Genomic DNA, 52,085 nt, shown 5'->3' with positions numbered 1-52,085 from the left:
CCCCTCAATCAGCACCAAGCCAATCAGGAAACTCTAGAGCGAAGGTCGTCGTCGCCAGCAGCGCCGCCGCCCTCGTCAGTGATCGGGCTTATAGACCCCCATCCTCACAGACGTCAACAGGGATTTTCGGAAAAAATGACAGATTTCTGACAAAGCCCACAAACGCAGGGCTTTGCGCCCCCAAAAAAGTTTTGCCCCCTCCCCCGGGCCTGTGGAGACACAATTTGGCCCTACCTTTTTCACAATCGGCCTATCTAAGCGAAAACGAAGATGCGTCGCGGATGCGGGCGCGCGGACAGGCTTGGGATATATAGGATATCGCCCTTGCAGCTCCGCGCGTGATTTGACTCCGCCGCGTGAAAGATGCACACCTTCGCGCAACGTATCGCAGGCAAGAATACGGTTTAGAGAAATCGGGGACCCTCAGTTCGGCATGATCACCGACAAGAACATGGTCAGGTCGCTTGGCGACCAGCCACCGATCCTGGCGCATGGCCGGCGCGCGCCCGACAGGCGCGAGATTTCGCTGCGCTGGCTATCGGGCACCTTCCTGACGGGGATCACCTCGAGCCTCCTGATGGGTGTCGCGCTCTTTGCAGCGCTTGACGGACGCCAGCAGCTGGCAATCCCGGCCGAAGCCTATGCCGCACTTGATGCCGGTTCGAATGGCGACGAGCAAGCGATCGCCGTTCGCGGCGGCCGCATCCTGTCGCCGAAGCTCGTTGCCAAGCCGGCCGACAAGACGATCATGGAAGTCTCGACGATGACCCATGACGGCGAGAAGGAAGTGGTGCGCAAACAGCCCTTCGTTCACGTAAAGATGGCACTCGCCGCCAATCATCAGGCCTCGGAAAGCTATCCGGATTTCGATCCTCTGGCGATCTTCTCGACGGAAGAGGCAGACGAGGAATCCCCCGTTTCGCGAACCGGGACGCTTTACGGCTCTAACGTCGATTCCGAAGTGGCGCTGAAAACCGTCGACTTCCCGCTGCGCGGCGGCCCCACCTTCGACAGTTCGATGTCGCTGGAAGAGGTCGAGGAAAATGTCCGCACCAACGGCTCTGTCCTGACCGAGGGCAGCACCCAGGTCGCCTCGCTCTATTATGTCGATCCGCAGCGCTTCGCCTCGGAGAGTGACGGCCTCGATCTTCTCCAGGGCCTGACCGCGCGCATCGTCGAGCAGAACAAGAGTGACGCCGCCTACGAGACGATCGACGAAGAAACCACCGAATACGCCGACGACATCATTCCGGTGCGGCGCCAGACCGACATCGCGACAGTCATGAGCAGTGCCGGCTACACCAAGGCGCAGGCCGAGGACGCCGCCAGCTATCTCGGCCAGGCGCTCGGCGCCAGCGAGCTTTCCGAAGGCGATGTTCTGCGCATCGGCATCATCCAGAACGGCGAGACGCAGAAGGGCCAGGACGCACGCATCGTGCGGGCCACGATCTATTCGCGCAACCGGCATGTGCTGACGATGGCGGTCGATGACAAGGGCCGCTTCGTCCCCGGCGCCGAGCCACCGAGGCTCGACGCGGTCGCCACCGCCTTCGACGACAACGGCGCGCCGGTCATGACCAGCAGCCACGACCTGCCGCGGGTCTATGACGGCATCTACCGGGCGGCACTTTCCTACGGCATGAACGCCGACATGGTCGGCCTCGTCGTCAAGCTGCTCGCCAGCAATGTCGATTTCCAGGCGCAGCTGAAGCCGACGGATTCGCTTGAAGCCTTCTTCTCCGTGACCGACGAACGCGGCATGGCGACGGAGGAATCCGAGCTCCTCTATGTTCGCGCCAAATTCGGCGATGCCGTTACCGCCTTCTACCGGTTCCAGGATCCGAGCGACAACACGATCGACTATTTCGACCAGGACGGCAAAAGCATCCGCCAGTTCCTGCTGCGCAATCCCGTGCCGAATGGCCATTTCCGTTCGGGCTTCGGCATGCGCCGGCACCCGATCCTCGGTTTCTCGCGCATGCACACCGGCGTCGACTGGGCAGCCCCGCGCGGCACACCGATCATCGCCGCCGGCGGCGGTGTCGTCGAAAAGGCCGGCTGGGATTCCGGCGGCTATGGCAATCAGACGCTGATCCGCCATGCCAACGGCTACGTGTCCTCCTACAACCACCAGAGCGCGATCGCCAAAAACGTCAAGGTGGGCAACAAGGTCGTCCAGGGCCAGGTGATCGGCTGGGTCGGAACGACCGGCCTTTCGACCGGACCGCACCTGCACTACGAGCTGATCGTCAACGGCAACAAGGTCGACCCCTTGCGCATCCGACTGCCCGGCGGCAAGTCGCTTTCGGGCGACGCGCTGGCGAAGTTCGAGAAGGAACGCGACCGCATCGACGAATTGCTGAACAAGGACGGCACGGGCGCAGAGGTCGCGAGCAACTAACCGCTCCCCTCCCCTGCTCGAAAATCGGCACAAACAGAAAGGCCGCCCCGAAGGGCGGCCTCTTGATTTGTGCGCTGCCGGACTTAGGCGGCTTCCTTGTCCGGCCCCGCCCCGCGCTTGAAGTTGAGGCGGTCCGAGCCCGAAAGCACCTTGACGGTCGAACCATCAGGGAACTCGCCCTGCAGGATCTTCTCGGCGAGCGGATCCTGCACGAACTTCTGGATCGCCCGCTTCAGCGGACGGGCACCATAGGCCGGGTCGTAGCCCTTGTCGGCCAGGAACGCGCGGGCATCGTCGTCGAGTTCCAGCGTGATCTTGCGCTCGGCAAGCAGCTTGCGCAGCCTTTCGAGCTGGATATCGACGATCGCCCCCATCTCCGACCGACGCAGCCGGTGGAACAGGATGATCTCGTCGACGCGGTTCAGGAACTCCGGCCGGAAGGCGGACTTCACCACCTCCATCACCTGGTCGCGAACCGCATCACTGTCCTCATTTTCGCCAAGCCCAACCAGATACTCCGCGCCGAGGTTGGAGGTCATGATGATCATCGTGTTGCGGAAGTCGACAGTGCGACCCTGACCATCGGTCAGGCGGCCGTCGTCGAGCACCTGCAGCAGCACGTTGAAGACATCCGGATGCGCCTTCTCGATCTCATCGAACAGCACGACCTGATAGGGCCGGCGCCGAACGGCTTCGGTCAACGCACCGCCTTCCTCATAGCCGACATAGCCCGGAGGCGCACCGATCAGCCTGGCGACGGAGTGCTTCTCCATATATTCCGACATGTCGACACGCAGCAACGCGGTCTCGTCGTCGAAGAGGAACCGGGCAAGCGCCTTGGTCAGCTCCGTCTTGCCGACGCCGGTCGGGCCCAGGAAGATGAACGAGCCGATCGGCCGGTTCGGATCCTGGAGACCCGCACGGGCACGCCGGACGGCACGGGAAACTGCCTGCACGGCGTCACCCTGGCCGACAACCCACTTCGCCAATTCGTCTTCCATGCGAAGCAGCTTGTCGCGTTCGCCTTCCAGCATCTTGTCGACCGGAATGCCCGTCCAGCGCGAAACGACATGCGCGATGTTGTCGGGGGTCACGACCTCCTGCACCATCGGGTTGGCATTGGCGTTCTCCTGGCTTTCGGCGTCCGAGAGCTCCTTTTCGAGCTTCGGAATGACACCGTAGGTCAGTTCGCCGGCACGCTGGAACTCGCCCTTGCGCTGGACGATCGCCAGTTCGTTGCGGGCTTCGTCGAGCTGCTTCTTGAGATCGGCGGCACGCCCGAGCTTCTGCTTTTCCGCCTGCCAGCGGGCCGTCAGCGCGGATGCCTGCTCTTCGAGCGAAGCAAGATCAAGTTCGAGCTTCTCGAGCCGATCCTTCGACGAGACATCGGTTTCCTTCTTCAGGGCCTCGCGCTCGATCTTCAGCTGGATGATGCGACGATCGAGCTCGTCGAGCTCCTCGGGCTTGGAATCCACCTGCATGCGCAGCCGCGAGGCGGCTTCGTCCATCAGGTCGATCGCCTTGTCCGGCAGGAACCGGTCGGTGATGTAGCGGTTCGAAAGGGTCGCGGCGGCAACCAGCGCCGAATCCGAAATCCGGACCTTGTGGTGCTGCTCGTACTTTTCCTTCAGACCGCGCAGGATCGAGATCGTGTCTTCGACCGTCGGCTCCTCGACCATGACCGGCTGGAAGCGACGGGCAAGGGCCGCGTCCTTTTCGACATGCTTGCGGTACTCGTCGAGCGTGGTCGCGCCAACGCAATGCAGTTCGCCGCGCGCAAGCGCCGGCTTCAACAGGTTGGAGGCGTCCATGGCGCCATCGGCCTTGCCGGCCCCGACCAGCGTGTGCATCTCGTCGATGAACAGGATGATCTCGCCGTTTTCGGCCTGCACCTCGTTGAGCACGGCCTTCAGCCGCTCCTCGAACTCGCCGCGGAACTTCGCACCGGCAATCAGCGCGCCCAGGTCGAGCGCCATCAGCCGCTTGTCCTTGAGGCTTTCCGGCACGTCACCATTGACGATGCGCAGTGCCAGGCCCTCGGCGATCGCGGTCTTGCCGACGCCGGGCTCACCGATCAGAACCGGATTGTTCTTGGTGCGGCGCGACAGCACCTGGATGGTGCGGCGGATCTCGTCGTCGCGGCCGATGACCGGGTCGAGCTTGCCTTCTCGCGCGTCGGCCGTCAGGTCGCGCGCGTATTTCTTCAGGCTGTCGAAGCCCTGTTCGGCAGTGGCGCTGTCGGCGGTGCGGCCCTTGCGGATGTCGTTGATCACCTGATTGAGCTTGGTCGGCGTGACGCCGGCCTTCTTCAGGATGTCAGCAGTGGCCGCAGAGCTTTCGATCGCCAGCGCCAGCAACAGGCGCTCGACGGTGACGAAGCTGTCGCCAGCCTTCTTGGCTGCGTCTTCGGCGCTCGAAAACACCCGCGCAAGCGGCTGCGACAGATAGACGGAACCGTTGCCGCCGGAAACCTTGGGAAGCTTTGCAAGCGCTACGTCATTGCCGGCGCGCGCTTCGCGGGCATCACCACCGGCCCGCTCGATCAGCGAGGCGGCCATGCCCTGGTCGTCATCGAGCAGTACCTTCAGCACATGCTCCGGCGTGAACTGCTGGTGTCCTTGCGCCAGCGCGTAGGTCTGCGCCGACTGCAGAAAACCGCGCACGCGCTCGGAATATTTTTCGATGTTCATACTCTACCTCCATAGCCCGGCAGGCCCATCATGGCACCCGTCGGTGTTTCAGGATCAGGCTCCCGCATTCGGCAAGCCTGTCAGTGGCGCGATCCCCGCTTTGCGTCGGATCAACGCGTCCGAAGCGAATATGGGGCAGCGATTTTGGAAATTAAAGAGCCTCCCGGCGCTCGTGAGACGGAAATCTGCAACCACGAGGCGGCCGCGCACCGAAAGGGTAACGCGGCCGCGGGATCGTCTATGCCGCGGGGGTCCGCTCGGCGAAGGACGCGCCGAATTCCTTCATCCGCCGCACATAGTAGGCCGGCTCGATCAGGACCTCCGGCAGATAGAGGCCCGGCGTCGGGGCGGCCCCTCCTTCAAGGCCGAGCATGCGCTCGACCGCAAGGGCGACGCCAAGCGCCGTCAGTGGGGCCTGGCCCTGAGGGTGCACGATCTCATAGCGACGGTCGACCAGTTCGCCGTGTTTGTCGCGGCCCTTGATATCGATGGCGATCTCCGTCGAGAACGGTTCGCCGCGCCGCCTGCTCGCGGACACGCTATAGGCAAGATCCAGGCGGATATCGCTGGCGTTGGTACGGGCCGAAAGCGCCATGACGTCGAAGGGCGAATAGGCGGTCGCTTCGAGTTCGACGCCGTCAACGCTTCTGAAGCGCGCCTTGGAATCCTCGCCGCCGGCCCAGTGGAACTTGCCATCCGCGACGGTCAAAGCGGCGGGCGCAAGGCCGGTGATGCGGTTGTAATCCGCAAGTGCTGCCGGCCCACCCATGTCCTCTTCGTCGAGCAAGACGCCGATGCGGATCGTGTCGATCGCCTCATAGGCTTTGGCAAAGTCGAGGATCGGGAAGATCGCGGCGCCGGCGAGCCAGTGGCTGGCGAGCAGGATCGGCGCACTGTCCGGCGCGTGGATATACTGCGCCATCTCCGGACCGACCTCGAAGGTGCCGCTCGATAGGCTGATATAGGGAATGCCGTGGCGCTGGGCGTAACGCATCGAACTCAGCTTTTCGTCTTTCAGGAAGATGACGACGGCGCTGAAGCGGGGCGCATCGCCAAGGCCGAGATCCGGGCGACTGAGGTCGACGCTGACCCCGACCGCGCCGCCAACCTCACGTGCGACCGCCTCGGCCCTGCCAAGATCGCGGCCACCGATCGCGATCGGCAGCGTCGGGTGCAGACGACGAATGATCCTTGCGGCCTGCGACCCGACGACACCGGAACCACCGACAATCAAAACGGGCAGAAACTTGCTCGACATCTTCCTATCTCCTAAACGAGAGGTAAGCGGCACCTACCGAACTTACCATTAGTAACTTACTATTGGTAAGTAAGATGCCGAATACCACTTTCAAGAGGCATGGGCCGACGCGAATAGAGGATTGTGATCGATGAGCCGGACGAAAGGCCGAAAGCTTGCGAAGCCCGAGCGGCGCGCCCAGCTGCTCGAGACCGCCAGGGAGATCCTGCGCGAACGGGGCGCCGACGCCCTGACGCTTGGCCATCTCGCCGAAAGCGCTGGCGTCAGCAAGCCGATCGCCTATGAACATTTCGGCACGCGCGAGGGGCTCTTGATCGCGCTCTCCCAGGAAATCGAAGACCGGCACACGGAAAAACTGAAGGTCGCGCTGAAGGGTGCATTAAATCGGCTCGAAGCGGTCGCCGATATCATCAGTTCCGTCTACATCAACTGTGCTGTCGAAAGCGGCGAGGAATGGCAGGCGATCTCCGGCGCGCTGCGCGGCAATGCGGACATGATCGCCACGCAGCAACAGCAGGCTGACGATTACGTCGCCATGATCAAGGCAGCCCTCTCTCCTTTCTCGGAAGTCCCCGAGGACGATCTGAGGCTTCGATGCACGGGTATCGCCGGCGCGGCCGAGGCGATCGGCCGCGAACTGATCCGCGGGCGCACAAACGAGACCGCTGCGAGCAGCAACCTAACTGCACTCATCATCGACAGTGCCAAAAGCTGACCAGTGCAACTGGCTGATCAGCGTTTGCCGTGCAAAGAAAAACCCGGCCGCGATGGGCCGGGTTTTTGATGCCTGCACCGGGCAGGCTGACTAAAGCGACTTCGCTTACTCGGAAGCAGCCAGAGCCGGCGCTTCCGGAGCGTCATCGCCTGACGGCTGAGCCTCGTCGGCAGCACCTTCCTGGGCGCTGCGGCGGGGACGGCGCGGACGCGGCGCGTTGCGGCGGCGCGTTGCGGCACGGCCGGAAGCGGCAGGAGCTTCTTCTTCCATCGCAACTTCGGCCGGCGTGCCTTCGATCACCGGCTGCGGGCCGGTACCGTCGATGACAACGGGCTGCGGCTCGGCAACAGGCGTTACGGCTGCGGCACCCGAAGCCGGCATGTCGTCGGCGTAGCCCTGATCCAGATCGTCCTGGTCCTGGTCGGCTGCGTCGTGGCCGCGGAAGTCCTGACGGTCGTCACGCTGGAAACGATCCTGCATCTGCGCCTGCGCGGCAGCAATGATGCGGTTGTAGTGTTCGGCGTGCTGCAGGTAATTTTCCGCCATGACCCGGTCGCCGGAGCTCTGGGCGTCGCGCGCAAGTGCAGAGTACTTCTCGGCGATGTGCTGGGCCGTACCGCGAATCTTCACATCCGGACCGGAGCTGTCGTAGGTCCGCGTCAGCGGATTCGAGCCCTTGCGGTTGTGATTGTTGTTGCTTCCATTGTTGTTGTTATTGTTGTTGTTATTTCGCCCGCGGCCGCGCTTGTTTTGCTGTCCTGGCCTCATAGTACATTCACCCGAATTCTCTTGATAATGATGATCATGTGGTTTCGTCTTCCGGCCGGATCCGCCCGACAGAGCACGCACCGTTGCGCTCGCACAATGGCGGCTTCGGCGCCGACTGACGTCAAATTAACAGGTACCCGCACAAGGCACGTGTTGAACCCTAGCAACTCTTTCTTGAGAGCAATCCCCGTGGCCAGGTCATACCGGAACGAATCTTAGGTCCATGACCTTCTGCCCAGTGCGCGGGCAAACTAGCCCGCTTCCTCTGGGATTCCAAGCCCTTTCTTTGCCTCTGCAAGAAAGAAGATGCGCCAGTGCAGCATTTTTTCAACGGTTTGTGTCGCGTTCGAAGATCAGGACGCGGTCATTGCCGCCGAGATCCTTCGCCTCTTCACGCAGACGGAATTTTTCGGCGTAAAACAACGCCGTTACCGCCTCTTTCTGGTCGAAACCGATTTCCAAGCCTATCACGCCGTTTGTCTCAAGATGATGACCAGCTTGAGAAGCGATGGCGCGATAGGCATCTAGCCCATCTTCTCCGCCATCAAGCGCTGCGGCCGGGTCGTGAAGTCTCACCTCCGGCTCAAGCTCTTCAACCACACTGGACCGGATATACGGCGGATTTGAGACGATAACGTCGTAACGACCGTCCACCTTTTCGTACCAGTTGCTGAGCAACGGCCGAAAGCGATCCGCAAGTCCGAGAGCGACGGCATTTGCCGTCGCCGTTGCCAGCGCGTCTCCGGATATATCGGTAGCCGTGCCCCTGGCTTCAAGAACCTCAGACAGAAGCGCGAGACAAATCGCGCCCGTGCCGGTCCCGAGATCCATGATCTCGCAACCTCCCTTTCGCGCGACCACCGCGCGCAGATAGGGGATCATGCGGTCGACCAAGGTCTCGGTGTCCGGGCGCGGCTCCAGGGTTTCCTTCGACAGCCTCAGCGGCAGACCGAAAAACTCGCGTTCACCGAGGATGCGATAGACCGGCTCGCGCGCCAGCCGGCGCGCAACCGCCGCCCGGATCCGCTGGGCATCCTCATCCGAAACCGGGTCCCTGCCCCGCGACACGACCGCGCTCAGCGACAGGTCGAGCAGGCCCGAGATCAGGTGCCGGACGTCGAGCGCCGCATGCTCGATGCCACCCGCCTGCAGGCGATCGCGACTTTCGGCAACCAGACTCGCGAGCGTCTCGGCCATCTCTTAGCCCCGCTGCTCGCCGAGCTGCGCCAGCTGGCTCGCCTGGTAGTCGGCAAGCAGCGCATCGACGACTTCGTCGATCTCGCCCATCATCATCCGGTCGAGCTTGTAGAGCGTCAGGTTGATGCGGTGGTCGGTAAGGCGTCCCTGCGGGAAATTGTAGGTGCGGATGCGTTCGGAGCGATCGCCCGATCCCACCTGGCTCTTGCGGTCGGCCGAGCGTTCGCTGTCGGCGCGCTGGCGCTCCATGTCGTAGAGGCGCGAGCGCAGCACCTGCATCGCTTTCGCACGGTTCTGGTGCTGCGACTTTTCCGAGCTGGTGACGACGAGCCCGGTCGGCAGGTGGGTGATGCGCACGGCCGAGTCCGTCGTGTTGACGTGCTGTCCGCCGGCGCCCGACGAGCGCATCGTGTCGATGCGGATATCCTCGGGCCGGATCTCGATATCGATGTCTTCGGCCTCGGGCAGCACTGCGACGGTTGCCGCCGAGGTGTGAATGCGACCGCTCGCCTCCGTCTCCGGCACGCGCTGTACGCGGTGCACACCAGACTCGAACTTCAGCCGCGCGAACACGCCGCGCCCGGAAACTGTAGCGATGATTTCCTTGAAACCGCCGGCTTCGCCTTCGCTCGACGACAGCACTTCGACCTTCCACCCCTTGCCCGCCGCATAACGCTCGTACATCCGGAACAGGTCGCCGGCAAACAGCGCCGCCTCGGAACCACCGGTTCCGGCGCGGATTTCAAGGATCGCGCTCTTTTCGTCGGCCGCATCCTTCGGCAGGAGCAGGATCTGGATCTCCTGTTCCAGCTGTTCGATCGCCTCGACGACCTCGGGCTTTTCCATTTCGGCGAGATCACGCATCTCGCGGTCGGTCGATTTGTCGGCGAGCATGGCGATGATGTCGGCAAGCTCCGCCGTCGCCTTTTCGTAGGCGCGGATCTTCGTCACCACCGGCTGCAGTTCGGAATACTCCGAGGCGAGCTTGACGTAGACGTCCGCGGCCGGGCCGGCGGACATGCGCGCCTCGATTTCACCGAACCGCCGTTCCAGTTCGCGCATCTTTTCAACGGGAAGCTTTGCCAAGTCTCACTCCAATGCGTCTCGCCCCGGCCGGATCAGCTCCGGACGAGGGTTGCGACGCGTCACTTCAATCTAAACCGGAATGCCGTTTTCCGCGGCGAAATCCACCAGCATCTGGCGAACGGGCGTCTGATCTCGCGTGTCGTCCAGTGCAGCGTTGAGCAGTGCGCCGAGCTTGGACGCGTCAAGCGCCAGAAGCATCGCCTTGATCGGTCCGACGGCCGTCGGCGACATCGACACCGAACGGAAGCCAAGACCCAGCAGCGCCATGGCCGAGAGCGGCTTGCTCGCCATCTCGCCGCAGAGCGTCACCGGCGTATCGTGCCGGTCGCCGGCGCGCACGATATCACGCAGGATCCTGAGGAACGGGCGCCCGAGCACGTCGAAACGATCGGACACGCGGGCATTGCCGCGGTCGACGGCCATCGCGAACTGGAAGAGGTCGTTGGAGCCGACCGAGACGAAGTCCACCTCGGTCATCAGCTCGTCGAGCTGCCAGAGCAGCGCCGGCACTTCCAGCATGGCGCCGAATTGCAGCTTGCGCGGCAACTGTTCGCCGAGCTTCGACTGCCGCTCGATTTCCTTCTGCAGGAGGTCGCGCGCGATCCTGAGTTCGGAGACCTCGGTGACCATCGGCAGCATCAGCTTGAGCTCGGCACCGGCCGCCGCCCGCAGCATCGCGCGGAGCTGGGTGCGCAGCAGACCCGGCCGGTCGAGCGAAAGCCGGATGGCGCGCCAGCCGAGCGCCGGGTTTTCCTCTTCCGCAGCGCGGAAATAGGGAACCACCTTGTCGCCGCCAATATCGAGTGTGCGGAAGGTTACGGGCTTGCCGCCCGTCTGCTTCAGCACGCTGCGGTAGAAGGCTTCCTGTTCCTCCGCCTTCGGCATGGTCGAGGCGATCATGAACTGGAGTTCGGTGCGGAAGAGGCCGATGCCTTCGGCACCCGCCTCGTTCAGATGCGGAAGGTCGACCAATAGGCCGGCATTCATCTGCAACGTGATACGCGTGCCGTCCCGGGTCAGCGGTTCGACGTCCTTCAGCGCGCGGAACTGTGCCTGACGCCGCGCCCGGAAGCGAACCTTTTCCTCATAGGCGCGCTGCAGGTCGGCGAGCGGCCGCAGATGCACCTTGGCGTCATCGCCATCGATGATGATCGCGTCGCGGTTTTCCGCAAGCGCCACGGCACCGGTCGCCTGGCCGATCACAGGAATGCCCATGGCGCGGGCAACGATCACCACGTGGCTGGTGACGGCACCCTCTTCGAGCACCAGGCCGCGCACATTTTCGCGCGGATAGTCGAGCAGCTCGGCAGCGCCCATGGCGCGCGCGACGATCACCGCATCGTTCGGGAAGTCGCTCGCCGAAAGCTTGGCGCCGTAGCCCGAGAGCTGGCGCAGCAAGCGGTTGGCGAGATCGTCAAAATCATGCATGCGCTCGCGCAGATAAGGGTCCGTCAGGCGGATCATGCGCGCTTTGGTTTCGCTCTGCACACGCTCGACGGCGGCTTCCGCCGTCAGGCCGTTGCGGATCGCTTCTTCGAGCTTGCGCACCCAGCCGCGGTCATGCGCGAACATGCGGTAGGTCTCGAGCACTGCCCGATGCTCGCCCTCCATCGACACCTCGCGGCGCGACAGCATGTCGTCGATCGAGATCCGCAGCGACCCGAGCGCCTCTGCAAGCCGCTGCAACTCCTGGTCGGTATCCTCGTTGAGAAGATTGGTGACGACGATCCTTGGTTCGTGCAGGACGACATAGCCAAGGCCGATGCCTTCGCCGTAGCTGTTGCCGTCGATCGAGACGGGACGCGAGAGATCGAGTTCGAGCCCTGGCTTGGTGATCTTCTTGAGCTCGCCGGTTGCCACCATCTCGGCGAGAACCATGGCGGTCGTTTCGAGCGCCTCGACCTCGTCCTCGCGATAGTTGCGCATCGCCTTGTTCTGGACGACGAGAACGCCGAGCGCGCGCCCTGTGCGCAGGATCGGCACGCCGAGGAAGGAATGATAGATCTCTTCGCCGGTCTCCGGCAGGTAGGTAAAGGCCGGGTGAGACTGGGCGTCGGACAGATTGAGCGGCCGGGCCGAAGCGGCGATGGTACCGACGAGGCCCTGCCCCATCTTCAACTGCGCCAGGTGAACGGCGGCCTTGTTCAGACCTTCGGTCGCATAGAGTTCGAGCACGCCGTCGGAGCGCAGCACGTAGACCGAACACACTTCCGCGACCATATTCTGCGCGATCTGGCGCACGATACGGTCAAGGCGCTCCTGCGGCTCCAGCGGTTCCGCCATCAACTCGCGCAACCGCTTGAGGAGAACGCGCGGACCTGCGGAAAGGTCTCTCATCGCGTGGGGTCTCCCGAAATAGAGGGGACGGCAGCAAAGGGGATGCGCGGCCAAGTCGCCGCGAATCCCAAATCGGTCGTCTGTCGATTAACTCTTATCGAGACCGTAAGCGGAATGCAAAGTGCGAACCGCCAATTCCGCATAGGGTCCATCGATCAGGATCGAAATCTTGATCTCGGAAGTGGTGATCGCCTTGATGTTGATGCCCTTGTCGGCAAGCGCACGGAAGGCCGACGCTGCAACACCGGCGTGGCTGCGCATGCCGATACCGATGACCGACACCTTGACGAGGCCGGCTTCGGACTGGACAACGTCGTAACCGATCTTGTCCTTGTTGTCGCCGAGCACCTTCAGTGCCTTGTCGACATCGCCGGAGGGAACCGTGAAGGTCATGTCGGTTTTCGAACCGTCCTCGGAGATGTTCTGGACAATCATATCGACGTTGATATGGGCTTCAGCCAGCGGGCCGAAAATCGCGGCGGAGACGCCCGGCCGGTCGGCGAGACGGCGCAGCGAAATCTGGGCTTCATCCTTGGCATAGGCAATGCCGGTTACGACTTCCTGTTCCACGATCTCATCCTCATCACAAATCAGCGTACCGGGCGGATTGAGAAGGTCACCCATGCCCGGCGCATCGGGATCTTCGAAAGACGAACGCACGAAGGTGCGGACCTTGTGCACCATGGCAAGCTCCACCGAGCGCACCTGCAGCACCTTGGCGCCGAGCGATGCCATTTCCAGCATTTCCTCGAACGCGATCTTCTTCAGACGCCGCGCCTTCGGCTCGATGCGCGGGTCGGTGGTGTAGACGCCATCGACGTCGGTGTAGATGTCGCAACGGTCGGCCTTGACGCCGGCGGCGATCGCAACCGCCGAGGTGTCGGAGCCGCCGCGGCCGAGCGTGGCGACGCGGTTGTCGGGCCCAAGCCCCTGGAAGCCGGCGATGACGGCGACCTGGCCCTCGCCCATGCGGCGGATGAGCTCGGCACCGTCGATGTCAAGAATGCGGGCAGCGCCGTGGGCGTTGTCGGTGCGGATCGGGACCTGCCAGCCCTGCCACGAGCGGGCGTTGATGCCCATCGACTGCAGCGCGATGGCGAGAAGACCGGAGGTCACCTGTTCGCCGGACGCGACGATCGCGTCGTATTCGCGCGCATCGTAGAAGGGCGAGTTGGCGCCGGTTGCCTTCGGCATGTTCTGCACCCAGCCGACCAGCTCATTGGTCTTGCCGGACATCGCGGAAACGACGACGGCAACTTCGTGGCCGGCATCGACCTCGCGTTTCACATGGCGGGCAACATTGTGGATGCGTTCCAAATCAGCGACGGACGTCCCGCCGAATTTCATCACGATGCGTGCCATGTGCCTCTACCGGTACCCAAATTGCGCGCGCTTGCGCGCGTGACAGGAAAGCCCCCGCCGGCGCCCGACGGTCAAAAAGCTTGGGAGACTTCTCGCACATCGGCAGTCACCGCTTCGGGGAGCGGAAAGTCGCGGCGTCTCTTAGCGGATCAGGGGCCTGCGCGCAATGGCAGGGCGGCAGGAATAAGGCTCCATACGCACGGTGGGGAAACGTGCGCGGTCGCGGTTTGCGCCACTTGAAATTGCGGCAGCGCCGGCTAGGCTGCCAACGGACGCTTGAGGGGGCAGACATGCAAGCACATCGCATACCCGCAACCGCACGAATGATGGCCCGCTGTGCCGTCGCGCTTTCCGTGACGCTCTTGTGTTCGACACCGTCGAACGCCGCCGATTTCGACCAGGCACGCATGGCGCCGCAAGGCGACTGGACGGTGATCGTCAGCCCCTATGTCTGGGCGGCGAGCCTCAAGGGGGACGCATCGCTTGCGGGCTTCGACACCGATGTCGACGTGCCCTTCAAAGACACGCTCGACCATCTCGACCTGGCGCTGATGGGCAACATCGAGCTGACCAACGGCCAATGGGGTGTCTATTTCGACGGCCAATACGTCCGTACCAGCCAGGATGAGGAGCTGCTCAGCCATGAGATCGGCCTCGACATCAAGATGACGACGCTGGCCTTCGGCGCGTTCTATCAGGTCTATGAGCAGGAACTCGGCGGCAACACCGTCTTCGGCAAGCCCCGGACGCTGTCGATCGAGCCGACGATCGGTCTGCGCTGGACGAAGCTCGAGGCGGACGTGTCCGTGGCCGGCTTCAACACGAGCAAGAGCGCCGACTGGACCGACCCCTTCGTCGGCCTGCGGCTCAACGCCGATCTCAGCGAGCGCTGGAACCTCGTCGCCGAGGCCGATGTCGGCGGCTTCGATGTCGGCTCAAAGCTCAGCGTCAACGCCCAGGCCTATCTCGGATACCGAACCGAAATGCTTGGCCAGCCGACAATTTTGCGCGCCGGGTACCGGTTGCTCTATCAGGATTACGAAAGCGACGACTTCACGGGCGCGAACAAGTTCCGCTGGGACGTGAGCCAGCACGGCCCGGTGATCGGGTTTTCCATGTTGTTTTAGAACCTGGGCCTGCTTCAACGCTCAAGGACCGACTGGCGGATACCCAGCATACGCTTTGCCCGCGAAGGAGAATGGTATGACGTTCATCGTAAAGCCGGCCGTCCGATCGGTCACATCCGCGCTTGCCGCCCTTCTCATGCTCGGTCAGACGACGGCGGAAGCCTGCACCCGCCTCGTCTATCTCGGCCCCGATGACAATATCATCACTGCCCGATCGATGGACTGGAAGAGCGACGTCGCGACCAACCTCTGGGTCCTGCCGCGCGGCATCGAGCGCAACGGTCAGGCAGGGCCGAACTCGTTCAAATGGACGGCGAAGTATGGAAGCGTCGTGGCCACCGGCTATGATGTCTCGACCACCGACGGCGTCAACGAGGCCGGCCTCAATGCCAATCTCCTGTGGCTGGTCGAATCCGAGTACCCTGACTTCAACGATAAATCGAAGCCGGGCCTGACGATCGCCGCCTGGGCGCAATATGTGCTCGACAGCTTCGCCACTGTCGAGGACGCGGTGAAGGCGCTTGAGAAAGAACCGTTCACGATCGTCACCGACAACGTACCGGGTGAGAACCGGCTGACGACGCTGCACCTTTCGATCTCGGACAAGACCGGCGACAGCGCAATCGTCGAGTATATCGGCGGCAAGCAGGTGATCCATCACGGTCGCCCGTATCAGGTGATGACCAATTCGCCTGTCTTCGACCAGCAACTGGCCCTGAACGCCTACTGGAAGCAGATCGGCGGCACCGTGATGCTGCCGGGCACGAACCGCGCGGCCGATCGTTTCGCGCGCGCCTCGTTCTACGTCAACGCCATTCCGAAGGACGAGAACCCCGACCGTGCGCTGGCCAGCGTCTTCAGCGTCATTCGCAATGTCTCGGTTCCCTATGGGCTCAACACGCCGGAGGAACCGAACATTTCCTCGACCCGCTGGCGCACCGTGGTCGATCACAAGCGCAAGCTCTATTTCTTCGAGTCGGCGCTGACCCCGAACACCTTCTGGGTCGACCTGAAGAAGATCGATTTTACCAAGGAGACCGGCAAGGTGATGAAGCTCGATCTCGGCGAAAACCAGGATCACACCTATTCGGGCGACGCGACCGGCGACTTCAAGCAGGCCGAACCGTTCAAGTTCCTCGGGTTGCAGATGTGAGCACACCGGCTCGGGGCCGGCGCGAAGCCATTGAAAATTGCGCGCGACGGTGTTATTGACGCTGCCGTAAGTTCAAATTCGAGAAAGGGGGGCTGCACGTGATGACATTTTTCCGGCACCACCGCCAGCGTGGCCCCGTCCAAGCCCTGCAGATGCGTTTGCAGGGCTGACCAGACATCCTTTCGCGAAGATCGCGAGCCTATCCCTGGTCTGCCCAGAGTGATGCAGTGCGGAACCGTTTCGGTTTGAACGCCTGCATCGTCTTCCAATACCGAGTAGATGCGGCCCGAGCACAGCATGTCTGTGCTGCGGGCTCGACCATCCGAAACCCCGGCCTGAAGTGCCGCCCCGGATGATCCGCCGTCGCTCGTGCAGTCCAGAGAACGACCATGGCCTTGATCAATATCCGCAACCTCGGCGTCAGCCTGAGCGCACCGCTTTTCTCCAGTCTTAGCCTGTCCGTCGCATCCGGTGATCGTATCGGCATCGTCGCTGCCAACGGCCGCGGCAAGTCGACCCTGCTGAGATCAATCGCCGGCAGCTTTGATCCGACCGCCGGCGAAATCACCCGCTCGCGCGGGCTGACGGTCGGTCACGTCGAGCAGAACGTGCCTGCGTCGCTTTTACCTCTCTCCTTCCACGACGCCGTTCTTTCGGCCCTCCCGGCCGACCAGGCGGAAAACGAAAGCTGGCGCGTCGATATCGTGCTCGATTCCCTCGATGTGCCGGAGGTTCTGCGGACTCGCGCCGTCTCGGAGTTGAGCGGCGGCTGGCAGCGGCTGATGCTGCTTGCCCGCGTCTGGGTCAGCGAGCCAGACGCGCTGCTGCTGGACGAGCCGACCAACCATCTCGATCTCGCCAAGATCGCCCGGCTGGAGGCCTGGCTGAATGCGCTGCCACGCGACGTGCCGGTGCTGGTTGCCAGCCACGACCGCGCCTTCCTGGACGCAACCACCAACCGCACGCTGTTCCTGAGGCCAGAGCAATCGCCGATCTTCGCGCTCCCCTATTCGCGGGCGCGCGCCGCTCTCGATGAGGTGGACGCATCGGAGGAGCGGCGTTACCAGCGCGACATGAAGGTGGCGCAGCAACTGCGTCGCCAGGCCGCCAAGCTCAACAATATCGGCATCAACTCCGGCAGCGACCTGCTCACGATAAAGACGAAGCAACTGAAGCAGCGCGCAGAACGGCTGGAGGATGCGGCAAAGCCCGCGCATCAGGAACGTTCCGCCGGCGCGATCCGGCTCGCCAATCGAGGCACCCATGCCAAGATCCTGGTGACGCTCGACGACGTCCAGGTCGAAACGCCCGACGGCACCCCGCTTTTCCGCACCGGCAAGCGCTGGATCTGCCAGGGCGACCGCATCGTGCTGCTCGGCGAAAACGGCGCCGGCAAGACCCGGCTCGTCAACCTGATCCGCACGGCGATCGAGGAGCCCTCCCGCGCGCCGGAGACGCTGAAGGCAACACCCTCGCTGGTGCTCGGCTACAGCGACCAGGCGCTTGCCGGCCTGTCGGACGAGGAGACGCCGCTTGCCGCGCTGTCCCGCCGCTTCTCGCTCGGCGACCAGCGCGCCCGTAGCCTGCTCGTCGGTGTCGGCGTCGGCATCGACATGCAGGAAAAGGCGATCGGCCGGCTGTCGGGCGGCCAGAAGGCGCGTCTTGCCATGCTGGTGCTGCGCTTGAAAGAGCCCAATTTCTACCTGCTCGACGAACCGACCAACCACCTGGACATCGAGGGCCAGGAAGCGCTCGAAACGGAGCTGTTGAGAAACGAGACGAGCTGCCTGCTCGTCTCCCACGACCGCAGCTTCGTGCGCAATGTCGGCGACCGCTTCTGGCTGATCGAGAAGCGCCGCCTCGTCGAGGTCGAGGACCCGGAGGACTTCTTCGCCTCGGCGGCGGCAGGCGACGTCGGCTGACATAAAGCGCAATCATCGCAAGTGTGACGCCCGCAACAAGCGGGCGTCACAAATGCCAACATCATCAGGCGGGCGGCCGCGCAATCAGGCATGCGACCTCGCTGCTGTCAAAAATCTGCGCCGACAGTGCCTCGACCTGCCAGCTCTGGCGAAGGGCCGCCGCCGCGAGCCGCGCCAACGTCGTCCGCCCCCGTGGACGGCTCGTCATGGAAAAGAAAAAGACGTCCCTCAGGCTTCAACAGCTGCGCCAGCGCCGCAAACTCTCGAGCGGGATCGCCCCGCGTGAACACGCCGACGCGCATGGCGAACGCCTTGTCGAAGCGACGGCCACCGAGATCGAACGAGCGAAGCTCCGCAACCCGCAAGGTCGCCCGGCCTGCAGCAACATGTTCAGCATTTCTGCGTGCTGCCGCCGCGATCATCACAGCCGAGCGGTCGATGGCGACAATCTCCCCTTCGCCGAGCCGATCGCAAACCTTCGTCACGGCAATGCCATGGCCGCAACCGACTTCGAGCAGATGATCGGACGGCTGCGGCGCGATGACGCCGACCGCCCAGTCGATCCTGTTCAAGCCCATGTGGATTCCTCCCCTCGCCAGCGCAGAAACTAGCACGCGGAAGAGCCGCAGCACCAACCAATCCGATGCAAAAATAAAACCACTTGCAAAACCATATCAGATTTGCCACCCTTTCCGTGACAGGCATGCCGCAACGGGAGAGATACAATGCGCAAGGTCATCATGTGGGACATGGTTAGCGTCGACGGCTTCTTCGAAGCACCGGGGCACGACATCGAGTGGTTCGTCTTCGAGGACGAGCTCGCCGCCTATATCGGCGAAACGCAGCTCGAGGCCGACACCCTGCTTTTCGGCCGCGTGACCTATGAAATGATGGCGGGCTACTGGCCATCCGCTGAAGGCGACATCGCGACCTTCATGAACGGCGTCGAGAAATTCGTCTTCTCGCGCACGCTGACCTCCGCCGATTGGGCGGGGACGACGCTCGTGACCGGCGACGCCGCAAGCGAAGTCGAACGACTGAAGGCGCTGGATGGCGGCACGATCTTCGTTTTCGGCAGCGCCGACTTCGCGAGCGAACTGATCGAGAAGGGCCTCGTCGACGAATACCGCCTCGGCATCAATCCGGTGCTGCTCGGCGAGGGTATGCCGCTGTTCAAACCAGGGCTGAAGCGGACGAAACTCAAACTGACCCACACACGCCCTCTGACGTCCGGCGTGGTTATCCTGCACTACCAGCCAGAAGCGGACGCCTAGCAGGGCGGGCGCCACGCACGCGTGTGCGCCGATCTGGCCCAGCGCCGCCTCTTGACTTCCTTGTCCGATCGTCCGACTTCACTGCTGCACAAGTCCCTAAATCGGGATCGATTTAAGGATAGAATTTTGCAGCACTTTAAAGTGCTACAGCGTCCTTAGCGCGCCTTGAAAGACGCGCGGCGCTGTCGGGACGATGCAAGGAGACGGCGACATGAGCGAGACCGCACGCACGACGATCGACCAGAGCGAGGTTGACCGCTTTTCCGCCATGGCCGCGGAGTGGTGGGATCCGACCGGCAAGTTCCGGCCGCTGCACAAGTTCAATCCCGTTCGCCTCGCCTATATCCGGGACAAGGTGGCCGGGCATTTCGGCCGTGATCCCAGGAGCCCGCAACCGCTCAAAGGTCTGCGCCTGCTCGATATCGGTTGCGGTGGCGGCCTCCTGTCGGAGCCGATGGCACGCATGGGCGCCGATGTTCTCGGCGCCGACGCCTCCGAAAAGAACATCGGCATCGCCAAGACGCACGCGGCCGGAAGCGGTGTGGCGGTCGACTATCGCGCCGTGACCGCCGAAGCCCTTGCCGAAGCCGGCGAGAGCTTCGACATCGTGCTCAACATGGAAGTGGTCGAGCATGTCGCCGATGTCGATTTCTTCATGACCACCTGCGCCCATATGGTTCGCCCCGGCGGTCTGATGTTCGTCGCCACGATCAACCGCACCATGAAGGCAGCGGCGCTTGCCATCTTCGCAGCCGAGAACGTGTTGCGCTGGCTGCCGCGCGGTACGCACCAGTATGAAAAACTGGTGCGCCCGGAGGAACTGGAAAAGCCGCTCGTGGCCAACGGCCTCGAAGTGACCGAGCGGACCGGCGTCTTCTTCAATCCGCTTTCCAATCAGTGGAACCTGTCCAAGGACATGGACGTCAACTACATGATCGTCGCCAAGCGGCCGCTATGAGCAACTGTCGGCGGTCTCAGCCAGCCTGCCGACGCTCCTGCCACTCGCGCTTCAACAGCGCATAGACGTATTCGTCGCCCCAGACATCGTTGAACCGGTCGTTCTCGATCAGATGCGCTTCGCGGCGCATGCCGAGACGCTCGACGACGCCGACGGATCCCTTGTTGAGGGCATCGAGCCGGGCAAAGATCCGGTGAAACTTCAGCGTCGAAAAGCCGAGATCAAGCAACGCCCGCATCGCTTCCGTAGCGTAGCCCTTGCCGGCAAAGTCGGGATTGAAGATGTAGCCGGTCTCCGCCTGTTCCGCCGCACTGCTTGCGAGCTTCAGCAGGACCTCGCCGATCAGTACACCATCCTCGCGGCGCTCGACGGCAAACACCGCGACGTCCCCATCGTCAACGAGCTTTGGCGCCGAAGCCTTGGCGAATTTTGTCCGCGCTGCCGTTTCGTCGAGCGGGTCCTGATAGAGATAATGGTAGACCTCCGGCAGGCGGTGATAGGCAAAGAATGCCGGAAAATCGCCAGGCGCGAAGGGCCGGATAACGAGGCGATCAGTGGAAATGTGAACATCGGACAATGCCATTGGCTGGAAAACTCCCATTGCAAAGCTGCGAGATGGGAGCCAAGGCATTGTATTTAAAGGGTGAGAACCAAAGTTTAGACGCGCAGATGCGAAAGTGCCCCGCGTCAGTTGACCTCGTCGGGCAAGATCGGCAGCGGCGCGACCGCGATCCCTTCTTCGAGCAACGCCACGGCCTCTTCCGCCGTCGCCTTGCCGATCAGCCCGCGCTCTTCCGCCTCGCCGTAGTGGATCTTGCGGGCTTCCTCGGGAAAGCGCTCGCCGACATCCTCGGCGTTCTCGCGTACGGACTTCACCAGCTCGCGGATCTTGGCGACCGTTTCCTTCTGCGCCTGGTCCATGATCACCGCCCGCGTCGCCTCCTTCTTGCGCGCGGTCGCGACCGAGGGCGCCATCAGTTGCTTGGCAACGGATGTCGAGTTGCAGCTCGGACAGGAGACCAGTTTGCGCTCGACCTGGCGGTCGAAATCGTCACTCGACGAGAACCAACCCTCGAAATCGTGGCCGTTGTCGCAGGAAAGGGTGTAGCGGATCAAGCGGCAACGCCTCCCTTCCCGGTCGGCGCCACTTCATCGAGCACGAAGCTACGGGCATTCTTCAAGTTCGGTATCTTGGCACGCGCCGCATGCACGGCGGCGACATCGATGTCGGCAAGCACAACCGCCTCGCCCGTAGGGCCAGCCGAAGCGAGCACGCGCCCCCAGGGATCAACGATCATAGAATGGCCGAACGTCTCACGCCCATCCTCATGCGTGCCCCCTTGCGCGGCGGCAATGACGAAGAGGCCGTTCTCGATCGCGCGGGCGCGAAGCAGGATTTCCCAGTGCGCCTCGCCCGTCTGCCGTGTGAAGGCGGCGGGCACCGACATGATCTCGGCGCCGGCAACGGCCTGCTGCCGGAAAAGCTCCGGGAAGCGCACGTCGTAGCAAATGGAAAAGCCAAGTTTGCCGAAATCGAGTTCGGCCAGGCGTGCAATGCTGCCCGGCTGATAGGCGGCACTTTCCCGCCAGCTCTCGCCGTTGTCGAGATCGACGTCGAACATATGGATCTTGTCATAGTCACAGATCTTTTGGCCATTCGGGCCAAACAGCAGGCCGCGATTGGCGATCTTACCGTCGGCAAGCGCGATCGGCGTCGAGCCGACATGGAGGTAGACGCCAAGTTCGCCGGCAAGCTGAGCCGCCGCCGCGGCAATAAGATCGTTGGCCTCGTCCTTCAGGATCGCGCGCAGCGCCGCCCGGTCCCGCTGCAGCGCCCCGGTCATTTCCGGAGTCTGGATATAGGTCGCACCCTGGGCTGCCGCTTCACGCGCGAGCCGCACCATCGTCTCCGCATTCTTGCGCGGATCGACGCCGGAACACATCTGAATGGCTGCGGCCTTGAAAGTCATCACGTCCAACTCCTAAGCGCTCACCGCTGATAAACGGGACGTCGCCTCATGCAAGGGTACGGTGCCTCAGGCAGCCAGCATCGCGTCGAGTTTGCCGGCGCGTTCCAGCGCGTGCAGGTCGTCGCAGCCACCGACATGAATGTCGTTGATGAAGATCTGCGGGAACGTCGTCCCACCGTGCGACTTGTCGATCATCACCTGCCGAACGTTCGGATCATAGGTGGCATCGTGCTCGAGGAAGGAAACGCCCTTGGTTTCCAGGAGTTTCTTTGCGGCCGAGCAATAGCCGCAGAACTGACGCGTATAAATGACCACCGAAGCCATGATCCTGAACCGCTCCTTTGCCGGCGACCGTGCCGGACATCTGATTGTCATATAAGACCGGATACGGCTCTTGCAAAGGTCAAAACCGTGACCGACCCGGCTCCCGCCCGCTTCAGCGCACGGGTCGCTGCGGCAACGGTTGCGCCGGTCGTATATACATCGTCGACGAGAACCACGCTTTTCCCACTGAGACCCGCCCTGCCGCTTTCCGAGACGGCGAAGGCGCCGCGGACGTTCTCCTCGCGGGCGCGCAATCCCAAGCGTACCTGCGGGCTCGTGCGCCGGATGCGCCTCAAGATGTCGGGCTGATACGGACGACCGGAGAGCTGCGCAATGGCTCGCGCCAATTCCGCCGACTGGTTGAACCGCCGCTTCCACAGCCGGAAGGCATGCAGCGGCACGGGGATGATCGCGTCGGCGGAAGCGACGGCACCGTCGCTCGCCCGGATCATCCATGTCGCCATCATCGGCGCGAGATCCGTGCGGTCGCGATATTTCAGCCCGTGGACCAGATCGCGGGCAACGCCTTCATGGATCGCCACCGACCTTAACCGATCGAATGCAGGCGGGTTGGCGATCGCCTCCGGTGACACCGCTCCGGCGCCGTGATCGACCGAAAACGGCATGCCGAGAATATCGCAATAGGGCCGCTCGATCAGCGGCAGCGTCGCCCAGCAGGAGGCGCAGACCGCGCGATGATCGCCGACCAGCCGGCCGCAACCGCAACAGACAGGCGGAAAGACGAGATCGACGAGCCCCAGTCCGAATCGTCTCAGCATGCCCGCGCGCCACGCCTGCGGAATACGCAACCTCTCCCATGCCATGCGGTTGACTTTGTGCCTCCGAAGGTCTCTTTGCTGCCCATCGCGGAGAGACTATCGTGGAAAAAATCTTTGACCAGAGCCTCGTCGAGGCGCACCGGGCAAGGGCGCTCAGAAACGCCGATCCGAAGGCCGGTTTCCTTCTCGACATCGTTGCCGAAGAGCTCGCCGAGCGTGTCGGCGTGGTCGAGCGTCATTTTGATCGCGCACTCGAACTTCACGGCTATACCGGTGAAACGGCCCGCCAACTGATGGCGACCGGCAAGATCGACGCCATCGAGCGCATCGAGACCGACGCCCGCTTCAGCTCGACCGAGGCGCCGGTGACGATCGCCTCGCTCGAGGAAGTTCCGGCCGAACCGGAAAGCGTCAACCTGATCGTCTCGCCGCTGTCCCTGCATCTGACCAACGATACACCGGGCGCCTTCATCCAGGTGCGGCGGGCGCTGAAGCCCGATGGGTTGTTCCTCGCCGCCATCCCGGGCAGCGGCACGCTGCAGGAGCTGCGCGAAGCGCTGCTGGCTGCAGAGGCCGAATTGACCGGCGGCGCCAGCCCGCGCGTCATTCCCTTCGCCGATGTCCGTGACGTCGGCGCTCTGCTCCAACGCGCCGGCTTCGCTCTGCCGGTCACCGACACGGAAACCTACACGGTGCGCTATGATTCGCTGTTCGCGCTGATCCGCGACCTGCGCGCCATGGGCATGACCAGCCCGCTTTCGGCGCGCAGCCGCACGCCCGTTTCCAGGCGGTTCTTCCTCAGGGCTGCGGAAATTTACGCGGAGCGCTTCTCCGATCCGGACGGCCGCGTTCGCGCTACCTTCTCCATCATCTATCTGTCCGGCTGGGCGCCGCACGAAAGCCAGCAGAAGCCGCTGAAGCCGGGTTCAGCAAAGCAACGGCTTTCGGCAGCGCTTGGCACGAAGGAGCAGCCGCTGTAGGGCGGCATCCACCCCAGATCCGGTCTTAGTGCTTATGCGCTCGGGAACGCTGCGGCGAGCGAGTCGTAGACGTAGGTCAGGGCGTTGCCGATCTGGTTGGCCCCGAAGATTAAGCTGAGGGAGACGAGGGCGGCGATCAGCGCATACTCGATGGCGATGCCGCCGTCCGTGCCACCAAACAAGCGTCTAAGCGTTTCCATGCGTCCCCAGCCAGATTTGTGTTCAATCCGAATCGGACGCCAGCGCCAAACGGGCCGATGGCGTTCGCCTCAGCAGCCGCTCTTGCGGCCGTCGGCATCGATAATGCAAACCGCTCCGGGCATTTCCTGAAGGACGCTGCGCCGAACCGTGTAGCGCTTGGTGGTCCCCTTCGAAGGGATGGAGCCGGTGGAAATGTTGTCGTAATCGACGGGCGTGTTCGCCATGATGCGCTTGTCGGTCTTGGATGACAGCATGGGCGTCAGGATCAGTGTCAGCGCGATCACCGCCGTTCCGAACAACAGCGACAGATTGAGCACACCTGTCCGGCGGGACTGATTATTCATCAGATCCTTTTCCTGAACCGTGTTCCAGAAATCGTCGTCCACCATCCCAGCCTCACAAACGCGCAAAATACGGCGAACGCAAGCGCCCTTCCCAAGCTTGGTTCCACCGCACTGCCTGAAATCGATACGCCGTTGCCAACGATACGTACCAAAACTGAATTGGAGCTATCTTTGCGCCAGGGAGATAAACGATCGATTAATAATCAATCAGATTTCGGGTAGGTTCAGAGCAAATCCATAATAAACGGGATAAGCGGTTCGTCTGCCGGCGGCATCGGAAAATCGCGCAGGGCCTTTGGCCGGACCCACTTGATCGCCTGGCCTTCCCGCCCGATCGCAACCCCTTCATAGCGGCGGCAGACATAGAGCGGCATCAGCAGATGGAAGTCGTCATAGGTGTGGCTGGCGAAGGTGAGCGGCGCCAGGCATGCGACCTTGGTGCGGATGCCGAGTTCTTCCTCAAGCTCGCGGATCAGGGTTTCCTCCGGCGTCTCGCCGGCTTCAACCTTGCCGCCCGGAAACTCCCATAGGCCGGCAAGCGATTTCCCCTCCGGTCGCTGCGCGAGCAGGATACGACCATCGGAATCGACAAGCGCGCAGGCCGCGACAAGCACGATCTTCTTTCCGTTGGCATCCATGGCCTCAAGCTCCCGGCGTTCGATAGATGTAGCTGTAAACCTCGGAGAAACCGGCGCCGCGATAAAGCGCCATAGCCGAGCTGTTATCCGCTTCCACCTGCAGCCAGGCCTTCTTGGCTCCGCGCAGACGCGCCCAGCGCAGGCAGACGTCGAGCATCGCCTTGCCGACGCCCCGGCCACGGACCCGCTCGTCCACGGCAAACTGCATGATGCCGGCAAGATCGTTGTCCTGGACGACGAGCGCCACGGCCGTCGGCCCCATCTCGGCATCCTCGAACAGGAAGAGGCCACTCTCCGGCTTGATCGCGTTGATGATTTCGGCCAGCGCCGCCTTGCGCTTCGGATCGCTCTTCGCAATCCCGATGCACGCATCGACGAACCGGCCGACATCCTTGATCGGCAGATGATCGATGCCGTCACCGAACTCGCGCTCGACCAGGTCGACGCTCATGACCAGGCTGCGGCTGAACGCATTCCAGCCCTCGGCATCCATATGGGCGACAAGCTGCGGCGGCGTCAGCGGCGTCTGGCGCACAGTCAGCGGCCGGCCGTAGTCGGCAAAGCGCCGGGCAGCCTTTTCGAGACGGACCGGGATGTCGCGATAGTCGGACGGATCAAGCGGATTGACGGAATTCAGCCGCTTGGAATCATGGCCTGCATTGAGCCGGATCAGCCAGCTGCCATCATATTGTACGGACGCTGCCGGCCAGGCGCGGAAACCCACGGCCTCGAGACGGCGCACGTTCGGAAGATCCACCATTGCCACTTCCCCAGCTTCGGCCTGTGCCTTGCCCGCCACGTGCCGAATATCATTCGATGTCATCTTGCTACCTCTGCACGGTCTGGCGCGCCAGGCCGCTCACCATCACATAACCGGCGCCTCAGCTCCGGTAGTCGCCGTTGATCTCGACATATTCCTTCGTCAGGTCGCAGGTATAGACAGTGGCCCGACCGGAACCGAGGCCGATTTCGACGCGGATCGTGATGTCCTCTTCCTTCATCACGGCCGTGGCCGCAGCTTCAGAATAGGTGGGATCGCGCTCCCCCTCGACGGCGACGCGCACGTCGCCGAACCAGATCGCCAGCCGGTCGCGCTCGGCCATTTCTCCGGACTTGCCGACGGCCATGACCACGCGGCCCCAGTTGGCGTCTTCACCGGCGACCGCCGTCTTGACGAGCGGCGAATTGGCGATCGAAAGCGCGATGCGCTTGGCGGCCGCATCATTCTCGGCGCCTTCGACAGTCACCTCGACCATCTTGCGAGCGCCTTCGCCGTCGCGCACGACCTGGAGCGCGAGATCGCGCAAAAGGTCGTTCAGTGCGGCGCGGAAGGCATTAAGACGCGGGTCGGCCGCATCGGAGATTGCCGGCTGGCCGTCGGCCGATGCCGCGCCCGTAGCGAACAGCATCAGCGTATCGGACGTCGAAGTGTCGCTGTCGACCGTGACCGAGTTGAAGGTCGGGCCGACGCCGGCCGAAAGCAGGGCCTGCAGCGCCGAAGGCGCAATGTCGGCATCTGTGACCACGAAGGAGAGCATCGTCGCCATGTCGGGCGCGATCATGCCGGCGCCCTTGGAGATGCCGTTGATCGTCACCTTGACGCCGTCGATTTCGGCGCTGCGTGTCGCTACCTTCGGATAGGTATCCGTCGTCATGATCGCCTTGGCGGCTTCGAACCAGAAGTCCTCCTTGCCGGCAACAGCCAGATCGTCGAGCACGCCGGCAAACTTGGTCGCGTCCAAAGGCTCGCCGATGACGCCGGTCGACGCCAGGAAGACTTCGCTCTCCGCGCAGCCGACAGCCTTTGCCGCCGACTTTGCCGTCAGTTCCGTCGCCTCGCGGCCCTTCTTGCCGGTGAAGGCATTGGCGTTGCCGGAGTTGACGACGACAGCGCGCGCGACACCGCCGGCAAGGTTCTTGCGGCAGAAATCGACAGGGGCCGAAGGGCACTTGGAACGGGTGAAGACACCGGCCACGACGGCCGGCCGGTCGAACACCATCATCAGCACGTCGGTGCGGTTCTTGTACTTGATGCCGGCGGCTGCGGTCGCCATGCGGACGCCACGCACGGAGGGCATTTCGGCAAAGGTTTTCGGAGCGAGCGGAGAAACGGAGCCGGACATGGGAAACCTGCTGTGACGTGTTGGAGCCAAAGCACTTCCAAAAGAGCCTGGCGGCCTTCAGGAAATGCCTAAGAACAAGGATCCGGAGCGGTCTACAACCGAAACGGCTCCAGATCCATCTTGCGACAAATGCCCGAACGGTTTTCACCGCCGGGCATCGACAAAAAGCGGTGACGACAGGCCCCGCCAGTGGCAGGGCCCGCCGATCGAATTACTTGGCTTGTTGCGCTTCCTGCGCCTTGTTGGCCTCGTCATAGGCCTGCTTCAGCGCCGGGTCGGAAATTTCGACGCCTGCATCCTTCTTGGCGGCGGCAAGCAGCTCGACATACTTGTCACGCATGACAAGCTGACGAACCTGCTGCTCGACCTGCTCGAGCGGCGGCGGGGCCTGCGGGCGCTTGTCTTCGACCAGGATTACGTGGAAGCCGAACTGCGTCTTGACCGGGGTCTTGGTGTAGGCGCCCTTCTCGAGAGCGAAGGCAGCCGTTTCGAATTCCGGCACCATGCGGCCCTTGGTGAAGTAACCGAGGTCGCCGCCGTCGTTCTTGTTCGGATCGGTGGACTTCGCCTTGGCAAGCTCGACGAAGCTCTTGCCAGCGTCGAGTTCCTTGATGATTTCCTTGGCTTCGTCTTCCGTCTTGACCAGGATATGGCGGGCCTTCACTTCGTCCTGAACCGGAATGGCCGCGACTTCCTTGTCGTAGCGTGCCTTCACCTCTTCCTTGGTGATGGCGTCGACGACATGCTTCTTGAAGTAGGCGTTGTGAAGTTCGCGCTCGGTGAGGTACGCGACGCGCTGCTTGAAAGTGGCGTCGTCCTGCAGGCCTTCCTTCTCGGCCGTGGCGGAAAGAAGCTTAACGTCGATGATCGCCGACAGTGCTGCGGCGCGCTTCTGTTCTTCCGGCATCTGCTGCAGCTGCGGGTCGAGGCCACCCAGAGCAAGATTGAGTTCGGACTGACGCACGTCCTCGCCGCCAACCTTGGCGACCACCGGATCGGCGTCTTCCGCCCGCGCGCCACCATGTACGGCCATCGCCGCAACCAGTGCCACGGCGGCCAGGGTTTTCAACTTGGTCATGCTCACTAACCTTTCACATTGGCCTTCGGCGCAATTGCCTGCAGCTTGTAGCGGCTGCACAACACCAGAATGTGGCGGTTCTGTAGCCGTCCGGCAGTGCAATTGCGTTGACATAATTCGACCCCCCTCTTATCTGTCACGCAACCTCGCGTCCAGAACAGTTTCCGGGCGTTTCACGGCATTGCGCGGTTTTCGCGGCGTGGCCATGAGACCCAAGGCAACAAAAATGAAAGGACCATTCGTATGGTCAGTCTCGGCGGCCTAGCCCGCAAGTTGTTTGGCTCCTCCAACGATCGCCGCGTGCGTGGCTACAAGGCACGGGTGGACGCCATCAACGCACTTGAAGCCGACATGAAGGCTTTGTCGGATGAGGCGCTCGCCGGCAAGACGGTGGAATTCCGCAAGCAGCTGGAAGAAGGCAAGACGCTCGACGACCTTCTGGTTCCGGCCTTTGCGGTCGCCCGCGAGGCGGCCCGCCGCGTGCTCGGCCTGCGCCCGTTCGACGTCCAGCTCATCGGCGGCATGATCCTGCACGAGCGCGCCATCGCCGAAATGAAGACCGGTGAAGGCAAGACCCTCGTCGCGACGCTTCCGGTCTACCTGAACGCGCTTGCGAGCAAGGGCGTGCACGTCGTTACCGTCAACGACTACCTCGCCCAGCGCGACGCCGGCACCATGGACCGCATCTATAGCTTCCTCGGCATGACCACGGGCGTCATCGTCCACGGCCTGACCGACGAGCAGCGCAAAGCCGCCTATGCCTGCGACATCACTTATGCCACCAACAACGAGCTCGGCTTCGACTATCTGCGCGACAACATGAAGTACGAGCGCGGACAGATGGTCCAGCGCGGCCACTTCTTCGCCATCGTCGACGAAGTGGACTCGATCCTCGTCGACGAAGCGCGCACGCCGCTGATCATCTCCGGCCCGCTCGACGACCGCTCGGATCTCTACAACACAATCAACGAATTCATTCCGCTGCTTTCGGCTGAGGACTACGAGATCGACGAGAAGCAGCGCTCGGCCAACTTCTCCGAAGAAGGCACCGAGAAGCTCGAAAACCTGCTGCGCGAGGCGGGCCTGCTCAAGGGTGAATCGCTCTACGACATCGAAAACGTCGCAATCGTCCACCACGTCAACAATGCGCTCAAGGCCCACAAGCTGTTCCAGCGCGACAAGGACTACATCGTTCGCAACGGCGAGATCGTCATCATCGACGAATTCACCGGCCGCATGATGCCGGGCCGCCGTTATTCGGAAGGCCAGCACCAGGCGCTCGAAGCCAAGGAAAAGGTGCAGATCCAGCCAGAGAACCAGACGCTCGCATCGATCACCTTCCAGAACTACTTCCGCATGTATTCCAAGCTCGGCGGCATGACCGGTACGGCCTCCACCGAAGCGGAAGAATTCGGCAACATCTACGGCCTGGAAGTCGTTGAAGTTCCGACCAATCTGCCGATCAAGCGTATCGACGAGGATGACGAGGTCTACCGTACGCAGGGCGAAAAGCTGAACGCCATCATCGACGAGATCAAGTCGGCACACGAGCGCGGCCAGCCGATGCTGGTCGGCACGACGTCGATCGAAAAGTCCGAGCAGTTGGCCGACCTTCTGAAGAAGTCCGGCTTTGCCAACTTCCAGGTTCTCAACGCCCGCTACCACGAGCAGGAAGCCTTCATCGTCGCCCAGGCCGGCGTGCCCGGCGCCGTCACGATCGCCACCAACATGGCCGGTCGCGGCACCGATATCCAGCTCGGCGGCAACGTCGACATGCGCATCCAGCAGGAGCTCTCGGAAGTTGAGCCCGGCCCCGAGCGCGAACAGCGCGAACAGGCGATCCGCGCCGAAGTGCAGCAGCTGAAGGAAAAAGCGCTGGCCGCGGGCGGGCTTTACGTTCTCGCTACCGAGCGCCACGAAAGCCGCCGCATCGACAACCAGCTTCGCGGCCGTTCCGGCCGTCAGGGCGACCCGGGTCGATCGAAGTTCTACCTGTCGCTCCAGGACGACCTGATGCGCATCTTCGGCTCCGACCGCATGGACGGTATGCTGCAGAAGCTGGGCCTCAAGGAAGGTGAGTCGATCATCCATCCGTGGATCAACAAGGCTCTCGAACGCGCCCAGAAGAAGGTTGAAGCCCGCAACTTCGACATCCGCAAGAACCTTCTGAAGTACGACGACGTTCTCAACGATCAGCGCAAGGTGATCTTCGAGCAGCGCATCGAGCTGATGGATGCCGAAAGCGTCACCGAAACCGTGACCGACATGCGCACCGAAGTCGTCGAAGACATGGTCAGCAAGCGCATTCCCGAGAAGGCCTATGCCGAGCAGTGGGACGTCGCCGGTCTCAAGGCCGACGTGCAGCAATACCTCAATCTCGACCTGCCGATCACCGAATGGGCTGCCGAGGAAGGCATCGACGAAGCCGATATTCTCGAGCGCGTCATGACCGCTGCCGAAAAGGAAGCCGCCGACCGTGCCGAACGCTTCGGTCCGGAGATCATGCAGTATGTCGAACGCTCGGTCGTGCTGCAGACACTCGACCATCTGTGGCGCGAGCACATCGTCAACCTCGATCACCTGCGCTCAGTCATCGGCTTCCGCGGCTACGCCCAGCGCGATCCGCTGCAGGAATACAAGTCCGAAGCCTTCGAGCTGTTCCAGGCCCTGCTCGGCAACCTGCGCCAGGCCGTGACCGCACAGCTCATGCGCGTCGAGCTGGTGCGCGAAGCAGCCGAAGCGCCGCAGCCGGCTCCGCCTGTCATGCATGGCCACCATATCGATCCGCTCACCGGCGAGGACGATTTCGGCGACGTCACGCTGCTGGCCGCCCCGCCAGTGCAGCGAGACGCAACCAACCCATTGTCCTGGGGCAAGGTCTCGCGTAACGAGCTCTGCCCCTGCGGTTCGGGCAAGAAGTACAAACACTGCCACGGCATCTACGAGGCATAAGCCAGCCGCGGAATGCAGGTACTGTCTGCGCCCCCTGCCCTTCAGAAATGCCGCCCCCCGGGCGGCATTTTCGTTTCCTGGAGCCAGTTTGCTAGCGATGGCACGCCCTGGGCGATCAGGTTTTCGAGCGCGCGAATGCCGGTGCTGTTGATATGGCGGCGGCCGAGCGTGGCGTTGATACGGAGTGCGAGGTCTTCCGCGTTGGCGACCGTCAGGTCCTCCAGCCGCTCGATGCCGATCTTCTGGAGATCGCCGACCATGTGCGGCCAATCGATTTCGCCTGCATAATCCGCTGCCGCTCGCTGTCCACAATCGGCATGGTTGCCCCCATTCCTTACAACCGCGCTGCACCCTTTGTTAACGCTGTTCTGGCAGTACTGAACCCCTGTATTGCGTAATCTCAGGGTGTTCTCGTGTTCATGGCGGTATGTCAAACGGCCGGACGAATGCTGCCGTCGGCACTGAGACACCGCCTGTCCGCAATTATCGCCCGGCTTCTCCCCATCCTGACAAGTTCCGACGCCACGAACGCTGCGCGCCGCATGGCGCTCGTCGCCTTCACGGTTCGCATCGTCAGCGCCGCCATCGCCTTCCTGTCGCAGATCATCCTCGCGCGGCTGATGGGCGAGTTCGAATACGGCATCTTCGTCTTCGTCTGGGTGCTGGTCATCCTGTTCGGCAGCCTCTCCTGCGTCGGCTTTCACTCCGTCGTCATCCGCTTCCTGCCGGAATACCAGGCGTCGGCCGCCATGGACGAAATCCGCGGCGTGACGACGACGGTGCGCATCTTCGCGCTTTCCTCCGCCACCACGGTCGCCGTCCTCGGCCTTGCCGGCCTCTGGTTCTTTTCCGGGCACATCGAGGCCTATTACCTTGTGCCCCTCTATCTCGGCCTCTTCACCCTGCCGATGATCTCGCTGGGCGACGTCATGGACGGAACGGCGCGTGCCCATGGCTGGCCGATTGCCGCGATGAGCCCCACCTTCATCATCCGGCCGCTGCTCGTGCTCGTTTTCATGGTGCTCGCCGTCACCGCCGGCGCGCCCCACACCGCGCAAACCGCCATGATGGCAGCCATGGCCGCGGCCTATGTCACCAGTGTCTCGCAGTTTCTCGCGCTCACCTACCGTCTGCGCTCGCGCTATGTTCCGGGACCGCGACGCATCGAGCTTCGCCGTTGGCTCAAGGTCTCGATCCCCGTCTTCCTGGTCGATGGCTTCGGCTTCCTGCTGACCAATTCCGATGTGGTGATCGTCGGCCTCTACCTGGAGCCGGACGACGTCGCGATCTATTTCGCTGCCGCCAAGACCATGGCGCTTGTGCATTTCGTCATGTTCGCGGTCAAGGCAGCCGCGGGCCCGCGCGTCTCCAACGCGATGGCCCGCGATCCCGGCCAGATCCCCGGCATCGCGGTCGAAAGCGCCCGCTGGGCCTTCTGGCCGTCGCTTCTGGTCGGCGCGCTGGTGCTACTGGCAGGGCCGTTCCTGCTTTCGCTCTTCGGCCCGGCCTTCGTCACCGGGCTGCCGCTGATGATGGTGCTTTTCGCGGGTATCCTCGCCAAGGCTTTCATCGGCCCGGCCGAAACGCTGCTGACGATGGCCGGCCAGCAGACGCTGTGCGTGATCCTCTACGCCGGCGCGCTGGTGGTCAACATCGCACTCAACCTCAGCCTCATCCCTCTTTTCGGACTGAACGGTGCTGCTTTTGCAACCGCTGGTGCTATGTTCGTCGAGGCGATGCTGCTGCACCTCGCCGTCCGGCGTACCTTCGGCTTTGCGCTCTTTGCCTTCGCAAGAGCGCGGGCCGGCAATGAAAACAACGGGGCTGTCCATCCATGATCGGCAATACCAATCTTCCGAGCGATGCAAACAGCCGGGCCGCACGGGTTCTCGGCGGTCTGGCGCAGGACGGCGAAAGCGGACCGACCGCAGAGCATCTGATCGAGGTCGGACGTCCCGGACGGCATCTTGCCATCTATCCGGCAAGGGCCGGCTACGAGTTGCAGCGCGAACTCGACTTTCTGTCGAACCGGGCGCTGGAGCCGAACGTCTTCTTCACCGGACGCTTCCTGGCGCCGGCCATGCCACGCCTGGAAGAGCGAGTCATCCGGCTCGCGATCATGCGCGACAACGACGAGCGCCGCAGCCGGCTGCGTTTCCTGATGCCGTTCTCGATCGAAAAGCCCGGCTTCTCGATCGGCGCGCCGATCATTCGCGCCTGGTCGAACCCGTTCGGACCACTGGGCGTGCCACTGCTCGACGCCGAGGATGCGGCCGAGACCATCGACAACCTGTTCGAAGCCTTTGCCGCGCCGGCAACCGGGCTGCCCTCGATCCTGGTGCTGCCCGACATGCGGCTCAACGGCAAGGTCGCCCGCCTCACCCGCGCCGTCGCCATCGGCCGCAACCTGCCTCTGACGGTGACCGACACCTTCAGCCGGCCGATGCTCGAAAGCCTGCTCGACGGCCCGACCTATCTGCGCAAGGCAATCAGCCCGGCGCATTTCCGCGAGCTGCGGCGGCAGTGGAACAATCTCGAAAAAGAGGGCGAGCTCGTCTATTCGGTCGCCCGTCAGCCCGCCGACGTCCGCCTGCGCATGGAGGAATTCCTAGCGCTGGAAGCATCCGGCTGGAAGGGCAAGGCGCGCAGCGCCATGGTGCTCGACCGCTTCCGGGCCGCCTTTGCCCGCGAGGCGATCACCAATCTGGCCGACGGCGACAGCGTGCGCATCCACACGCTCGATCTCGACGGCAAGGCGATCGCCTCGATGGTCGTCTTCCTGATGTCGGGCGAGGCCTATACCTGGAAGACGGCCTATGACGAGCGCTATGCCAGGTTTTCGCCGGGCAAACTGCTTCTCGCCGAACTGACGGAATGGCATCTCGACGACGCCAACATCGCCCGCTCCGATTCCTGCGCGGTGCCGGACCACCCGATCATGAGCCGTTTCTGGCAGGAGCGCGAAGACATGGGCACGATGGTGATCGGCCTGCAGCAGACCCGAGACCGCGAAGTGCGCCAGGTGGCAGCCCAGCTCCACCTCTATCGCAACACCCGCAACATGGCGCGGATCCTGCGCGACAAGATCAAGGCGCTTGCCGGACGCTAGAGCGGGATGAGGAAAAAGCGGGCGCGGTTTTCCGCCCGCATCCCGCTCCAGCCAATTCAAATCAATCGCGCGGCGGCCGAGGGACTACGACGCTTCGGAAACCTCGATCGCCTCGCGCGCTTCCGCCGCCGCCTGCTCGCGCAGGAATCGTCTGATCACCTTGCCCGAGGTCGTCAACGGCAGGCTGTCGACGAAGGCGATTTCGCGCGGATACTCGTGCATCGAGAGCCGGGTCTTCACCCACTCGCGGATGGAGGTTGCCACACGCGCGTCGCCAACGACGCCCGGCCGTAGCACGACATAGGCCTTGACGATCTCGGTGCGCACCGGATCGGGCTTGCCGACAGCGGCGGCCAATTGCACGTCCGGATGGCCGGCGAGGCAATCCTCGATCTCGCCCGGGCCGATGCGATAGCCCGACGAGGTGATGACGTCGTCGTCACGCCCGAAGAAGGTGAAATAGCCCTCCTCGTCCATCACGCCCTGATCGCCTGTCGTCATCCAGTCGCCGATGAACTTCTTCTCCGTCGCCGCCGCGTTGCCCCAGTAGCCGAGGAACATCACCGGGTCCGGCCGCTTCACCGCCACCTGCCCGACGCTGCCGGCCGGCAGTTCGCGGCCTTCGCCGTCGATGATCGCCACCCGGTGGCCGGGTGCGGCCTTGCCCATCGACCCCGGCTTGACGACGCCGAGATCGGCGGCTGACGAAATGACGATGTTGCACTCGGTCTGGCCGTAGAACTCGCTGACCTCGAGACCGAGCGCCGCCTTTGCCCATTCATAGGACTCGCGGCCGAGGGACTCGCCAGCCGAGCCGATGGTTCGGAGATTAAGCCGATAGCGCTCGCGCGGATTCTCGACCGCCTTCATCAGCCTGAGCGCCGTCGGCGGAATGAACGCATTGCGCACGTCCATTTCTTCCAGGATGCGAAAGGCAGTATGCGGGTCGAACTTCTGCGCCGGCGACGACACGACGGGTACGCCGTGCAGCAGCGACGGTAACAGCGCGTTGAGCAGCCCGCCCGCCCAGGCCCAGTCGGCCGGCGTCCACATGCGGTCACCCGGCTGCGGCAGGAAGTGATGGTGAAACTCGAAGCCCGGCAGATGGCCGAGCAGCACCCGGTGCCCGTGCAGTGCCCCCTTCGGCGGCCCTGTCGTGCCTGACGTATAGATCATCAAGGCCGGATCGTCGGGGCCGGTATCGGCCGCAACAAAGTCAGAGGGATCACCCGACGCCAAGTCAGAGAAGACAATCGTGCCCGGACGCGGCTGATCATCCGCCAGCACCACCAGCCGCAAGTCAGGCAGCCGCTCACGGATCGCCGCGATGCGTTCATAGCCAAAGCCGTTGGTGATGACAGCCGCCACGCCGGCGTCGCGCAGCCGGTATTCGAGCGCCTCGACGCCGAAGAGCAGCGCCAGCGGCAGCGCGATGGCACCGTGCTTATAGATCGCTGCATGGGCAATCGCCGTCTCGAACCCCTGCGGCAACAGGATCGCCACCCGTTCTCCGGGCATGATACCCTCCCCCGCCAGCCCCCTGGCAAAGGCCGAGGATTGCCGGGCGAATTGACGATAGGTCAGCGATTGATGCGCACCGCCAGGATCGAAATGCTGGAGACAGACACGCTCCGGCGCCCGCTCAGCCCAGGCGTCGCTGACGGCAACGCCGATGTTGAACTTTTCCGGAATCTGCCAGCGGAAGGCGCGGTAGAGTTCGTCGTAGGTCTCTATTCTCGGTAACATGACGCTGCCATGACAGTTTTCTTGCTGCAGCGCACCTAACACCTTCGCAAGCGACAGTTCAATGACTGCGGCGGCGTTCAGGCATGTCGGACGATGGATGTGAAGAAAGTGTATGTGGTGGTGCCCCATGCCGGGGTCGAACCAGCACTCCTTTCGGAACTCGATTTTGAGTCGAGCGCGTCTACCAATTCCGCCAATGGGGCTCAGGGAAGTGCGATATCAGCGGCTCGGATTTACACGAAGGATTTCGCCGTGGTCAACCATCATTTTCAGGATGCACGACCAACAATCACGAAAGCGTGCGGGCCGGTCGCAGCCGCTGCGATTTACAGCGCGCACGATCCTGCCTAAGAAGGCGCCATCCAGTTTGCACTGCGGCATCCCTCGGTTTCGAGTTGCCGCCCGCGAGGTATAGATGATCGACGCCGCCACCCAATCCCGCCAGCATTTGCTGATCGCCGTTATCGTAACACTCGGCATGGCGGCGACCGTGGGCGGCGCGCTCGGCTTCGAGCATGTCGGTGGCTATATTCCCTGCGCGCTCTGCCTGTTGCAGCGCGATCCCTACTACTGGGGCATCCCGGTCGGTGTTTTGGCAATCGCCACGACCGCGTTCAAACTGCCGGCGTGGACGACACGCACGCTGCTTCTCATCGTCGGCATCCTGATGCTGGTCGGCGCCGGCATGGGCGTCTATCACTCGGGCGCCGAATGGGGCTTCTGGGAAGGACCGTCCACCTGCGCCACGACCGCGCAAGGGATTTCGTCGAATGTCGGTGATCTGCTGGGCGATCTCGATTCCAAGCATGGCCCGTCGTGCACCGAAGCCTCCTTGCGGGTGCTCGGGCTCTCCTTTGCCGGATGGAATGTGATCGCCAGCCTCATCCTCGCAGCAATCGCCTTGCGCGGTGCGGCAAAGGCGCGCTGATCCCAGATCGCTCTCGGGAAACAGGCAACGCCCCAACAAGGGGTTCGCGAGCGCACGCACCTCTCCTGACCCCGCTTTGGGCTTAGATCCGGCAAGAAGGCACGAACAGCGTCAGGGCTGCAGTTCGACGTCCCAGTAGAGATAGTCCATCCAGCTTTCATGCAGATGGTTCGGCGGGAAGAGCCGGCCGTTGTTGTGCAGGTCCTGCACCGTCGGCTGGAAAGGCCTCTGGTGCGGGAACATGCCGGCTTGCTTCGGCAGCTTGCTGCCCTTGCGTAGATTGCAGGGCGAGCAGGCTGCGACGACATTGTCCCAGGTCGTCTGGCCGCCGTGAGCGCGGGGCACCACGTGATCGAAGGTGAGATCGTCGGGCGAACCGCAATACTGGCATTCGAATTTATCGCGCAGGAACACGTTGAACCGGGTGAAGGCCGGGTGGCGTGAGGGCTGCACGTAGCTCTTGAGGCAAACAACGCTCGGCAGTCGCATCGAGAAGCTCGGAGACGACACCGAATGTTCGTACTCGGCAAGGATATTTACACGGTCAAGGAAGACGGCCTTGATCGCGTCCTGCCAGGACCAAAGCGACAAGGGGTAGTAACTCAGCGGCCTATAGTCAGCGTTCAAGACGAGCGCCGGCAAGGCCTGTGGTGAGACTGCAATCGTCAAGCGTATTCTCCTGATCGATTCGGCATCTGCACCTTCTATATTAGGCCCGTTGCAACAGGATTGTGAAGCCGGAAACAAAAATGCGTGCGCTGGATTCGCTTTTTCCTTCAAGGTGTCACAGGAACAGCATCACGACGCATTTCCTGTGAATAATAGGCCCAGAAGAGGCGTGCGGCGACGCTGCGCCAGGGCGACCACGAAGCGGCGAGCGAATCAATTTCGCGTGCGCTCGGGCGCAGTTCGAGGCCCAGTCCGTGACCGATCGCGTTTTGCAGCGCGACGTCGCCGGAGGGAAAGACATCCGGATGACCGGCGCAGAAGAGCAGATAGACTTCCGCCGTCCAGCGCCCCACCCCCTTGATCGCCGTCAGCTCCCGGATCGCCTCCGATCCTTCGATGTTGCAGATCGCGTCGAGATCGATCTGACCGCTGACGACCACCTCGGCCACGCGCCTCAGCGCCTCGGCCTTCGCCCGCGACAGCCCGATCGCCCGGCAATCCTCGTCGCTCAGCGAATTGACGCCTGCCGCCGTGACCTCGCCGAGCTTTTCTTCCATGCGCCGCCAGATCGCAGCCGCACTTGCCTTCGAGACCATTTGCGAGACGATGATGCTGGCAAGGCCGCGATAGCCGGGATCGGTGCGCCGGAGCGGCACCGGGCCGGCTCTCGCAACGACGTGCCCGAGGCGCGCATCGAGCATCACCAGGCCTGACAGCCCGGCCTCGATATCCTCATGTGTCCGGATGATCCGCATGACGCCTCCACAAAGCGGATGATTTTTATACCCCTTCCATGGCAAAGGGAAAGCATGCCTGACACGCCACCCGTTTTCCGTTTTGCCCCGAGCCCCAACGGGCTGCTCCATCTCGGCCACGCGCTTTCCGCGGTGCTGAACCATGACATGGCGAAGGCCGCGAACGGGCGTTTCCTGCTGCGCATCGAGGATATCGACCAGACCCGCTGCCGCCCGGAATTCGAGGCGGCGATCTTCGAAGACCTTGCCTGGCTCGGCCTCGACTGGGAGCGCCCGGTGCGCCGGCAATCGGAACATCTCGACGCCTACGCGTCGGCGCTTCAACGGCTGGACATGCTGGGTGTCATCTACCCCTCGGTCATGACCCGCGGCGAAATCAAGGCCGCCGTTGCCGATGCGGAAGCCGGCGGCCAGACCTGGCCGCGCGATCCGGACGGCAGCCCGCTCTATCCCGGCCGCGAGCGCGAATTGCCCCAAACCGAGCGCGCGGCTCTCACCGCGGGCGGCAAGGCCTATGCTTGGCGGCTCGACATGGAGAAGGCCATCGCGCTTTTGGGAAAAGACCACCTGAGCTGGGCCGAGAGCGGCCATGGTCCTGAGGACGAAACCGGCACCATCATCGCCGACCCCGCCGCCTGGGGCGACGTGATCCTGTCGCGCTCCGATGCGCCGTCAAGCTACCATCTATCCGTCGTCGTCGACGACGCGTTGCAGGGCATCACCCATGTGGTGCGCGGCCGCGACCTCTATCATGCGACCTCCGTGCACCGGCTGCTGCAGCGGCTTCTCGATCTGCCGGAACCGCTCTATCACCATCACCGGCTGATCCTCGGCCCGGATGGGCGCAAGCTGTCGAAGAGCAACCAGGATACCGGCATCGCCGCTTTCCGCGCCGCCGGTCGCACAGCGGAGGAAATCCGCGCGCTAATCGGCTAGGTCCTGCTCCTCGCGGGCCGCGTCGTTGCCATTGCGCAGCTGGAAGCTGCGCCGCACCATGCTCTTGATCCTGTATTTGAGGATCGCCGCATTGATCTCGGCGCCGATGATGAAGATTGCAGCGATCATGTAGAGAAACACCAGCACGATCATGATCGACGCCAGGCCAGCATAGGTAGACACATAGGTGGCGAAGGTCGCGAGGTACGAAGCAAAGGCATAAGCGCCGATCGTCCAGCAAACGAGCGTCAGCGCGATGCCCGGCAAAACGTCGATCACTTTACGGTGCCCATCCGGCAGCCAGAGATGGGACACGAGCAATCCGCTGGTCAGCACGACGAGAGCGAGCGGCAGGCTCCAGTTGTCGACGGTCGCAAGCACGCCACCAAGCCAGGGGAGCCACTGTCCGGCATAACGCACCGCCAGCGGCACGGCGACGAGCAGAATGCTGAGTGCGGCCAGGATCAGGACGCCGGCAAGCACGAAGCCGAGGCTCGCAAGCCGAGTGACGTACCAGTAGCGGCTCTCGGTCACTCGATAGGCGCGATTGAGCGAGACGCGCAGCGCCTCGACGCCGTTGGAGGCGAAATAGGCGGCGGCCAGCACCGAAACGGTCAAGAGCCCACCGCGCGGGATCGTCAGCACCCGCACGATTTCGTCGGCGATGGGCTTGGCGATCGATTCCGGCCAGGCATCGAAAATCAGATGCACCGCCGTTTCGGCAAACTGGTCGGCCCCGAGAAAGCTGCCGAGCGCCGTGCCGAAAATCAGGAAGGGAAAGACGGCGAGCAGCGACGACAGCGCCACATGGCTCGCCATCGCCCAACCGTCGTCGAGGCTGAAGTGCCAGAGCGCATCGAACACGACTTTCCAGGTGATGCGTATAAACGCTGGCATTCCATTCCAATCCTACGAGGCGCCGGGACTACCCGATCAGTACGTCCGTCTCGGCGCCGTTTCCTTGGCTTCGCATGACCCCAACGGCGACAACGCTGGCGGGTTCCGGCTTGCGCAATTCAATTGTATCCCGCCGATGAATATGGGAAACCGAGGCAGGATTTCTACAGGATTCGACCGGATGACGGATCGCCCCACAATCATTGTCACCGGATGCTCCTCCGGAATCGGCGCCCATTGCGCACGCGCGCTTCATGCCGACGGCTGGCGGGTCTTTGCGACCGTGCGCCGGGAAGAGAACCGGCAATCGCTTGAAAGCGAGGGCATCGAGACCTTTCTGATGGACTACACCAAGCCGGAGAGCATCGCTGCCCTGGCCGATACGGTGCTGGCGCTTTCCGGCGGGCGCATCGACGCGCTGTTCAACAACGGCGCCTATGGCCAGGCGGGTGCGGTCGAGGATCTGCCGACCGAGGCGCTGAGGCTCCAGCTCGAGACCAACGTGATTGGCTGGCACGACCTGACGCGGCGGGTGATCCCCGCGATGCGGGCGCGCGGCAGCGGCCGCATCGTGCAGTGCTCTTCCATCCTCGGCATCGTGCCCTATCGCTGGCGCGGCGCCTACAACGCCTCCAAGTTTGCGATCGAGGGCCTGTCCCTCACCCTCAAGATGGAGCTGGCCGGCAGCGGTATCGAGGTGAGCCTGATCGAGCCAGGGCCGATCACATCGAAATTCACCGCCAATGCCGTTACCTATATCGAGCGCTTCATCGACCTCAAGAATTCGGTGCACCGCGTCGAATACGAGCGGCAGATGCGACGCCTGAAAGGCGAAAGCAAACCCGCGGCCGGAAAGCTCGGCCCGGAGGCGGTTTATGCGGTTTTGAAGCACGCACTGACAGCAAAGAAACCGAAACCGCACTATATTGTAACAAGGCCAGCCAGACAGGGCGCGCTTCTGAAGAAGCTCCTGCCGGCGGCACTGTTTTATCGCATCATCGGCCGACTTGGCTGAAGCAGAATTGCAAGGAAGAGTTCGATGTCCAGCTTCTTTACCGGCTTGACCCTGTTCGTCATGGGCCTGGTCGTGATCGTTTTGATCCGCGGCCTCGTGAACATGGCAAAGGGTGGCAGCGGCAACACGTCCAACAAGTTGATGCAGGCGCGTGTACTGTTGCAGGCAATCGCGATCGTGCTCATCATGGTGACCCTTTGGATCACCGGCGGCGGCCGTCCGACCTGACGCAAATTCCGAACGGACAACCGTTCCACACCGTTCCTGAAATTGCGCTAGAGGACTGCGTCCGCCCATGGTGAAGCTCAACAAGATCTATACCCGGACGGGTGACAACGGCACCACCGGGCTCGTCTCCGGCCCGCGCCGGCTGAAGAGCGATCTGCGCGTCGATGCTTATGGCGCAGTGGACGAAACCAATGCCTTCGTCGGCCTGGCTCGGCAGCATACGGCCGGCAACGTCGATCTCGACGCCGCACTGATGCGGATCCAGAACGATCTCTTCGATCTCGGCGCGGATCTCGCAACACCCGACACCGGCGAGCCGCCGCAATACGAACCGCTGCGCATCGTCGCAGCGCAGGTGACCTGGCTCGAAACCGAAATCGACCGGCTGAATACCGAACTTGATCCCTTGCGCTCCTTCGTGCTTCCGGCCGGAAGCCCCGCCTCCGCAGCCCTCCACGTCGCCCGCACGGTCGCACGCCGTGCGGAACGCCAGGTGGTGGCCCTTGCCCAGATCGAAGGTGAAGTCGTCAGCACGGAAGCCATCGCCTATATCAATCGCCTGTCGGATTTCCTGTTCGTCGCGGCGCGCTTTGCAAATGACAAAGGTCAAGCCGACGTCCTTTGGATTCCCGGAAAAAACAGATAACGTCGGCTCGCGCATTGTCGCGCCCGATCGAGATTCGGCGGGAGAAACGGGCAATAACCTGTGCTTCGGGAGACCGCATGTTCATACCGCTTCACGATACGAACACCCTGAAGCACATCAAGGTCCAGTACGTCACGATCAGCCTGATCGTCATCAACATTGCCGTCTGGCTGATCACCGGACCGATTGCCTCCGAGCAATTCACCAACGCCGCGCTGCTGGGCTTCGGCTATATCCCGGCGCTCATTTTCGACTACGCGCAGCTTGATCCCTCGCTCGTCGTCGTCCCCGACGGCTTCACCTTCGTCACCTATTCCTTCCTGCATGGCGACTTCATGCACCTCGCCATGAACATGCTGTTCCTCTGGGTGTTCGGCGACAATGTCGAGGATGCGCTCGGGCACTTCCGCTATCTCGCCTTCTATCTTCTCTGCGCGGCTGCAGGCGCACTGGCGCATGGGCTTCTCGACCCGGCCTCCGAGGCGCCGTTGATCGGCGCATCGGGCGCGATCTCCGGCGTCGTTGCCGCCTATTTCCTGCTACACCCGAAGGTGCGCGTCTGGGTGCTTGTCTTCTTCCGCATCCCGCTGCCCTTGCCCGCGGCCATCCCGCTTGCCTTCTGGATCGGCCAGCAGTTCTTCATGCTGGTCGTCGATCCCGGCAGCGGCGTGTCCTGGAGCGCCCATGTCGGCGGCATCGTCGCGGGCCTGGTTCTGGTTGTCATTTTGCGACGCCGCGATGTGCCGCTTTTCGACCGCACGATCGTCACGCCGCGCGCCGTCCGGCACAAGGCCGAACCGGTCACCGCAAGCCAACCGCCGTCGTCAGATGCGACAAGATCGCCCGTTCCCTGGGGACGCCAGACCGGATCCTGACACCGGCAATCGCCAGCCTTCAACGAGGATGATCCGTTATTTCAATGGCTTGCCTGAAGCGCGCCCGGCCCTGCCGGGACAGTGCCGCATCAGGCCCCAAGCCACTTGCCATCGATCATTCTTACGTGTACGTAAACGTAATTCCAATTCTCGGGATTATATCGATTTAGCGCCATGTACAGCGATTGTAATTGGAGAAAAAACGCGTATCGATGTCGCCAACCGACAATCAGGCGGCTCCGTTAAGGCGCATTTTCCTGCGAAAGCTCTTGGAGGGAAGAATCCATGAAAATACTTGTGACGGTGAAGCGGGTCGTTGACTACAACGTCAAGATCCGCGTGAAGGCAGACGGTTCGGGCGTCGAACTTGCGAACGTGAAGATGTCGATGAACCCCTTCGACGAATCGAAGAAGCGCTCAGGCTGAAGGAAGCCGGCAAGGCTGAGGAAGTCGTCGTCGTTTCCGTTGGTCCGGCCAAGGCCGAAGAGACGCTGCGCACSGCGCTCGCCATGGGGGCSGACCGCGCCATCCTGGTTGAGACCGAAGACCAGGTCGAGCCGCTCGCTGTCGCCAAGATCGTCAAGGGTGTGGCCGAGGCTGAACAGCCGGGCCTGATYATCGTSGGCAAGCAGGCAATCGACGACGATTCGAACCAGACCGGCCAGATGCTGTCCGCCCTGCTCGGCTGGGCGCAAGGCACCTTCGCCTCCAAGGTCGAGATCGGCGATGGCAAAGCAACCGTGACGCGCGAAGTCGACGGCGGTCTGCAGACGATCGACATCAAGCTGCCGGCCGTCGTTACCACCGACCTGCGCCTGAACGAGCCGCGCTACGCCTCACTGCCGAACATCATGAAGGCGAAGAAGAAGCCGCTCGACAAGAAGTCGCCGGCCGACTTCGGCGTCGACACCGCCGCCCGCCTCAAGGTGCTGAAGACCGAGGAGCCGTCGGGCCGCAAGGCCGGCATCAAGGTCAAGTCGGTCGCCGAGCTCGTCGAAAAGCTCAAAACCGAAGCCGGCGTGCTCTGATTTAAGGAAGGGAGATTTTATCATGGCCATTCTTCTTCTGGCTGACCACGACAGCAACCACCTTTCCGACCAGACCGCCAAGGCGCTGAGCGNCTCTGATTTAAGGAAGGGAGATTTTATCATGGCCATTCTTCTTCTGGCTGACCACGACAGCAACCACCTTTCCGACCAGACCGCCAAGGCGCTGAGCGCCGCTTCGAAGATTGGCGGCGATGTGCATGTTCTCGTTGCCGGCGCCGGCGCGAAGCAAGCTGCCGAACAGGCCGCCAAGCTTGCAGGCGTTGCCAAGGTGCTCGTTGCCGACGACGCCTCGCTTGCCAACAACCTCGCAGAACCGCTCGCTGCCCTGATCGTCTCGCTCGCTGGCAGCTACGACACGATCGTGAGCGCCGCGACCTCGGTCGGCAAGAACGTCATGCCGCGCGTTGCAGCCCTGCTCGACGTTTCCCAGGTTTCGGAAATCATCGAAGTTGTCTCGTCGGATACCTTCAAGCGTCCGATCTATGCCGGCAACGCCATCCAGACGGTGCAGACGACCGAAGCCAAGCGCGTCATCACCGTGCGCACCGCCTCCTTCGCGTCCGCCCCTGAAGGCGGCTCGGCCGCGATCGAGAGCGTTTCGGCTGCCGCCAACCCCGGCGTTTCCTCCTTCGTCGCCGACGCCCTGTCGTCGTCCGACCGCCCGGAGCTGACGTCTGCCAAGATCATCATCTCCGGTGGCCGCGCGCTCGGCTCGTCGGAAAAGTTCCAGGAAGTGATCCTGCCGGTGGCCGACAAGCTCGGCGCTGCCGTCGGCGCTTCGCGCGCTGCCGTCGACGCCGGTTATGCCCCGAACGACTGGCAGGTCGGCCAGACCGGCAAGGTGGTCGCACCCGATCTCTACATCGCCTGCGGCATTTCCGGTGCCATCCAGCACCTCGCCGGCATGAAGGACTCGAAGGTCATCGTCGCCATCAACAAGGACGAAGAGGCGCCGATCTTCCAGGTCGCCGACTACGGCCTGGTTGCCGATCTCTTCGACGCTCTGCCGGAGTTGCAGAAGGCGCTGTAAGCCCAAATCGATGCCACCCTCCGCACCCATGAAAAGGGCTGGCAAAAGCGGGGACTTGGCATTAACAATCTACCGGGCCGGCCAAACCGGCCCGGTTTGCGTGTCTGATGGCGGCCTTGCCGCCAACCCTTGAAGATGGATGTTCGCCGCGATGATCAAGACGGTCGGAATTATTGGTGCCGGGCAAATGGGCTGTGGCATCGCACATGTTTCGGCAATCGCCGGATACAAGGTGCAGATCTATGATCTGGCCGCCGAACGGATCGAAGCGGGCCTTGCAACCGTCAACGGCAACCTTGCCCGTCAGGTCTCCTCCGGCAAGATGACCGACGAGGCCCGCAAGGCAGCCCTTGCCCTGATCAAGGGCTCTTCCGATATCAACGACCTGTCCCAGGCCGATCTTGTGATTGAAGCCGTCACCGAAGACGAAACGATCAAGCGCAAGATCTACGGTCAGGTTTGTCCGATCCTGAAGCCGGAAGCGATTCTCGCGACGAATACCTCGTCCCTGTCGATCACGCGCCTGGCCTCCGCCACCGATCGCCCCGAGCACTTCATGGGCATCCACTTCATGAACCCGGTTCCGGTGATGAAGCTGGTCGAGCTCGTGCGCGGCATCGCCACGGACGAACAGACCTTCAAGACCGCCAAGGAATTCGTCGCGACGCTCGACAAGACCGTGACAGTCGCCGAAGATTTTCCGGCCTTCATCGTCAACCGCATTCTGCTGCCGATGATCAACGAGGCGATCTATACGCTTTATGAAGGCGTCGGCAGTGTCGAGGCGATCGATACCGCCATGAAGCTCGGCGCCAACCATCCCATGGGCCCGCTGCAGCTTGCCGACTTCATCGGCCTCGACACCTGCCTGTCGATCATGCAGGTGCTCTATGACGGCCTGGCGGACTCGAAGTATCGCCCCTGCCCGCTGCTGGTGAAATATGTCGAAGCCGGCTGGCTCGGCCGCAAGTCCGGACGCGGCTTCTACGACTATCGCGGCGAAGTGCCGGTTCCCACCCGCTAATTCCGTCAGCATTTGACAAGAAAAACCCGGCGATCCGCCGGGTTTTTCTTTGTCCAGATCTAGTCTCCTTCAGCTTCCCGCAGCAGGAGCAAGCGCCGCGCTGATCAGCGCCTTGGCGTCGTCGCTGTCCCAGGCGGCCGGCCCGTTCATCGAGCCGATCAGGCAGCCCTTGTCGTCGAGCAGCAGGGTTGCCGGCAGGCCGAAGGCCAGGCCTTCCTTCTTCATGTTGTTGAACACGCCCATCGAGGCGTCGCGATAATAGCCAAGCTCATGCACGGCCGTCTCGTCGAGGAAAGCCTTCGGCTTCTCGTCGTCGCCGACGTCGATGTTGATCGCCACCACTTCGAACTTGTCGCTGCCGAGCGACTTCTGCAGGGCGTTCAAGGCCGGCATTTCCTCGCGGCAGGGAACGCACCACGTCGCCCAGAGATTGACGAGCAGCGTCTTGCCGGCAAAGGCCGAGACATTGGTCGGCTTGCCGTCCGGACCGTTGAAGTCGAGCGCGATCGGCCGCGGCGACGACGCCGGCGACATCGCGGCGACCTGCCCCTTCATGAAGGGTGTCAGCGCAGCGACCTTGGCCGAGGTCAGCGGGCAACTGGCGGAGGCCGTTTCGGTTGCCTCACCATTGCCAGACCCGGTCTCCTTCACGTATACCGCTGCCGCACCGACGATCACGCCGAACAGGGCGGCGAGCGCGAACAGTTTCACGGCCGGGGGGGATTTCTTCTGGTCGGGCATTTCATTCTCCAAGGCGGGCATTCTTCATGGCTGACGGCAATTCCGAGACGAAATCCTCCAACCAGATGTGGGGCGGTCGCTTTGCCTCGGGTCCGGACGCGATCATGGAGGAAATAAATGCCTCGATCGGCTTCGACAAGAAGCTCTATGCCCAGGACATCCGCGGCTCAATAGCGCATGCGACGATGCTGGCGCATCAAGGCATCATTTCGGCCGACGACAAAGACAAGATCGTTCACGGCCTGAACACGATCCTGTCAGAGATCGAAAGTGGTGCGTTCGAGTTCTCACGCCGCCTCGAAGACATCCACATGAACATCGAGGCCCGGCTCGCGACCCTGATCGGTCCGGCTGCCGGCCGCCTCCACACCGCCCGCTCGCGCAACGATCAGGTGGCGCTCGACTTCCGCCTCTGGGTCAAGGAAGAGCTGCAGCGCACCGAGAAAGCGCTGACGGCGCTGATCGCCGCCTTCCTCGACCGCGCCGAGGAACATGCCGATACCGTCATGCCCGGCTTCACCCATCTGCAGACCGCGCAGCCCGTCACCTTCGGCCATCACTGCATGGCCTATGTCGAGATGTTCGGCCGCGACCGCTCGCGCGTGCGTCACGCCATCGAGCACATGGACGAGAGCCCGATCGGCGCCGCCGCCCTTGCCGGCACCGGATTCCCGATCGACCGTCACATGACCGCCAAGGCGCTCGGCTTTGCCGGCCCGACCCGCAACTCGATCGACACGGTATCGGACCGCGACTTCGCGCTCGAATTCCTGTCGATGGCCTCGATCACTGCCACGCACCTGTCGCGGCTGGCCGAAGAGATCGTCATCTGGTCGACGCCGCAGTTCGGCTTCATCCGCCTGTCGGATGCATTTTCGACCGGCTCCTCGATCATGCCGCAGAAGAAGAATCCCGACGCCGCTGAACTGGTGCGCGCCAAGACCGGCCGCATCAACGGTTCGTTGATCGCGCTGCTCACGGTCATGAAGGGTCTGCCGCTCGCCTATTCCAAGGACATGCAGGAAGACAAGGAACAGGTCTTCGACTCAGCCGAAAGCCTCGAGCTGGCGATCGCCGCCATGACCGGCATGGTTCGTGACATGACCATCCGTAGCGATCGCATGAAGGCCGCCGCCGGCTCCGGCTATTCGACCGCGACCGACCTTGCCGACTGGTTGGTGCGTGAGGCAGGCCTGCCCTTCCGCGACGCCCACCATGTGACCGGCCGCGCCGTGGCGCTTGCTGAACAGAAGGGCTGCGACCTCGCGGATCTTTCGCTTGCCGACCTGCAGTCGATCCACGCCGACATCACCGAGAAGGTCTTCGATGTCCTGACGGTCGAAGCCTCCGTGGCCAGCCGTACCTCCTTCGGCGGCACGGCGCCCAACGAGGTTCGCAAGCAGATCGCCTGGTGGCGCGCCCGCAACTAAGACATCTGCTCCCAAGCCCGCTGCGGGCGGCTCTTCGCCCGCAGAAACAGGGTGCACAAGTGCCTGAAAAATCGGTAAGACATCGCACCTGCATCAGTTCCCGCGAAGGAAAATCACGATGACATTCACGAAGGCGGCCCGGCTTGCACTTCTGCTGGCGATCCCCGGGCTGGTTCTTGTCGGTTGTGGACGCAAGGGCGACCTCGATCGCCCCGGCTCGACCGCGCCGATCAACACCAAGGCGCCGGCAGGAACTGTCGAGCAGAAGGAAAAAGCAGACGAGCGTTCGTTCCTGCTCGATCCCCTCCTCTAGTAGAAATTACGCAATTCCGAACGGAAGCCGCTTCGCACTTTCCTGGAATTGCTCAAAGTCGAGCTGCGTGACGTGAACCATTTTCAATACCGCGACGGAATTCTCTACGCCGAAGATGTGCCGGTGACCGATATCGCCCGCGCCGTCGGCACACCCTTCTACTGCTACTCGACCGCCACGCTCGAGCGCCACTACACGGTGTTCTCCAAGGCTTTCGCCGATGTGGATGCGATGGTTTGCTATGCGATGAAGGCCAACTCGAACCAGGCGGTACTGAAGACGCTCGGCCGCCTCGGCGCCGGCGTCGACGTGGTCTCTGGCGGTGAGCTGCGCCGGGCGCTGGCGGCCGGCATCCCGGCAAACCGCATCATGTTCTCCGGCGTCGGCAAGACGCCGCTGGAAATGGATCTCGCACTGGAAGCCGGCATCTACTGCTTCAACGTCGAGTCCGAGCCGGAACTCGAGGTCCTGAACCAGCGCGCCGTTCGTGCCGGCAAGCGCGCCCATGTGTCCTTCCGCATCAACCCTGATGTTGACGCGAAGACCCATTCCAAGATTTCCACGGGCAAGAAGGAAAACAAGTTCGGCATTTCCTGGGAGCGCGCCCGTGCGGTCTACGCCCATGCCGCAACGCTGCCCGGCATTGAGGTGACCGGCATCGACATGCATATCGGCAGCCAGATCACCGAACTGCAGCCCTTCGACGACGCCTTCAAGCTGCTGCGCGAACTGGTCGATACGCTGCGTTCCGACGGCCACTCGATCGATCACGTCGACATCGGCGGCGGCCTCGGCATTCCCTACAAGGACGACAACAATCCGCCCCCGCTGCCGGACGCCTATGCGGAAATCGTCAAGAGCCAGCTGCAGTCGCTCGGCTGCAAGATCGTCACCGAACCGGGCCGGCTGATCGTCGGCAACGCCGGCATCCTGGTGACCGAAGTCATCTACGTGAAGGACGGCGGCGACAAGACCTTCGTCATCGTCGACGGTGCGATGAACGATCTCATCCGCCCGACCCTCTATGAGGCCTATCACGAGATCCGCCCGGTCCGCATTTCCGCCGCCAACGCGCCGCGCATCCGCGCCGACGTCGTGGGCCCGGTCTGCGAAACCGGCGACTATCTGGCGCTCGACCGCGAGATGGCGATGCCGAAGCCTGGCGATCTCTTTGCCATCAGCTCGGCCGGCGCCTACGGCGCCGTGCAGGCCAGCACCTACAATTCACGCCTCCTGATCCCGGAAGTTCTGGTCAAGGGCGACCGTTTCCACGTCGTTCGCCCGCGTCAGGACTATGACGCGTTGATCGGTCTCGATTCGGTGCCGGACTGGCTCGACTGACCCGTCCGGGCGCGACAACGACAATCTGTGGATCGGCCGCCCGGCCGATCACGATTGTGTTTGCGCCCTCGTCTTCGCCACAAACGATGGTATCCTGAACGCAAGCGGGATAGGCGAAGTTGCGTGCATTTTTGAGCTCGGCCGTCGCCTCACTACATTGGGTCAGCCACAAGCGTTGATGGGCGACCGAAAGGAAACTTGGGCGGATGACGCAATTCCGGCAGGATGAAACGCCACAACCGAAGCCGTTTTCGAGAACTCTGGCGCTGAAGAGATGGCTGGCGCGCGCGGTGCTGGTCGCCGAGCAGGTCCTGCCGCGTATCCTTCTGCCCGGTGCGATCGCCCTTCTGTTTCTTGCCTTCGCCTGGCTCGGCTTCTTTCGCGCTGCACCTTTCTGGCTACATGCGGTCGCGCTCTTTGCCTTTGCGCTAACCTTCCTCGCCTCTCTCTTACCGCTCAGCCGGTTGCGGCTTCCCGGTAATGCCGATGCCGATCGCATGCTCGAAGAGCGCAATGCGCTGCCGCATCAGGCCATCCGCGTCCAGGACGATCGCCCCGCGACCGACACCCCTCTGGGCGAGGCGCTCTGGCGCGAACACCAGGCGCGCATGGCTCGCATGATCGGCACCCTCGAGACTGGCCTGCCGCGGCCCGATATCGCCAGGCACGATCCCTTCGCGCTCAGGGCCGTGCCTGTGCTGCTCGCTTGCGTCGCCTTTGCCTATTCCTATTCCAACCGCGCCGGATTGCTGAGTGATGCGTTCCGGCTGCCGCAGACGTCGATCGAAGCAGCCAATATCCGCGTCGATGCCTGGGTAACGCCGCCGCCCTATACCGGGCGGGCGCCAATCTTCCTGACGGGCAAGCCGGAAGCCGCCGCTGCCGTGAATGAAGACGCCGGGGCGATCACCATCCCGCAGTTCAGCGACATCACCGTACGGGTCACCGGCGCCGGTGCGGACGCGCCAGTGCGCTACGCGGAAACCGGCGGGAGCAAACCGATCGCCATTCCGGTGGCCGGCGAAAAGGCCGAGGAAAAGCAGAGCAAGCCGAAAGTGGACGATGCCAGCCCGAAGGTTGCCGAAATGGTTGCAACGGAGCCGGCGCGCAGTCCGAATGCCGTGCGCAACCACGTCTACAAGGTCGTCAAGGATGGCGAACTTATCGTCGGCAGCCAGCGCTGGGCGTTCAAGATCACCCCGGACGGCGTGCCTCAGATCGCCTTTGACGGAATCCCCCATCCGACCATCAACGCGGCGCTCGAAATCACGTTTACGGCCAACGACGATTACGGCATCGCCCAGGCCTGGGCGGAGATCAAGCCGCTCGACGAACCGGCGGAAGGCGCCCGCGCGCTCTATCCGCTACCGGAATACCGGCTCGATCTGCCGCGCCGTAACGCGCGCGAGGCAAAGGGCACGACCAGCCGAAACCTCAGCGAGCATCCGCTCGCCGGCAAGCGGGTAGCGGTGACGCTCGTCGCCCGGGATGCTGCCGGACAGGAAGGCCGCAGCCCGCCGCACGACATGATCCTGCCTGCCCGCCAGTTCTCGCAGCCGCTCGCCGGCGCCGTCGCCGAACAGCGTCAGGTTTTCGCGCTCAATGCCAACGACCTGCCGCGCGCCATCGACCTCAACGACGCCGTCACGGCGCTTGCTGAGGACTGGATCCCGAACCTCACTCATTTCCTGCTGTTGAAATCGGCGCGCACCCGGA

Annotated in this window: 48 protein-coding genes, 1 tRNA gene and 1 pseudogene (1 of these 50 cut by a window edge); 24 read left to right on the top strand and 26 right to left on the bottom strand. The window is 63.0% G+C overall.

The genetic code is table 11. The features are described 5' to 3' along the window. Positions 1-433: 433 nt before the first annotated feature. Positions 434-2,401: a M23 family metallopeptidase gene (locus tag ASD01_RS08600; protein WP_034797679.1), complete on the top strand. Its 1,968-nt coding sequence runs from the start codon at positions 434-436 to the stop codon at positions 2,399-2,401. An 83-nt stretch (positions 2,402-2,484) separates the two neighbouring features. Here the strand turns inward: ASD01_RS08600 and clpB are convergent, their stop codons facing one another. After that, positions 2,485-5,091, bottom strand: a complete 2,607-nt coding sequence (clpB, locus tag ASD01_RS08595) for an ATP-dependent chaperone ClpB (RefSeq protein WP_034797681.1) — start codon at positions 5,089-5,091, stop codon at positions 2,485-2,487. Positions 5,092-5,329: 238 nt separating this feature from the next. Further along, complete coding sequence (locus ASD01_RS08590) at positions 5,330-6,349, bottom strand: hypothetical protein (protein ID WP_034797683.1); 1,020 nt, start codon at positions 6,347-6,349, stop codon at positions 5,330-5,332. Between the two features lie 130 nt (positions 6,350-6,479). Here ASD01_RS08590 and ASD01_RS08585 point away from each other — a divergent pair, with 130 nt between their 5' ends. Beyond that, positions 6,480-7,064, top strand: coding sequence for a TetR/AcrR family transcriptional regulator (locus ASD01_RS08585; RefSeq protein ID WP_034797685.1), 585 nt, complete (start codon positions 6,480-6,482; stop codon positions 7,062-7,064). Positions 7,065-7,169: 105 nt separating this feature from the next. Here ASD01_RS08585 and ASD01_RS08580 read toward each other — a convergent pair whose 3' ends face one another. From ASD01_RS08580 to ASD01_RS08560, 5 genes are all read right to left on the bottom strand, one after another. Then, positions 7,170-7,832 (bottom strand): DUF4167 domain-containing protein, encoded by a 663-nt coding sequence (locus ASD01_RS08580; protein ID WP_034797687.1) that lies wholly within the window; start codon positions 7,830-7,832, stop codon positions 7,170-7,172. Between the two features lie 327 nt (positions 7,833-8,159). Next, the gene (gene prmC / locus ASD01_RS08575; protein WP_034797690.1) at positions 8,160-9,029 is read right to left on the bottom strand and encodes a peptide chain release factor N(5)-glutamine methyltransferase; all 870 of its coding nucleotides are present in this window, start codon (positions 9,027-9,029) and stop codon (positions 8,160-8,162) included. A 3-nt stretch (positions 9,030-9,032) separates the two neighbouring features. Continuing rightward, on the bottom strand, positions 9,033-10,115 hold the full coding sequence (prfA, locus tag ASD01_RS08570) for a peptide chain release factor 1 (protein ID WP_034797692.1): 1,083 nt from the start codon (positions 10,113-10,115) through the stop codon (positions 9,033-9,035). Between the two features lie 69 nt (positions 10,116-10,184). After that, positions 10,185-12,452, bottom strand: coding sequence for a phosphoenolpyruvate--protein phosphotransferase (gene ptsP / locus ASD01_RS08565; protein ID WP_034797694.1), 2,268 nt, complete (start codon positions 12,450-12,452; stop codon positions 10,185-10,187). A gap of 87 nt (positions 12,453-12,539) precedes the next feature. Further along, positions 12,540-13,814: an aspartate kinase gene (locus tag ASD01_RS08560; protein ID WP_034797696.1), complete on the bottom strand. Its 1,275-nt coding sequence runs from the start codon at positions 13,812-13,814 to the stop codon at positions 12,540-12,542. Positions 13,815-14,140: 326 nt separating this feature from the next. Between ASD01_RS08560 and ASD01_RS08555 the strand changes: the two genes are divergently transcribed. The 3 genes from ASD01_RS08555 (at position 14,141) to ASD01_RS08545 (ending at position 18,016) form a co-directional block, all read left to right on the top strand. Then, positions 14,141-14,941, top strand: coding sequence for a hypothetical protein (locus ASD01_RS08555; protein ID WP_034797868.1), 801 nt, complete (start codon positions 14,141-14,143; stop codon positions 14,939-14,941). A 136-nt stretch (positions 14,942-15,077) separates the two neighbouring features. Beyond that, positions 15,078-16,094, top strand: coding sequence for a linear amide C-N hydrolase (locus ASD01_RS08550; RefSeq protein ID WP_226020909.1), 1,017 nt, complete (start codon positions 15,078-15,080; stop codon positions 16,092-16,094). A 389-nt stretch (positions 16,095-16,483) separates the two neighbouring features. Beyond that, a complete protein-coding gene (locus tag ASD01_RS08545; RefSeq protein ID WP_034797708.1) occupies positions 16,484-18,016 on the top strand; it encodes an ABC-F family ATP-binding cassette domain-containing protein in 1,533 nt (510 codons plus the stop codon). A 107-nt stretch (positions 18,017-18,123) separates the two neighbouring features. Here the strand turns inward: ASD01_RS08545 and ASD01_RS08540 are convergent, their stop codons facing one another. Next, entirely contained in the window at positions 18,124-18,648 is a 525-nt protein-coding gene (locus tag ASD01_RS08540; RefSeq protein ID WP_127889434.1) for an SAM-dependent methyltransferase, read from the bottom strand. Between the two features lie 93 nt (positions 18,649-18,741). Here ASD01_RS08540 and ASD01_RS08535 point away from each other — a divergent pair, with 93 nt between their 5' ends. Both ASD01_RS08535 and ubiG read left to right on the top strand, forming a co-directional pair. Then, entirely contained in the window at positions 18,742-19,290 is a 549-nt protein-coding gene (locus tag ASD01_RS08535; protein WP_034797710.1) for a dihydrofolate reductase family protein, read from the top strand. Positions 19,291-19,501: 211 nt separating this feature from the next. Next, complete coding sequence (gene ubiG, locus ASD01_RS08530; RefSeq protein ID WP_034797712.1) at positions 19,502-20,248, top strand: bifunctional 2-polyprenyl-6-hydroxyphenol methylase/3-demethylubiquinol 3-O-methyltransferase UbiG; 747 nt, start codon at positions 19,502-19,504, stop codon at positions 20,246-20,248. A gap of 16 nt (positions 20,249-20,264) precedes the next feature. Here the strand turns inward: ubiG and ASD01_RS08525 are convergent, their stop codons facing one another. The 5 genes from ASD01_RS08525 to ASD01_RS08505 all read right to left on the bottom strand — a co-directional run bounded on the left by ASD01_RS08525 (position 20,265) and on the right by ASD01_RS08505 (position 23,321). Next, the gene (locus tag ASD01_RS08525; protein ID WP_034797714.1) at positions 20,265-20,831 is read right to left on the bottom strand and encodes a GNAT family N-acetyltransferase; all 567 of its coding nucleotides are present in this window, start codon (positions 20,829-20,831) and stop codon (positions 20,265-20,267) included. A 104-nt stretch (positions 20,832-20,935) separates the two neighbouring features. Next, complete coding sequence (locus tag ASD01_RS08520) at positions 20,936-21,364, bottom strand: DUF1178 family protein (RefSeq protein ID WP_034797716.1); 429 nt, start codon at positions 21,362-21,364, stop codon at positions 20,936-20,938. After that, a complete protein-coding gene (locus tag ASD01_RS08515) occupies positions 21,361-22,218 on the bottom strand; it encodes a carbon-nitrogen hydrolase family protein (RefSeq protein ID WP_034797872.1) in 858 nt (285 codons plus the stop codon). Before ASD01_RS08515 ends, ASD01_RS08520 begins: the two co-directional genes overlap by 4 nt. 66 nt (positions 22,219-22,284) lie before the next feature. Then, complete coding sequence (gene grxC / locus ASD01_RS08510) at positions 22,285-22,542, bottom strand: glutaredoxin 3 (RefSeq protein ID WP_034797718.1); 258 nt, start codon at positions 22,540-22,542, stop codon at positions 22,285-22,287. A gap of 47 nt (positions 22,543-22,589) precedes the next feature. Beyond that, positions 22,590-23,321, bottom strand: coding sequence for a ComF family protein (locus ASD01_RS08505; RefSeq protein ID WP_234798704.1), 732 nt, complete (start codon positions 23,319-23,321; stop codon positions 22,590-22,592). Between the two features lie 101 nt (positions 23,322-23,422). Here ASD01_RS08505 and ASD01_RS08500 point away from each other — a divergent pair, with 101 nt between their 5' ends. Further along, on the top strand, positions 23,423-24,301 hold the full coding sequence (locus ASD01_RS08500; protein ID WP_034797722.1) for a methyltransferase domain-containing protein: 879 nt from the start codon (positions 23,423-23,425) through the stop codon (positions 24,299-24,301). A 32-nt stretch (positions 24,302-24,333) separates the two neighbouring features. On the opposite strand, the gene ASD01_RS34545 is transcribed toward ASD01_RS08500, so the two are convergent. The 6 genes from ASD01_RS34545 to ASD01_RS08475 form a co-directional block, all read right to left on the bottom strand. Beyond that, entirely contained in the window at positions 24,334-24,501 is a 168-nt protein-coding gene (locus ASD01_RS34545; RefSeq protein ID WP_082566310.1) for a Flp family type IVb pilin, read from the bottom strand. A 69-nt stretch (positions 24,502-24,570) separates the two neighbouring features. Then, positions 24,571-24,891 (bottom strand): hypothetical protein, encoded by a 321-nt coding sequence (locus ASD01_RS08495; protein ID WP_034797725.1) that lies wholly within the window; start codon positions 24,889-24,891, stop codon positions 24,571-24,573. 179 nt (positions 24,892-25,070) lie between these two features. After that, on the bottom strand, positions 25,071-25,484 hold the full coding sequence (gene mutT, locus ASD01_RS08490) for an 8-oxo-dGTP diphosphatase MutT (protein ID WP_034797726.1): 414 nt from the start codon (positions 25,482-25,484) through the stop codon (positions 25,071-25,073). A 4-nt stretch (positions 25,485-25,488) separates the two neighbouring features. Continuing rightward, entirely contained in the window at positions 25,489-26,307 is an 819-nt protein-coding gene (locus tag ASD01_RS08485; RefSeq protein WP_034797729.1) for a GNAT family N-acetyltransferase, read from the bottom strand. Between the two features lie 58 nt (positions 26,308-26,365). After that, complete coding sequence (gene argJ / locus ASD01_RS08480) at positions 26,366-27,607, bottom strand: bifunctional glutamate N-acetyltransferase/amino-acid acetyltransferase ArgJ (RefSeq protein WP_034797731.1); 1,242 nt, start codon at positions 27,605-27,607, stop codon at positions 26,366-26,368. A 211-nt stretch (positions 27,608-27,818) separates the two neighbouring features. Then, complete coding sequence (locus tag ASD01_RS08475) at positions 27,819-28,685, bottom strand: peptidylprolyl isomerase (RefSeq protein ID WP_034797733.1); 867 nt, start codon at positions 28,683-28,685, stop codon at positions 27,819-27,821. Between the two features lie 243 nt (positions 28,686-28,928). On the opposite strand from ASD01_RS08475, the gene secA reads away from it, so the two are divergent. Further along, a complete protein-coding gene (gene secA, locus ASD01_RS08470; RefSeq protein ID WP_034797735.1) occupies positions 28,929-31,637 on the top strand; it encodes a preprotein translocase subunit SecA in 2,709 nt (902 codons plus the stop codon). A gap of 41 nt (positions 31,638-31,678) precedes the next feature. Here the strand turns inward: secA and ASD01_RS08465 are convergent, their stop codons facing one another. Further along, positions 31,679-31,897 carry a hypothetical protein gene (locus tag ASD01_RS08465; RefSeq protein ID WP_034797737.1) on the bottom strand — a complete coding sequence of 73 codons (219 nt, stop codon included), beginning with the start codon at positions 31,895-31,897 and terminating at the stop codon, positions 31,679-31,681. 186 nt (positions 31,898-32,083) lie between these two features. On the opposite strand from ASD01_RS08465, the gene ASD01_RS08460 reads away from it, so the two are divergent. Together ASD01_RS08460 and ASD01_RS08455 are read left to right on the top strand one after the other, a co-directional pair. Continuing rightward, on the top strand, positions 32,084-33,475 hold the full coding sequence (locus ASD01_RS08460; RefSeq protein WP_051659382.1) for a lipopolysaccharide biosynthesis protein: 1,392 nt from the start codon (positions 32,084-32,086) through the stop codon (positions 33,473-33,475). Further along, complete coding sequence (locus tag ASD01_RS08455) at positions 33,472-34,746, top strand: GNAT family N-acetyltransferase (RefSeq protein ID WP_034797746.1); 1,275 nt, start codon at positions 33,472-33,474, stop codon at positions 34,744-34,746. Before ASD01_RS08460 ends, ASD01_RS08455 begins: the two co-directional genes overlap by 4 nt. 84 nt (positions 34,747-34,830) lie before the next feature. Here the strand turns inward: ASD01_RS08455 and ASD01_RS08450 are convergent, their stop codons facing one another. Together ASD01_RS08450 and ASD01_RS08445 are read right to left on the bottom strand one after the other, a co-directional pair. Then, positions 34,831-36,492, bottom strand: coding sequence for an AMP-binding protein (locus tag ASD01_RS08450; protein WP_060643816.1), 1,662 nt, complete (start codon positions 36,490-36,492; stop codon positions 34,831-34,833). A gap of 118 nt (positions 36,493-36,610) precedes the next feature. After that, positions 36,611-36,695: transfer RNA gene (locus ASD01_RS08445), tRNA-Leu, on the bottom strand. A 212-nt stretch (positions 36,696-36,907) separates the two neighbouring features. Between ASD01_RS08445 and ASD01_RS08440 the strand changes: the two genes are divergently transcribed. Beyond that, complete coding sequence (locus ASD01_RS08440; RefSeq protein WP_034797856.1) at positions 36,908-37,420, top strand: disulfide bond formation protein B; 513 nt, start codon at positions 36,908-36,910, stop codon at positions 37,418-37,420. Between the two features lie 111 nt (positions 37,421-37,531). Here ASD01_RS08440 and ASD01_RS08435 read toward each other — a convergent pair whose 3' ends face one another. Both ASD01_RS08435 and ASD01_RS08430 read right to left on the bottom strand, forming a co-directional pair. Then, positions 37,532-38,089 (bottom strand): HNH endonuclease, encoded by a 558-nt coding sequence (locus ASD01_RS08435; RefSeq protein ID WP_034797858.1) that lies wholly within the window; start codon positions 38,087-38,089, stop codon positions 37,532-37,534. Positions 38,090-38,196: 107 nt separating this feature from the next. Continuing rightward, positions 38,197-38,844 carry a DNA-3-methyladenine glycosylase family protein gene (locus ASD01_RS08430; RefSeq protein WP_034797859.1) on the bottom strand — a complete coding sequence of 216 codons (648 nt, stop codon included), beginning with the start codon at positions 38,842-38,844 and terminating at the stop codon, positions 38,197-38,199. Between the two features lie 54 nt (positions 38,845-38,898). Here ASD01_RS08430 and gluQRS point away from each other — a divergent pair, with 54 nt between their 5' ends. Then, complete coding sequence (gene gluQRS / locus ASD01_RS08425) at positions 38,899-39,780, top strand: tRNA glutamyl-Q(34) synthetase GluQRS (RefSeq protein WP_034797860.1); 882 nt, start codon at positions 38,899-38,901, stop codon at positions 39,778-39,780. On the opposite strand, the gene ASD01_RS08420 is transcribed toward gluQRS, so the two are convergent. Beyond that, complete coding sequence (locus ASD01_RS08420) at positions 39,769-40,677, bottom strand: YihY/virulence factor BrkB family protein (protein ID WP_060643813.1); 909 nt, start codon at positions 40,675-40,677, stop codon at positions 39,769-39,771. The two genes, gluQRS and ASD01_RS08420, sit on opposite strands and share 12 nt — an antisense overlap. A 181-nt stretch (positions 40,678-40,858) precedes the next feature. Here ASD01_RS08420 and ASD01_RS08415 point away from each other — a divergent pair, with 181 nt between their 5' ends. From ASD01_RS08415 to ASD01_RS08385, 7 genes and pseudogenes are all read left to right on the top strand, one after another. Next, positions 40,859-41,692 carry an SDR family oxidoreductase gene (locus tag ASD01_RS08415; protein ID WP_034797862.1) on the top strand — a complete coding sequence of 278 codons (834 nt, stop codon included), beginning with the start codon at positions 40,859-40,861 and terminating at the stop codon, positions 41,690-41,692. A 24-nt stretch (positions 41,693-41,716) separates the two neighbouring features. Continuing rightward, positions 41,717-41,920 (top strand): twin transmembrane helix small protein, encoded by a 204-nt coding sequence (locus ASD01_RS08410; protein WP_034797863.1) that lies wholly within the window; start codon positions 41,717-41,719, stop codon positions 41,918-41,920. 67 nt (positions 41,921-41,987) lie between these two features. Then, positions 41,988-42,566, top strand: coding sequence for a cob(I)yrinic acid a,c-diamide adenosyltransferase (locus ASD01_RS08405; RefSeq protein ID WP_034797864.1), 579 nt, complete (start codon positions 41,988-41,990; stop codon positions 42,564-42,566). Between the two features lie 77 nt (positions 42,567-42,643). Next, entirely contained in the window at positions 42,644-43,441 is a 798-nt protein-coding gene (locus ASD01_RS08400; protein ID WP_034797866.1) for a rhomboid family intramembrane serine protease, read from the top strand. Positions 43,442-43,726: 285 nt separating this feature from the next. Continuing rightward, positions 43,727-44,469 (top strand): annotated as a pseudogene (locus ASD01_RS08395) (electron transfer flavoprotein subunit beta/FixA family protein). A 121-nt stretch (positions 44,470-44,590) separates the two neighbouring features. Next, positions 44,591-45,520, top strand: a complete 930-nt coding sequence (locus ASD01_RS08390; protein WP_060643815.1) for an electron transfer flavoprotein subunit alpha/FixB family protein — start codon at positions 44,591-44,593, stop codon at positions 45,518-45,520. A gap of 151 nt (positions 45,521-45,671) precedes the next feature. Then, positions 45,672-46,544: a 3-hydroxybutyryl-CoA dehydrogenase gene (locus ASD01_RS08385; protein ID WP_034806743.1), complete on the top strand. Its 873-nt coding sequence runs from the start codon at positions 45,672-45,674 to the stop codon at positions 46,542-46,544. 69 nt (positions 46,545-46,613) lie between these two features. Here ASD01_RS08385 and tlpA read toward each other — a convergent pair whose 3' ends face one another. Then, positions 46,614-47,285, bottom strand: a complete 672-nt coding sequence (gene tlpA, locus ASD01_RS08380) for a thiol:disulfide interchange protein TlpA (protein WP_034806622.1) — start codon at positions 47,283-47,285, stop codon at positions 46,614-46,616. Between the two features lie 26 nt (positions 47,286-47,311). Between tlpA and argH the strand changes: the two genes are divergently transcribed. The 4 genes from argH to ASD01_RS08360 all read left to right on the top strand — a co-directional run. Then, the gene (gene argH, locus ASD01_RS08375; protein ID WP_034806619.1) at positions 47,312-48,715 is read left to right on the top strand and encodes an argininosuccinate lyase; all 1,404 of its coding nucleotides are present in this window, start codon (positions 47,312-47,314) and stop codon (positions 48,713-48,715) included. A gap of 118 nt (positions 48,716-48,833) precedes the next feature. Next, entirely contained in the window at positions 48,834-49,028 is a 195-nt protein-coding gene (gene lptM, locus ASD01_RS08370) for an LPS translocon maturation chaperone LptM (protein WP_034806616.1), read from the top strand. Positions 49,029-49,100: 72 nt separating this feature from the next. Then, positions 49,101-50,369, top strand: coding sequence for a diaminopimelate decarboxylase (gene lysA, locus ASD01_RS08365; RefSeq protein ID WP_034806740.1), 1,269 nt, complete (start codon positions 49,101-49,103; stop codon positions 50,367-50,369). Between the two features lie 206 nt (positions 50,370-50,575). Continuing rightward, positions 50,576-52,085, top strand: the 5' portion of a protein-coding gene (locus ASD01_RS08360) for a TIGR02302 family protein (protein WP_034806614.1). Its footprint extends 1,151 nt past the window's final position; only the first 1,510 of its 2,661 coding nucleotides appear in the window; its start codon is at positions 50,576-50,578; its stop codon lies beyond the right edge, outside the window.

This window comes from Ensifer sp. Root423, from assembly GCF_001426275.1.
In the GTDB taxonomy this organism is placed as follows: Bacteria; Pseudomonadota; Alphaproteobacteria; order Rhizobiales; family Rhizobiaceae; genus Ensifer; species Ensifer adhaerens.
Note: the sequence above shows the minus strand (reverse complement) of the source record. Positions and strands in the feature narration are given on the sequence as shown.

Coding starts and splice junctions, on each gene's coding strand:
- ASD01_RS08600 (WP_034797679.1), top strand. CDS start 434: ATGATCACCGACAAGAACATGGTCAGGTCGCTTGGCGACCAGCCACCG.
- clpB (WP_034797681.1), bottom strand. CDS start 5,091: ATGAACATCGAAAAATATTCCGAGCGCGTGCGCGGTTTTCTGCAGTCG.
- ASD01_RS08590 (WP_034797683.1), bottom strand. CDS start 6,349: ATGTCGAGCAAGTTTCTGCCCGTTTTGATTGTCGGTGGTTCCGGTGTC.
- ASD01_RS08585 (WP_034797685.1), top strand. CDS start 6,480: ATGAGCCGGACGAAAGGCCGAAAGCTTGCGAAGCCCGAGCGGCGCGCC.
- ASD01_RS08580 (WP_034797687.1), bottom strand. CDS start 7,832: ATGAGGCCAGGACAGCAAAACAAGCGCGGCCGCGGGCGAAATAACAAC.
- prmC (WP_034797690.1), bottom strand. CDS start 9,029: ATGGCCGAGACGCTCGCGAGTCTGGTTGCCGAAAGTCGCGATCGCCTG.
- ptsP (WP_034797694.1), bottom strand. CDS start 12,452: ATGAGAGACCTTTCCGCAGGTCCGCGCGTTCTCCTCAAGCGGTTGCGC.
- ASD01_RS08560 (WP_034797696.1), bottom strand. CDS start 13,814: ATGGCACGCATCGTGATGAAATTCGGCGGGACGTCCGTCGCTGATTTG.
- ASD01_RS08555 (WP_034797868.1), top strand. CDS start 14,141: ATGGCCCGCTGTGCCGTCGCGCTTTCCGTGACGCTCTTGTGTTCGACA.
- ASD01_RS08550 (WP_226020909.1), top strand. CDS start 15,078: ATGCTCGGTCAGACGACGGCGGAAGCCTGCACCCGCCTCGTCTATCTC.
- ASD01_RS08545 (WP_034797708.1), top strand. CDS start 16,484: ATGGCCTTGATCAATATCCGCAACCTCGGCGTCAGCCTGAGCGCACCG.
- ASD01_RS08535 (WP_034797710.1), top strand. CDS start 18,742: ATGCGCAAGGTCATCATGTGGGACATGGTTAGCGTCGACGGCTTCTTC.
- ubiG (WP_034797712.1), top strand. CDS start 19,502: ATGAGCGAGACCGCACGCACGACGATCGACCAGAGCGAGGTTGACCGC.
- ASD01_RS08525 (WP_034797714.1), bottom strand. CDS start 20,831: ATGGCATTGTCCGATGTTCACATTTCCACTGATCGCCTCGTTATCCGG.
- ASD01_RS08515 (WP_034797872.1), bottom strand. CDS start 22,218: ATGACTTTCAAGGCCGCAGCCATTCAGATGTGTTCCGGCGTCGATCCG.
- grxC (WP_034797718.1), bottom strand. CDS start 22,542: ATGGCTTCGGTGGTCATTTATACGCGTCAGTTCTGCGGCTATTGCTCG.
- ASD01_RS08505 (WP_234798704.1), bottom strand. CDS start 23,321: ATGCTGAGACGATTCGGACTGGGGCTCGTCGATCTCGTCTTTCCGCCT.
- ASD01_RS34545 (WP_082566310.1), bottom strand. CDS start 24,501: ATGGAAACGCTTAGACGCTTGTTTGGTGGCACGGACGGCGGCATCGCC.
- ASD01_RS08495 (WP_034797725.1), bottom strand. CDS start 24,891: ATGGTGGACGACGATTTCTGGAACACGGTTCAGGAAAAGGATCTGATG.
- mutT (WP_034797726.1), bottom strand. CDS start 25,484: ATGGATGCCAACGGAAAGAAGATCGTGCTTGTCGCGGCCTGCGCGCTT.
- ASD01_RS08485 (WP_034797729.1), bottom strand. CDS start 26,307: ATGACATCGAATGATATTCGGCACGTGGCGGGCAAGGCACAGGCCGAA.
- argJ (WP_034797731.1), bottom strand. CDS start 27,607: ATGTCCGGCTCCGTTTCTCCGCTCGCTCCGAAAACCTTTGCCGAAATG.
- ASD01_RS08475 (WP_034797733.1), bottom strand. CDS start 28,685: ATGACCAAGTTGAAAACCCTGGCCGCCGTGGCACTGGTTGCGGCGATG.
- secA (WP_034797735.1), top strand. CDS start 28,929: ATGGTCAGTCTCGGCGGCCTAGCCCGCAAGTTGTTTGGCTCCTCCAAC.
- ASD01_RS08465 (WP_034797737.1), bottom strand. CDS start 31,897: ATGGTCGGCGATCTCCAGAAGATCGGCATCGAGCGGCTGGAGGACCTG.
- ASD01_RS08460 (WP_051659382.1), top strand. CDS start 32,084: ATGCTGCCGTCGGCACTGAGACACCGCCTGTCCGCAATTATCGCCCGG.
- ASD01_RS08455 (WP_034797746.1), top strand. CDS start 33,472: ATGATCGGCAATACCAATCTTCCGAGCGATGCAAACAGCCGGGCCGCA.
- ASD01_RS08450 (WP_060643816.1), bottom strand. CDS start 36,492: ATGTTACCGAGAATAGAGACCTACGACGAACTCTACCGCGCCTTCCGC.
- ASD01_RS08440 (WP_034797856.1), top strand. CDS start 36,908: ATGATCGACGCCGCCACCCAATCCCGCCAGCATTTGCTGATCGCCGTT.
- ASD01_RS08430 (WP_034797859.1), bottom strand. CDS start 38,844: ATGCGGATCATCCGGACACATGAGGATATCGAGGCCGGGCTGTCAGGC.
- gluQRS (WP_034797860.1), top strand. CDS start 38,899: ATGCCTGACACGCCACCCGTTTTCCGTTTTGCCCCGAGCCCCAACGGG.
- ASD01_RS08420 (WP_060643813.1), bottom strand. CDS start 40,677: ATGCCAGCGTTTATACGCATCACCTGGAAAGTCGTGTTCGATGCGCTC.
- ASD01_RS08415 (WP_034797862.1), top strand. CDS start 40,859: ATGACGGATCGCCCCACAATCATTGTCACCGGATGCTCCTCCGGAATC.
- ASD01_RS08410 (WP_034797863.1), top strand. CDS start 41,717: ATGTCCAGCTTCTTTACCGGCTTGACCCTGTTCGTCATGGGCCTGGTC.
- ASD01_RS08405 (WP_034797864.1), top strand. CDS start 41,988: ATGGTGAAGCTCAACAAGATCTATACCCGGACGGGTGACAACGGCACC.
- ASD01_RS08400 (WP_034797866.1), top strand. CDS start 42,644: ATGTTCATACCGCTTCACGATACGAACACCCTGAAGCACATCAAGGTC.
- ASD01_RS08390 (WP_060643815.1), top strand. CDS start 44,591: ATGGCCATTCTTCTTCTGGCTGACCACGACAGCAACCACCTTTCCGAC.
- ASD01_RS08385 (WP_034806743.1), top strand. CDS start 45,672: ATGATCAAGACGGTCGGAATTATTGGTGCCGGGCAAATGGGCTGTGGC.
- tlpA (WP_034806622.1), bottom strand. CDS start 47,285: ATGCCCGACCAGAAGAAATCCCCCCCGGCCGTGAAACTGTTCGCGCTC.
- argH (WP_034806619.1), top strand. CDS start 47,312: ATGGCTGACGGCAATTCCGAGACGAAATCCTCCAACCAGATGTGGGGC.
- lptM (WP_034806616.1), top strand. CDS start 48,834: ATGACATTCACGAAGGCGGCCCGGCTTGCACTTCTGCTGGCGATCCCC.